This window comes from Shewanella sp. 38A_GOM-205m (genome assembly GCF_000518445.1).
Lineage (GTDB): Bacteria > Pseudomonadota > Gammaproteobacteria > Enterobacterales > Shewanellaceae > Shewanella > Shewanella algae.
In genome coordinates, this window is sequence record NZ_KI912439.1 from 30752 (window position 1) to 88422 (window position 57671).

44 protein-coding genes and 1 tRNA gene (1 of these 45 cut by a window edge) are annotated in these 57671 nt (G+C 54.6%); 22 read left to right on the plus strand and 23 right to left on the minus strand.

Translation table 11 applies throughout. The features are described from left to right. The first annotated feature begins 2 nt into the window (after positions 1 to 2). The 4 genes from N512_RS0120570 to N512_RS0120590 all read left to right on the plus strand — a co-directional run bounded on the left by N512_RS0120570 (position 3) and on the right by N512_RS0120590 (position 4032). Positions 3 to 79: transfer RNA gene (locus N512_RS0120570), tRNA-Arg, on the plus strand. Between the two features lie 717 nt (positions 80 to 796). Further along, the gene (locus N512_RS0120580) at positions 797 to 1063 is read left to right on the plus strand and encodes an OadG family transporter subunit (protein ID WP_028781524.1); all 267 of its coding nucleotides are present in this window, start codon (positions 797 to 799) and stop codon (positions 1061 to 1063) included. A 26-nt stretch (positions 1064 to 1089) separates the two neighbouring features. Further along, a complete protein-coding gene (gene oadA / locus N512_RS0120585; RefSeq protein ID WP_028781525.1) occupies positions 1090 to 2889 on the plus strand; it encodes a sodium-extruding oxaloacetate decarboxylase subunit alpha in 1800 nt (599 codons plus the stop codon). A gap of 9 nt (positions 2890 to 2898) precedes the next feature. Next, positions 2899 to 4032 (plus strand): sodium ion-translocating decarboxylase subunit beta, encoded by a 1134-nt coding sequence (locus N512_RS0120590; protein ID WP_028781526.1) that lies wholly within the window; start codon positions 2899 to 2901, stop codon positions 4030 to 4032. Positions 4033 to 4204: 172 nt separating this feature from the next. Here the strand turns inward: N512_RS0120590 and N512_RS24575 are convergent, their stop codons facing one another. Beyond that, positions 4205 to 4372 (minus strand): hypothetical protein, encoded by a 168-nt coding sequence (locus N512_RS24575; RefSeq protein WP_025010950.1) that lies wholly within the window; start codon positions 4370 to 4372, stop codon positions 4205 to 4207. Positions 4373 to 4421: 49 nt separating this feature from the next. Further along, on the minus strand, positions 4422 to 5387 hold the full coding sequence (locus N512_RS23520; RefSeq protein ID WP_181317265.1) for a PD-(D/E)XK nuclease superfamily protein: 966 nt from the start codon (positions 5385 to 5387) through the stop codon (positions 4422 to 4424). A 202-nt stretch (positions 5388 to 5589) separates the two neighbouring features. On the opposite strand from N512_RS23520, the gene N512_RS0120605 reads away from it, so the two are divergent. The 5 genes from N512_RS0120605 to N512_RS0120625 all read left to right on the plus strand — a co-directional run bounded on the left by N512_RS0120605 (position 5590) and on the right by N512_RS0120625 (position 11932). After that, complete coding sequence (locus N512_RS0120605; RefSeq protein WP_025010949.1) at positions 5590 to 6015, plus strand: YqaA family protein; 426 nt, start codon at positions 5590 to 5592, stop codon at positions 6013 to 6015. A gap of 38 nt (positions 6016 to 6053) precedes the next feature. Beyond that, a complete protein-coding gene (locus N512_RS0120610) occupies positions 6054 to 8909 on the plus strand; it encodes a M16 family metallopeptidase (RefSeq protein WP_028781527.1) in 2856 nt (951 codons plus the stop codon). Positions 8910 to 9208: 299 nt separating this feature from the next. After that, entirely contained in the window at positions 9209 to 10774 is a 1566-nt protein-coding gene (gene gshA / locus N512_RS0120615) for a glutamate--cysteine ligase (RefSeq protein WP_081737221.1), read from the plus strand. Next, complete coding sequence (locus tag N512_RS0120620; protein WP_028781529.1) at positions 10771 to 11196, plus strand: hypothetical protein; 426 nt, start codon at positions 10771 to 10773, stop codon at positions 11194 to 11196. Before gshA ends, N512_RS0120620 begins: the two co-directional genes overlap by 4 nt. Before the next feature lie 103 nt (positions 11197 to 11299). Further along, positions 11300 to 11932, plus strand: a complete 633-nt coding sequence (locus tag N512_RS0120625) for a transglycosylase SLT domain-containing protein (RefSeq protein ID WP_028781530.1) — start codon at positions 11300 to 11302, stop codon at positions 11930 to 11932. A gap of 86 nt (positions 11933 to 12018) precedes the next feature. Here N512_RS0120625 and N512_RS0120630 read toward each other — a convergent pair whose 3' ends face one another. The 8 genes from N512_RS0120630 to dauA all read right to left on the minus strand — a co-directional run bounded on the left by N512_RS0120630 (position 12019) and on the right by dauA (position 23275). After that, on the minus strand, positions 12019 to 14328 hold the full coding sequence (locus N512_RS0120630) for a toxin-antitoxin system YwqK family antitoxin (protein ID WP_028781531.1): 2310 nt from the start codon (positions 14326 to 14328) through the stop codon (positions 12019 to 12021). 53 nt (positions 14329 to 14381) lie between these two features. Next, positions 14382 to 15602 carry a sensor domain-containing diguanylate cyclase gene (locus tag N512_RS0120635; protein ID WP_028781532.1) on the minus strand — a complete coding sequence of 407 codons (1221 nt, stop codon included), beginning with the start codon at positions 15600 to 15602 and terminating at the stop codon, positions 14382 to 14384. 67 nt (positions 15603 to 15669) lie between these two features. Further along, positions 15670 to 16749: a 5-(carboxyamino)imidazole ribonucleotide synthase gene (purK, locus tag N512_RS0120640; protein WP_028781533.1), complete on the minus strand. Its 1080-nt coding sequence runs from the start codon at positions 16747 to 16749 to the stop codon at positions 15670 to 15672. Position 16750: 1 nt separating this feature from the next. Continuing rightward, complete coding sequence (purE, locus tag N512_RS0120645; RefSeq protein WP_028781534.1) at positions 16751 to 17242, minus strand: 5-(carboxyamino)imidazole ribonucleotide mutase; 492 nt, start codon at positions 17240 to 17242, stop codon at positions 16751 to 16753. A gap of 241 nt (positions 17243 to 17483) precedes the next feature. Next, a complete protein-coding gene (locus N512_RS0120650) occupies positions 17484 to 18650 on the minus strand; it encodes a PQQ-dependent sugar dehydrogenase (protein WP_081737222.1) in 1167 nt (388 codons plus the stop codon). A 98-nt stretch (positions 18651 to 18748) separates the two neighbouring features. Then, positions 18749 to 20140, minus strand: a complete 1392-nt coding sequence (locus N512_RS0120655) for an SPFH domain-containing protein (protein WP_028781536.1) — start codon at positions 20138 to 20140, stop codon at positions 18749 to 18751. 10 nt (positions 20141 to 20150) lie between these two features. Next, complete coding sequence (locus N512_RS0120660; protein WP_037475801.1) at positions 20151 to 21236, minus strand: alpha/beta hydrolase; 1086 nt, start codon at positions 21234 to 21236, stop codon at positions 20151 to 20153. Between the two features lie 242 nt (positions 21237 to 21478). Next, complete coding sequence (gene dauA / locus N512_RS0120665) at positions 21479 to 23275, minus strand: C4-dicarboxylic acid transporter DauA (RefSeq protein WP_028781538.1); 1797 nt, start codon at positions 23273 to 23275, stop codon at positions 21479 to 21481. 372 nt (positions 23276 to 23647) lie between these two features. Between dauA and N512_RS23525 the strand changes: the two genes are divergently transcribed. The 5 genes from N512_RS23525 (at position 23648) to N512_RS23530 (ending at position 28789) form a co-directional block, all read left to right on the plus strand. After that, a complete protein-coding gene (locus tag N512_RS23525; RefSeq protein WP_081737227.1) occupies positions 23648 to 25549 on the plus strand; it encodes a vWA domain-containing protein in 1902 nt (633 codons plus the stop codon). 167 nt (positions 25550 to 25716) lie between these two features. After that, the gene (locus N512_RS0120675; protein WP_051472901.1) at positions 25717 to 26268 is read left to right on the plus strand and encodes a sigma-70 family RNA polymerase sigma factor; all 552 of its coding nucleotides are present in this window, start codon (positions 25717 to 25719) and stop codon (positions 26266 to 26268) included. Continuing rightward, the gene (locus N512_RS0120680) at positions 26265 to 27110 is read left to right on the plus strand and encodes a hypothetical protein (RefSeq protein ID WP_028781540.1); all 846 of its coding nucleotides are present in this window, start codon (positions 26265 to 26267) and stop codon (positions 27108 to 27110) included. Before N512_RS0120675 ends, N512_RS0120680 begins: the two co-directional genes overlap by 4 nt. 104 nt (positions 27111 to 27214) lie before the next feature. Next, the gene (locus N512_RS0120685; protein ID WP_028781541.1) at positions 27215 to 27685 is read left to right on the plus strand and encodes a cupin domain-containing protein; all 471 of its coding nucleotides are present in this window, start codon (positions 27215 to 27217) and stop codon (positions 27683 to 27685) included. 270 nt (positions 27686 to 27955) lie between these two features. Further along, entirely contained in the window at positions 27956 to 28789 is an 834-nt protein-coding gene (locus tag N512_RS23530; RefSeq protein WP_025010936.1) for a substrate-binding periplasmic protein, read from the plus strand. On the opposite strand, the gene N512_RS23535 is transcribed toward N512_RS23530, so the two are convergent. Further along, positions 28728 to 29192: a ribosomal maturation YjgA family protein gene (locus tag N512_RS23535; RefSeq protein WP_081737225.1), complete on the minus strand. Its 465-nt coding sequence runs from the start codon at positions 29190 to 29192 to the stop codon at positions 28728 to 28730. The two genes, N512_RS23530 and N512_RS23535, sit on opposite strands and share 62 nt — an antisense overlap. After that, entirely contained in the window at positions 29189 to 29527 is a 339-nt protein-coding gene (locus N512_RS0120700; RefSeq protein WP_025010934.1) for a winged helix-turn-helix transcriptional regulator, read from the minus strand. Before N512_RS0120700 ends, N512_RS23535 begins: the two co-directional genes overlap by 4 nt. Before the next feature lie 206 nt (positions 29528 to 29733). On the opposite strand from N512_RS0120700, the gene N512_RS0120705 reads away from it, so the two are divergent. Both N512_RS0120705 and N512_RS0120710 read left to right on the plus strand, forming a co-directional pair. Beyond that, positions 29734 to 30048: a monooxygenase gene (locus N512_RS0120705; RefSeq protein ID WP_025010933.1), complete on the plus strand. Its 315-nt coding sequence runs from the start codon at positions 29734 to 29736 to the stop codon at positions 30046 to 30048. Between the two features lie 134 nt (positions 30049 to 30182). Then, positions 30183 to 33449: a S41 family peptidase gene (locus N512_RS0120710; RefSeq protein ID WP_028781543.1), complete on the plus strand. Its 3267-nt coding sequence runs from the start codon at positions 30183 to 30185 to the stop codon at positions 33447 to 33449. Positions 33450 to 33550: 101 nt separating this feature from the next. Here N512_RS0120710 and N512_RS0120715 read toward each other — a convergent pair whose 3' ends face one another. Further along, positions 33551 to 33994, minus strand: coding sequence for an OsmC family protein (locus N512_RS0120715; RefSeq protein WP_028781544.1), 444 nt, complete (start codon positions 33992 to 33994; stop codon positions 33551 to 33553). A 342-nt stretch (positions 33995 to 34336) separates the two neighbouring features. On the opposite strand from N512_RS0120715, the gene N512_RS0120720 reads away from it, so the two are divergent. Beyond that, positions 34337 to 35899 carry a S8 family serine peptidase gene (locus tag N512_RS0120720; RefSeq protein WP_028781545.1) on the plus strand — a complete coding sequence of 521 codons (1563 nt, stop codon included), beginning with the start codon at positions 34337 to 34339 and terminating at the stop codon, positions 35897 to 35899. Positions 35900 to 35981: 82 nt separating this feature from the next. Here the strand turns inward: N512_RS0120720 and N512_RS0120725 are convergent, their stop codons facing one another. From N512_RS0120725 to N512_RS0120735, 3 genes are read right to left on the minus strand one after another with little or no spacing between them, the layout of a single operon-like run. Next, a complete protein-coding gene (locus N512_RS0120725; RefSeq protein WP_028781546.1) occupies positions 35982 to 36305 on the minus strand; it encodes a DUF3325 domain-containing protein in 324 nt (107 codons plus the stop codon). Continuing rightward, the gene (locus N512_RS23540) at positions 36302 to 37909 is read right to left on the minus strand and encodes a PepSY-associated TM helix domain-containing protein (protein WP_051472902.1); all 1608 of its coding nucleotides are present in this window, start codon (positions 37907 to 37909) and stop codon (positions 36302 to 36304) included. Before N512_RS23540 ends, N512_RS0120725 begins: the two co-directional genes overlap by 4 nt. Before the next feature lies 1 nt (position 37910). Further along, positions 37911 to 38213: a DUF3649 domain-containing protein gene (locus N512_RS0120735; protein WP_028781547.1), complete on the minus strand. Its 303-nt coding sequence runs from the start codon at positions 38211 to 38213 to the stop codon at positions 37911 to 37913. A gap of 349 nt (positions 38214 to 38562) precedes the next feature. On the opposite strand from N512_RS0120735, the gene hpf reads away from it, so the two are divergent. Continuing rightward, a complete protein-coding gene (gene hpf / locus N512_RS0120740; protein ID WP_025010928.1) occupies positions 38563 to 38919 on the plus strand; it encodes a ribosome hibernation-promoting factor, HPF/YfiA family in 357 nt (118 codons plus the stop codon). Positions 38920 to 38993: 74 nt separating this feature from the next. Here hpf and N512_RS0120745 read toward each other — a convergent pair whose 3' ends face one another. Beyond that, a complete protein-coding gene (locus N512_RS0120745; RefSeq protein WP_028781548.1) occupies positions 38994 to 39716 on the minus strand; it encodes a YebC/PmpR family DNA-binding transcriptional regulator in 723 nt (240 codons plus the stop codon). 263 nt (positions 39717 to 39979) lie between these two features. Between N512_RS0120745 and N512_RS0120755 the strand changes: the two genes are divergently transcribed. After that, positions 39980 to 41554, plus strand: a complete 1575-nt coding sequence (locus N512_RS0120755; RefSeq protein ID WP_028781550.1) for a methyl-accepting chemotaxis protein — start codon at positions 39980 to 39982, stop codon at positions 41552 to 41554. A gap of 46 nt (positions 41555 to 41600) precedes the next feature. On the opposite strand, the gene N512_RS0120760 is transcribed toward N512_RS0120755, so the two are convergent. Then, complete coding sequence (locus tag N512_RS0120760) at positions 41601 to 42182, minus strand: TetR/AcrR family transcriptional regulator (RefSeq protein WP_028781551.1); 582 nt, start codon at positions 42180 to 42182, stop codon at positions 41601 to 41603. A gap of 183 nt (positions 42183 to 42365) precedes the next feature. On the opposite strand from N512_RS0120760, the gene N512_RS0120765 reads away from it, so the two are divergent. Next, positions 42366 to 43409 carry an alkene reductase gene (locus N512_RS0120765; RefSeq protein ID WP_028781552.1) on the plus strand — a complete coding sequence of 348 codons (1044 nt, stop codon included), beginning with the start codon at positions 42366 to 42368 and terminating at the stop codon, positions 43407 to 43409. Here N512_RS0120765 and N512_RS23545 read toward each other — a convergent pair. Next, complete coding sequence (locus N512_RS23545; RefSeq protein ID WP_051472903.1) at positions 43327 to 44265, minus strand: substrate-binding periplasmic protein; 939 nt, start codon at positions 44263 to 44265, stop codon at positions 43327 to 43329. The two genes, N512_RS0120765 and N512_RS23545, sit on opposite strands and share 83 nt — an antisense overlap. 189 nt (positions 44266 to 44454) lie before the next feature. Here N512_RS23545 and N512_RS0120775 point away from each other — a divergent pair, with 189 nt between their 5' ends. Next, the gene (locus tag N512_RS0120775) at positions 44455 to 49404 is read left to right on the plus strand and encodes a S8 family serine peptidase (RefSeq protein WP_028781553.1); all 4950 of its coding nucleotides are present in this window, start codon (positions 44455 to 44457) and stop codon (positions 49402 to 49404) included. A 302-nt stretch (positions 49405 to 49706) separates the two neighbouring features. Here N512_RS0120775 and N512_RS0120780 read toward each other — a convergent pair whose 3' ends face one another. The 3 genes from N512_RS0120780 to N512_RS0120790 form a co-directional block, all read right to left on the minus strand. Beyond that, on the minus strand, positions 49707 to 50900 hold the full coding sequence (locus N512_RS0120780) for a porin (RefSeq protein ID WP_037475809.1): 1194 nt from the start codon (positions 50898 to 50900) through the stop codon (positions 49707 to 49709). A 64-nt stretch (positions 50901 to 50964) separates the two neighbouring features. Beyond that, positions 50965 to 52833: a methyl-accepting chemotaxis protein gene (locus N512_RS0120785; RefSeq protein WP_028781555.1), complete on the minus strand. Its 1869-nt coding sequence runs from the start codon at positions 52831 to 52833 to the stop codon at positions 50965 to 50967. Positions 52834 to 53357: 524 nt separating this feature from the next. Then, the gene (locus N512_RS0120790) at positions 53358 to 55145 is read right to left on the minus strand and encodes a flavocytochrome c (protein ID WP_081737226.1); all 1788 of its coding nucleotides are present in this window, start codon (positions 55143 to 55145) and stop codon (positions 53358 to 53360) included. 117 nt (positions 55146 to 55262) lie between these two features. On the opposite strand from N512_RS0120790, the gene N512_RS0120795 reads away from it, so the two are divergent. Continuing rightward, complete coding sequence (locus tag N512_RS0120795) at positions 55263 to 56216, plus strand: LysR substrate-binding domain-containing protein (RefSeq protein ID WP_028781557.1); 954 nt, start codon at positions 55263 to 55265, stop codon at positions 56214 to 56216. A 43-nt stretch (positions 56217 to 56259) separates the two neighbouring features. Here the strand turns inward: N512_RS0120795 and N512_RS0120800 are convergent, their stop codons facing one another. Continuing rightward, positions 56260 to 57671, minus strand: partial view of a Lon protease family protein gene (locus N512_RS0120800; protein ID WP_028781558.1) — the 3' portion only. 967 nt of this gene lie beyond the right edge of the window; only the last 1412 of its 2379 coding nucleotides appear in the window; its start codon lies off the right edge, out of view; the stop codon is at positions 56260 to 56262.

The following is a 57671-nucleotide window of genomic DNA, read 5'->3' on the forward strand; positions in this document are numbered from 1 at the left end:
AAGCGCATGTAGCTCAGCTGGATAGAGTACCTGGCTACGAACCAGGCGGTCGGAGGTTCGACTCCTTCCATGCGCGCCAAATAGCAAAGAAGTAAGACGCCCCGCAATAGCGGGGCGTTTTGCTATCTGTTTCTTACTCGCCTGCAATTTCCTGGCTATCCACCGTGCCCCTTATCCGCAAGCTCGATATAAAGACACTGGCCCACAGAAAGTCCGGGATGTAACAAGTTCTGGATAGAGAACCTATCTTCATCATCAAGCACCATGCTTTGCTCTTCATACCGTCGAAATTCGTACCGCCATTGCTTAAATCGGGGCCGCTGAGTCGGTTGGTTTCTAGGCAAACTCATCACAGACAGTTTTATCGCTTATGGCGAACACATCCGGGAAAGGCTTTAAAACCATTTGTATTCACAAGTCCCCTATGTTGAAACTTGCCGCCCTTGCCGGCATTCGCGATATCAGCTTCCCTTTATTTTGGTTTGAGTTTTGGTTTTTCATCAAAAATCTTAAATGAATACTTATGAATCATCATTCCCTGTGAGGCTTTATTGATTTGTTTTGGTATGACCAATTTACATTGGGGAGGATTGTTTGTTATAGATTGGTTATCGCTTTTGACCTAAGTCACATGGTTAGGTGCAACTTGGCCTGTTAGGCTAAAACAAGCAGTGATTGAAAATCGCATTTTTTCGCATATTTACCATTGTTGTCCGGCTGGGGGCAATGTTCTGCCATCTCAGACCAGACTTAGACATGGAAAGGCCTGCCGCGCCATTAACAAAATGAGGAAGATATGATGTCGCTTTCTGAGCAACTCGTGGAAGCTGTGGGGATTATGCTGCTCGGTATGGGGCTGGTTTATCTGTTCTTGGGGCTGCTGATCTTGGGGATCCGGATATCGGCCCATTATCTGGCACCTAAACCCAGCTTGGAGGATAAGTACCAAACTCAGGAAAGGGCCAAGGCACAATCCGCAGTCGTCGCCCAGGCAGGCGCACCAACGCCGCAACAGCTGGCAGCTATTAGCTGTGCCATTCACCAATACCGCAAACAGGCTTAATTGCCGCAATCTGATGGATAAAAAAGATGAGTAAAGCTTTAGCATTAACCGATGTTGTCCTGCGGGATGCCCACCAGTCATTGTTGGCAACCAGAATGCGTATCGAAGATATGTTGCCGATTGCACCCAAGTTGGACAGTGTCGGCTTCTGGTCCCTGGAGTCTTGGGGCGGTGCCACCTTCGATGCCTGTATCCGTTATCTGGGGGAGGATCCCTGGGAGCGGATCCGGGCGCTGAAACAAGCCATGCCCAACACCCCGCAGCAGATGTTATTGAGAGGGCAAAATCTGCTGGGTTATCGCCATTACAGCGACGACCTGGTGACCCGGTTTGTAGAGCGCGCCCATGACAGCGGGGTCGATGTGTTCCGGGTGTTCGATGCCATGAATGATGTGCGCAACTTGCAAGCCGCGCTGAAAGCCGTTATTGATGTTGGCGCTCATGCCCAGGGCACAATTTCTTACACCACAAGCCCCGTACATACACTGCAGACCTGGCTGACCATGGCCAAGCAATTGGAAGATATGGGCTGCCATTCACTCTGTATCAAGGATATGGCAGGTTTGCTCAAGCCGATGGAGGCCTTCGAGCTGATAAGCCGTTTGAAGTCGGAAACCGATCTCTTGATCACCATGCAGTGCCATGCCACTACAGGGTTATCGACCGCAACCTATCAAAAGGCGATTGAGGCCGGCATTGATGTGCTGGATACGGCCATCTCTTCCATGAGTCAAACCTATGGTCACAGTGCCACCGAAACTCTGGTTGCCATGGTCGAAGACACCGATAGGGCGACAGGCTATGACTTGGCACTGCTGGAGGAGATTGCTGCCTATTTCCGCGAAGTCAGAAAAAAATATGCCCGTTTCGAAGGGGCACTAAAAGGCATAGATTCACGTATCCTGCGGGCTCAGGTGCCGGGTGGCATGCTGACCAATATGGAAAACCAGCTCAGAGAGCAGGGCGCCGAGGACAAGCTGGATCTGGTGCTCGAGGAGATCCCAAGGGTGCGGGAAGATCTGGGTTTTATTCCTCTGGTGACGCCCACCTCCCAGATTGTAGGTACCCAGGCGGTAATCAATGTGCTGATGAGTGAGCGCTATAAGTCGCTGACCAAGGAGACGGAAGGTGTACTCAAGGGCGAATATGGCGCGACCCCGGCCAAGGTGAACAGTGAATTGCAACAGCGGGTGTTGGAGGGGGCCGAGCCTGTGAGTTGCCGCCCGGCCGATCTGCTCGCGCCCGAGCTTGAACATCTGCGGGCCGAACTGGCCGAAAAAGCGTTGGCGCAAGGTCTGAGCCTCAGCGAAGAGCGCGACGATGATGTGCTGACTTATGCGCTGTTCCCGCAAATCGGCCTGCAGTTTATTAAGAACCGTGGCAATCCAGCGGCATTTGAACCTAAGCCAGAATTGGAAGCTCCTCTGTTACAAACAACTCAAACCAAGGCTGCCACCGGTGGGCGTCAGCCGGAGGTTTATACCGTGGACGTGCAGGGCCAGCGCTTTGTGGTGCAGGTCAGTGAGGGCGGTGATATCAGTCAGGTAGCGCCTTTGCCGGTGGCAGAGCCGCAGGCTGCTCCTGTGAAGGCTCCTGCTGTTGCCTCTGGCCCGGAACTGGAGATGAGCGCACCGCTTTCCGGCAATATCTTCAAGGTACAGGTGGCTGCCGGAGACAGCGTTCGCGCCGGTGATGTCGTTATCATCCTCGAGGCGATGAAGATGGAAACTGAGATCCGGGCTCAGGCCGATGGTGTAGTCAGCCGCATCCTGGTCAAGGAAGGCGATGCCGTCAGCGTCGGTACCAAGTTGCTGGCACTGGCCTAAGGAGCGATGATGGACGGTTTACTCGCTTTTTGGTCTGAGACGGGAATAGCGCACTTTACCTGGCCACAGGCCTTGATGATGTTGGTCGGTGCCTTGTTGTTGTATCTGGCAATAGTGCGCAAGTTTGAGCCTTTGCTGCTGCTTCCCATCGGCTTCGGCGCCATTCTGGCCAATATCCCCAATGCAGGTTTTACCGAGGAAAATGGGCTGCTCTACTATGTTTATCACGTGGGCATCGATACCGGGGTTTTTCCGCTGCTGATCTTTATGGGGGTCGGTGCCATGACAGACTTCGGCGCCCTGATAGCCAACCCCAAGACGCTATTGCTGGGCGCGGCTGCTCAGTTCGGGATCTTTGCCACCCTGATTGGTGCGATAGCCCTGAACCTGGTGCCCGGATTTGAGTTCAGTATGCAAGATGCCGGTGCCATCGCCATCATAGGCGGCGCCGATGGTCCTACGGCCATTTTCCTCGCCTCCAAACTGGCGCCTGATTTGCTGGGAGCCATTGCGGTGGCAGCATACTCCTACATGGCCTTGGTGCCGCTCATTCAGCCTCCTATCATGCGGGCCTTGACCACGGAAGCCGAGCGGCAGATCAAGATGGAACAGCTGCGGGAAGTCAGCAAGAAGGAGAAGATCATCTTCCCCCTTATGGTACTGGGAATGACCATATTGTTTTTGCCGACGGCGACCCCCCTGGTAGGCATGTTCTGTCTCGGAAATTTGATGCGTGAGTCCGGGGTGGTGGATAGACTTTCCAACACGGCGCAGAACGAACTTATCAATATCGTCACTATCTTCCTCGGATTGGCGGTTGGTTCCAAGCTCTCGGCCGAGCAGTTTCTTCGGGTCGAGACATTGGGGATTTTGCTGCTCGGGGCGGTGGCCTTCAGCATTGGCACCGCTGCCGGGGTCTTGATGGCCAAACTCATGTGTAAACTCAGTGGTGGCAAGGTCAACCCCTTGATTGGTGCCGCCGGGGTCTCGGCCGTTCCCATGGCCGCCAGGGTGGTGAATAAGGTTGGGCTAGAGGCCAATCAGCAAAACTTCCTGTTGATGCACGCCATGGGCCCCAATGTGGCCGGTGTGCTGGGCAGTGCGGTCGCTGCCGGTATTCTGCTGGCGGTATTGGGGAACTGAGCGCTTTGCGCGCTGAATAGCTGAGTGCCATGACGTTAAAAATAACCGGCGTAGCCAGTGTGCCGCGCCGGTTATCGGTTTTAAGGCTCGCTAGAGGGCAATCCGCAATGAGCGGGTTTTGGTACACTCTGAGTCGATTCAAGCATTCATTTCAAAGGCTCATATCAAAAGCTTAGGCCGTCAGCCAGATGGCCAGTGACAGCAGGGCAATCAAGGCACCACTGACGCCTATTATCCAAATAAAACCGCGTTTCCCCTGCGCCAAAGGGACATTGTTGAAGTGTAAAAACGCTATCCAGAACAGGGAAAGGATAATAGGTAGAAACAAAAGACGGGCCATGATTGCTCACTATTCAAAGAGATATGGCTTAATCATAGACCGGGGTTCTTCAAGAGTACCAGTCAGATGCTTGAATATTGCTCGCTGCAATTCCTTTATCCGCCAGCACCTGAATTAACATCTGTCTCAGTTTCTTGGCTTGGGCAATGGATTGTTGCACTTGCGGTTGGACATCTTCGAATTTGTCTTTAAAAGGGTCAATGGGCGGCGTAGGCAGTTCCATCACGACAGACTTGCCGGAGCGTTTGATCATGAGTCCTGTGCTTGCATATGCACCGAAGGCTCGTGTGAGCATATCAAGCTGCTCGGCTGCTCCCAGAAACATGATTTTGACCAGGCTTCCTGCCAATTGATGAACGATGCGGATTTGCTTATTGGGCAGTAGCGGGTAGAAATGCAGCCAGGAATGTCCGGCGGCGCGGTTTTTGGGTGTTTCCGGGTTCAACTCCGGATGATTTCTTTTCGCAAACTCAAGATAACACCTGGCAAACTCTGTGACTTCGGGGCTAATGCTGGGCAGGTATCCGCGTCTTTGCTTGCTGATGCTCTCGGCCATAATCCGTGCCCGGTACCATGACTCTTGGGCGACAAAGTACGCCATGAGTTCCTCATAGGCGATGGTTTTATCATAGGGCTCATTGTTGGATGCCAGGTATTTTTGCGGAGCCAACAGACAGGTGCGAAAATCGACCCAATAGCCCTGTTCTATCCCATGCTCGCCACGGTAGCGATACCTTAACCCTTGTTGCTGTTGTGGCGTTGCATCTATCTTGTTTTCGATAAGAATGGCTTGATGGGAGCCGTCATTGGCCTTGAAAATCACCACGAGATCCGACTCGCCGTATTGGTTGTGAATGACAGAATGCCAGGCGCCGACAAACTCTACGGCGTGGGGGAATTCATATACCCGGGAAACCAACCAATTGCAGAAGGCCATTGAAGTGTGGCACTCCTCCAGCAACATCAAATCAATATCCCGCTCCTGAACAGATTGAATAAAGTTCAGCTCCTGCATTTATGACTCCTTTCCTTGTCCATCTTAGGGCTGGTTTTAACCCCTGGTTTTGTGGCTTTCTATCGCGATTGTATGATTTAAACTCTTGAGACTTAGCTGGGCAATGACATTGTTTTCTTATATCTTTCAGCGCTAAAAACTATTTATCTTTGAACTTGCCTGGATGGACATTTTATTCAGGCAGTATGCAGGAAGGTATCTTATGTGGGAACTCTGGCTGATGTTCAGCGGCGCTTTTTTGGCGGCGACATTGCTGCCTGGAGGCTCGGAAGTCTTGTTGCTGGCTTTGCTGGACAAGCAGCCGGAGATGGCATTGTCACTGCTGCTTAGCGCCACTATAGGTAACACCTTGGGGGCCTTGAGCAGCTATCTACTTGGGCTTTTGGGGCGCAAGGCGGTCACGCCCGAGCAACTCGACAGTGGTCGCCACAAGCAGGCGCTGGCGCTGCTCAACCGCTACGGTTATTGGGCCTTGTTACTTTCCTGGGTGCCGCTGATCGGCGATATTCTGTGCCTTTTAGCAGGTTGGATGAAACTTCCTCTTACAAAATCCACTCTGATGATTTTGACAGGCAAGGGCCTGCGCTATTTGATTATTGTGTTGTTGGCTTTAGAGTGGCTGCAATGAGTTATTGGGTTTCAGTCTCTGGTTGAAGGAGTAACGTTTTGAAGAAATGGTTATTGGCGGCGGCAATTTCAGCCGCATTGGCGGGTTGCTCAGTGCAGACCGACACAGGATTGGCTGAGGTTTCCTCGGTACAACTGCCGGCAGGCGTGACTCTCATCGAGTCGGTCACCCCCAAGGCCGGTGAAGTCGGTATCCCTTACAGCAAGTATCGCTTGGCCAACGGCCTGACAGTGATACTGCATCAGGACAATTCTGATCCTCTGGTGCATGTGGATGTAACCTATCATGTGGGCTCGGCCAGAGAGCAGGCGGGGCGCAGTGGTTTTGCCCATCTGTTTGAACATATGATGTTCCAGGGCTCTGAAAATGTGGCCGATGAACAGCATTTCAAGATAGTCACCGAAGCAGGCGGCACCTTGAATGGCACCACCAACACTGACCGCACCAACTATTTCGAAACTGTTCCCAGTAATCAGTTGGAAAAAATGCTTTGGCTGGAGTCGGACCGCATGGGTTACTTGCTTCCGGCCCTGACCGACAAGAAATTTGAAGTGCAGCGGGAAACCGTGAAAAACGAACGGGCCCAGCGCATCGATAACCGTCCTTATGGGCGGATGAATGAACGCTTCAATCAGGCGTTTTATCCCGCCGGTCATCCTTATTCCTGGCCTGTTATAGGTTGGCCGGAGGATCTCGATCGCGCCACGTCTGATGATGTAAGACACTTCTTCCAACGCTGGTACGGCCCCAACAATGCCACCCTGACCATAGGCGGTGATATCGATACCGCGCAGACGCTGGCCTGGGTCAGCAAGTACTTCGGCGATATTCCCAAGGGGCCTGAGGTGGCGACCGATGCCAAACCTTTGGTAACGCTGGACAAGAGCCGCTATATCTCGATGGAAGACAATGTCCATCTGCCACTCATCCGTATTGCTTTCCCAACCGTTTATGCCCGTCACCAGGATGAGGCCGCGCTGGATCTGCTGGCCAATATTCTCGGCGGCGGCAAGACCTCGCTGGTTTACAAGAATCTGGTGAAAGATGGTTATGCGGTGCAGGCAGGGGTCAGTCATCCTTGCCAGGAGCTGGCCTGTCAAATGTCCATCTACGCCTTGGCCAATCCGGCCAAGGGCGGAGCTCTGGCGCCGATAGAGGCCAAGATCCGCGAATCGATTGCCGAATTTGAACAGCGGGGCGTCACAGATGAAGATCTGCAGAAGGTCAAGGTGCAGTTCCGCGCCGACAGCATCTTCTCGCTGCAGAGTGTGTCGGGCAAGGTGTCCAACCTGGCCTATAACCAGACATTCGCCGGTGATCCCAATCAGATAGCCAAAGATTTGGCCCGCTATGATGCTGTGACCAAAGAAGATGTGATGCGGGTATTCAAGCGCTACATCAAGGATAAGCCCAGCGTGGTGATGAGTGTGGTGCCCATGGGCGCCAAGGCGCTGGTGGCCAAGGACGATAACTTTACCCCGCCTGAACCAAGGGTTGCCGCCAACGCCGTTGCCGGGTTGCAGGAGGCCGTAAGTGCCAACAGCAGTTTCGATCGCAGTAAGATCCCCGCTGCCGGCAAGGCGCCCTCCATGCAGGTGCCCAAGCTTTGGTCTGCCCAGTTGAACAACGGTATCAGTGTCATGGGCACTGAAAGCCATGAAACGCCTACTACCGAGCTGGTCATCTATCTCAACGGTGGTCACAGACTGGTGCCGGTGGAAAAGGCCGGGCTCGCCGGTTTGACGGCGGCCATGCTCAATGAGTCCAGCGCCAAACGCAGCAGTGAAGAACTGGCTCAGGCGCTGGAGCTGCTGGGATCTTCCGTGGTGTTCGACAGCAGCGGCTATCAAAGCAGCATCCGGATCTCGGCCTTGACCGAAAACCTGGATAAGACCCTGGCAATAGTCGAAGAAAGGCTGTTTGAGCCAGGCTTCAAGGAAGCCGATTTCGAGCGGGTAAAACAGCAACAGTTGCAGAGCCTGCAACATCTGGCCTCGGATCCCAACTATCTGGCCGAAGAGGGTTTCAGCAAGTTGCTGTTTGGCAGCCAAACCAGTCTCGGTGTCAATGATAACGGTACGCTTGAGAGTGTCAGCCAGCTGACGCTCGATGATATCAAGGCTTTCTATAAGGAGCAGTATCGTGCCGGCAACGCCCAACTGGTGGCGGTAACCGATCTGCCTCGCGAGCAGCTGCTCGGCACGCTAAAAGGATTGGAGCCTTGGGGCGGCCAGGCCGTGTCTCTGCCGACCTTGGGTGAGTTGCCCGAGGGTAAACCCGGTGTGGTATTCCTTATCGATAAGCCGGGAGCGGCCCAGTCGGTTATCAGCATAGGCAAGCGCGCCCTGCCTTACGATGCCACGGGCGACTTCTTCAAGGCTTACCTGATGAACTATCCCTTGGGCGGCGCCTTCAACAGCCGCATCAACCTTAATCTCAGGGAAGACAAGGGCTACACCTATGGTGCTCGCAGCTTCTTCAGTGGTGGGATTGAGCAGGGCTACTTCAAAGCGGGCGCCAGCGTTCGCAGCGATGTCACCGACAAGGCGCTGGCCGAGTTTATCAAGGAGCTCAAGGCTTATCATGATAAGGGGATGACGACACAAGAGCTTAGCTTTATGCGGGCCTCAATTTCGCAGGGTAAAGCACTGGATTATGAAACGCCTTACCAAAAGGCCGGCTTTATCCGAATGATCCAGAAGTACGGTCTGAGCGATGATTTTACTGCCCGTCAGGATGAGATTATCAACCAAACCAGTCTTGATAAGCTCAATGAGCTGGCTAAAGAGTGGTTGGATCCTGCCAGCATGCAAATATTGGTGGTCGGGGATAAAAATCTTATCGAGCCAGGTATTGAGGCAATGGGTTATTCAGTGATCAATCTGCCCTTGTAAAACGGTCACTTTGACCTCATATTGATCTTGACCGCAGCGGGTTACGACTCGCTTGCCACTATGCAAGGCGGTGATGCTTCAAGGAGCATCACCGCCTGTCTCTTTTAAATTACACTTGCCTGAAAGGCCGCTTAGGCTTTATTTTGGGCAGCAGTCACACAGAGCAGTCCTGTGCCTTTTGGTGATGAATCACCAAGAGATGAAAGCGGAGCAGGTATGCCCGGGTCTATTGGCCAGATAAAGGCCTAGGCCGCCAAGCAGAGAAAAAGAATTTGAAGTCATTTACCGAATCTGTCGCAATGCTCAAAGGAGCCGAAGGACGCGCCGCACTCAAGGATATGCGCCGTGGGATTGAGCGAGAAGCCTTGAGAATTGATGCCAGCGGGCACCTGGCTATGGATGGTCATCCCAAAACCTTGGGCTCGGCCCTGACCCACTCGAGGATCACTACCGATTACAGTGAGGCGTTGCTCGAGTTCATAACGCCTGTTACCCACAGCATAGATGAGCTGCTTACCGGCCTCACCGAGACTCATGCCTTTACCCTCAATCAGCTTAAGGGACAAAAGCTTTGGCCCGTGAGCATGCCTTGTTATGTTGGCGACGAGAAGGATATTCCCATCGCCCAATACGGCAGCTCCAACTCAGGGCGGATGAAGACCCTCTATCGCAAGGGCCTGACGTACAGATACGGCGCTTTGATGCAGATCATCTCAGGAGTGCACTTTAACTTCTCGGTTTCTGACGAGCTTTGGGATCTGCTCTATGCCCAGAGCGACAAGTCGGTTTCCCGCTGTGACTTTATCTCCGAGCGCTACTTTGGCCTTATCCGCAACTACCGCCGCTTGGTGTGGGTGTTGCCTTATCTGTTTGGCGCTTCACCGGCGCTGTGCGGCTCTTTCATCAAAGAGCAGCAGACAGAACTGGATTTTGAAAAGATGGGCCGCGGCACCCTGTATCTGCCCTGGGCCACCTCACTGAGAATGAGTGACCTGGGTTACACCAACAAGGAGCAGGAGCGGCTCAGTATCAGCTATAACTCGCTGGCGGATTATCTCAAGGGGATCCGCGCCGCCATCAAGATGCCTTCGGACAACTTTGCCAACATAGGGGTGAAGGTTGATGGCGAATATCGCCAGCTCAACGCCAATGTGTTGCAGATAGAAAATGAGTTTTATGCCCCCATTCGCGCCAAGCGGGTGACCCGCAGCGGTGAAAAGCCTTCCGAGGCACTGACACGCGCCGGGGTGGAATATATCGAAGTGCGGGCGTTGGATGTAAACCCCTTCAGTGCCATAGGCATAGAGGCCTCTCAGGTGCGCTTCCTGGATCTGTTCCTGCTTCATTGCCTGTTGAGTCCATCGGCGACGACCGATAGCACCGGTGAGCAGGAGATAGCCGCCAACCTCAAGGCCGTGGTGTTGGAAGGACGTAAGCCCGGCTTAATGCTGAGCCAAAATGGCGAGCCTGTGGCGCGTGAGCAGTGGATGCTGGCACTGTTTGCCGAGCTGCAGCAGTTGGCCAAGCTGCTCGATGGAAAGGATGATGACCAATATCAGCTGGCACTGGCCAAGTGGCATCAAGCCGTTATCGACCCGAATGAGACGCTGTCTGGGCAGGTGATGAAGACCCTGGCAGACCAGGGCCTGGATCACGGCGCCTGGGTGATGGCATTGGCGAAAGAATATCAGCAGCAGCTGCTGAATTATCCGCTGAGTGCCGCGGCGCGGGCTTCCTTTGAAGCCGAAGCCCAGGCCTCAATCGAGAGTCAGTTGCAGATGGAAGCCGCTGATCGTTTGAATTTTGATGATTTTCTGGTTCAGTACTTTGCCGATGAACCAGTCAAGGAAGCAGTCAGTCAGTGAAGTCTTTGTTGTTAATCTCGGCCGCAGCGGTGTTGCTGACGGCCTGCGCCAGTGCTCCCGAGCCAGGGCGCGAATGTGGTACGGTTTCAGGTTATCTGGAGCCGGATCGGGAGCAGCAGTTTTATCGTCTGGTGGTCACCCATCTCGATGGCAAACCCGTGATTTCCAAACCCAACTATCAGTTGCCACCGGGTGAACACAGCTTTACCGTCTCTGAGCTGATAGATTCACCTGAGCTCAAAGTGCGGCTGTCGGCCCGCACGCCCAAGGAGCTGAAGTTGCTGGTGGAAGCCGGGCAACGTTATCACCTGGCGGCCAAGTTCAATACCGACAGGCGCTATACCGGCAAGGATACCGGTTACTGGGAACCTGTGGTCTGGCAGCAGGAAGTTCATGAATGCGAGCTGCCGGAGCCGCAATAAAGCTCACTTTTTCAGAGGCTCAGGTTGCATTTGATGTTTGACTCGGGCGACACTGAGCCCAAGTTCAACCAAAGGCCTGGCCTTTGAAAGCCGTGAGATTTTCGTGAAGCGACAGTTTCTATCCAAATTTGCCCCGGCGCTTGCTGTTTCCGCCTCCCTGTTTTTGGGCGGCTGCGCCACTTCACCTCCCAAAGAGCCCGACAATATCTGTTCCATCTTCAAAGAGCACAGATCTTGGTACAACGCTGCCAAGGATGCCCGTGAAAAGTGGGGCGTTCCCGTGCATGTGCCCTTGGCCATGATGTATCAGGAGAGCTCCTTCAAGCATAATGCGGCGCCACCTATGGAGTATTTCTTGTGGATCATTCCCATAGGACGCGCCAGTGATGCTTATGGTTATGCCCAGGCCAAGACCATGACCTGGGATGATTATGTGCGTGAGACCGGCAACAGCTGGGCCAGTCGCAGCGATTTTGATGATGCAATGGATTTTATGGGCTGGTTTATCTACAAGAGCCATAAGATCAATGGTGTGTCCAAGTGGGATGCCCGCAACCAGTATCTCAATTATCACGAAGGCTGGGGCGGCTACAAACGCGGCAGTTACCGCAGCAAGGCCTGGTTGGTAAGGGTGGCCGACAAGGTGGACAATCGCTCCCGCCGTTATGCGGCGCAATATAATCAGTGCAAGGAAGACCTGGACGCCTCTTGGCTCTGGCGTTTGTTCTTTGGCTAGGGAAGGGGAAACTAAGCTGTTCCTCGGTAAAAGCGCACCCTTAAGGTGCGCTTTTTGGGTTCTCTACAGATGAGCCAGCCGTTTTATCAGCCGTGGTGTTCTGTCTTTATCAGCTTGCCGAACTGGTCGTAGAAGTTCCAGTCGCCGGATTCACGATTGCTGATATAGCTGCCTTCGGTACGTTTCTCGCCATTGGTCCAGAAGGTCTGCCACAGCCCCTCTTTTCTGTCCCTGAGGAAGGTGCCTTTCTCGGCCAGCTTGCCGTTGTTGTGGAAGTAACTGGCTTCACCCTCTTTCTGGCCCTTGACCCACTGCTCATGGCTCTGTGGTTTGCCATTTTGGAAGTACTGGCTCAGTTTGCCATCGAGTTTTCCCTGCCAGTAGTTGGCCTGCTGTTTCAACTGGCCGTTACTGTAGTACTGCTCAGACTTGCCGTGCAGTACATCGTCCTTGAATTCCTGACTGGCGGCGAGCATGCCATCTTCAAACCAGCTTTGCCACTGGCCGGTTTTGGCCCCTTTTAACAACTCGCCTGCCAGTTTCTGCTGCCCATTGTCGACATAGTACTCGCTATAGCTGCCGGTCTTGTCGCCATTGTCATAGGTTTCCTTGCGATAAAGGATGCCCTTGAAGCTGTAATGCTCGCGTGCACCATGCAACTTACCCTGTTGCCACAGGCTCTTGATCCTGATATTGCCTTCTGGGATGGTGCCGAAGGTAGGATCGTCCTCTTCGTAGCGGTAGTCTATCCAGGTACCTGTCTTCTTGTTGTCCAGGTACTCCCCAGTAACCCGGCGGCGGCCATGGTAATACTCGGCATATTTGCCATTGAGTTTGCCTTTGACAAAGGTCTGCTCCCGGCTCTTGACCCCTTCGCGATACTGAATCCAGAGCCCGTCCTTGTCGCCGTTGAGATATGCGCCTTCCTCATTGGGGTCGCCGTTGGCGTACCAGCGCTTGAAGGCACCATCGAGCGGATAACGATAATCCTTGGCGGCCTTGTCTTTGGCATAGTGCGCCAACTCCCTGGGCTTGCCATTGTCGTAGAAGCTCTCATATTTACCGACCCACTTACCTTCAATGACATCGCCCTGCTCCTGCACTGTGCCATCTTCAAAGTAGCGGATGGATTTTCCGGTTTGCTTGTCGTGCTGGTATTGGTTCAGGCTGCGTTTTTTACCGTTCGGGAAGTAACGGATAAAGTCGCCGTGACGCTCCCCCTGTTGCCATTGGCTGGACTCTTGTAAAACACCGGCGCTGAAACGCTGATGCAAACCATCCAGCAGGCCCATGGCAAACTGGGACTTTTCCAGGGGCTTGCCGTCGATATCGAAACGCTCATACTTGCCATGGCGGGGATATTGACCGTTGTCGCTCAATTGGCTGTCGTGGAAGGTTTCCAGCTCAGCCAACTGGCCATTGGGGTGAAAACGCTTCTGTACACCGGTTTGCAGGCCGTTTTTGTAGTGCTGCTCTATGACCAGCTTGCCTTCATTGTTGAAGTACTCCTGGGTGCCATCTCTTTCGCCGTCACTGAAATGTTCATTGCCCAGCAGTATCCCTTTGTCGTCAAACGTCTGACATTGGCCCTGGCGCTTACCCGCGCGATAAGCACATTTGAGCGCCAGTTCGCCGCTTGGGTGATATTTCAGGCTTTCGCCGTCCCGCTCGCCGGCACTGAAGCTTATCTCACTCTCTTTGCTGCCATCATCAAAAAAGCTCTGCCAGACGCCCTGACGTTGGCCATTGGCATCGAATTTGCCCTTGACCTTGATTACCCCCTGGGCGTTTTGCTCCAGATAGTCGCCTGACAGTTGGTTGTTGGCGTATTGCTGGCTTTGGGCCAGGGTGCCGTTTTCATAGAAGCTCTGCCACTGACCATGGCGCAGGTTGTCGGTATAGGTTTCGCTGGCCTTGAGTTTACCACTGGCGTAGAAACGCTTGACCTGCTCTTTGCTACCGTCGCGGTAGAAGACGCTTTCACTGAGACGGCCTTTAGTGTCGAAGGTTTGCCATTCCCCTTCCGGCACGCCCTTGTTGAACACCTGCAATTCGGTCATCTGGCCGCTGATGTCATACATGCGCCAACTGCCATTTTGATAGCCCTGAAAATATTGGCCCTCAATCAATTTGGCATTGTTGGAGTGAAATACCTGCCAGCGCCCATTGGGCAAGCCCTGGGAGAACTCCGCCAGAGTATAGCCTTGATTGTCCCGGACGATGGATATTTCACCATTGAGGGGCATGCCACTGGCCAGATTGTAATAATGGGGGATACCATCCTGCTGGCGAACTTCCACCATTAAGGAAGAGAGGTTTTGTGCCGCCTGCGCCTGTTGCAGCACGGGTAGAGTGCTTGCGGCCAGCGCCGCCATAATTATGAGCTGTTTGTGCATCGGTTCTCCTTGTCACCTACTGCAGCAATCCCGTCATTGGGAGCCAGGTTTCTTTATTCGTGCCCACCCTTGCGGGCTCTTTTCTGCCGGTACATCTGGCTGTCTGCCAGTTTCAGGCTGTACTCCATATCGCCGTTGAAAGGCGCGATGCCGGCACTGAAATAAACGGCAACCTCATCGGCTGCAAGTCTGGCCTCGGCCTGCTGTAAACGTTCTCTGAGCCAGCTTTCACTGCCATAGCAGAGCAGCACAAATTCGTCGCCGCCAAATCGGCTCACCAGGGCCGGTGGCGGGCAACTGAGTTTCAACTCGGTTGCCAGACGCTTGAGGGCAAAGTCACCGGCACCGTGCCCCAGGTTGTCGTTGATCTTTTTCAGGTTATCCATATCCAGCAGCACCAGCATGCTTTCCAGCTTGGTCTTGGGCTGCCATTTTTGCGCCTGTTCTTCAAAATACTTGCGATTGGCCAGTCCGGTCAGGCAGTCAAAATTAGCCAACTGGTGGATCTGGCGGGACTTTTGATACAGGGCAATGGCATTGGCAGCTTCACGGGTCAAAATAGCCACCAGATCCCTGTCATAGGTGCTGAAACAGGCCAGCAGTGAGCTGTCTAGGTTGAGCATGGCATAGAGCTGACCATCGATATGGATTGGGCTGGACAGGGTGGCCCGAATGGGAATGCTCGCGGCACTCAGCAGCAGGGCCTGATCTTCGGCGCTCAGGCTACTCAGGGCGTTGATTTTGCGCATATCGTTGACCACGACTACCCGGTTGCAGCGGCCATCGGTCAATCTGTATTCGAAAGACTGCTCCAGGGTCATATTCAGCTGTTGCAGCTTGGCCAGATCCAGCCCGAGTGCAGATTCAAAATGCAGCTTATTGCTGCCGGGTTCCACCAGTATGATGGAGCCCATTTCGGCGCCATCAACCATGGCGACTGCCTTACCCAGCAGGGCGTTGAGAAAGGCGTGTTCGGTTTCGTATTGACTGGAAAGATGCACTAATTCGAAGGTGGCTTCGTTGATCCCCAGCACCTGCTCCAGGTGTTGCCACAGTCGGCCCAAGCGCCCTTGATGGACAAAATAACCCAGGCTGTAGGCCAGGAAATAGATGATAGAAACCCCGCCCCACTGCAGCCAGGGAAGCTCACCGGCCGGGCTGGTGACCCAGAACAGTAAGGCTATCAGCAGCAGAGGCAGTAACAGAAGCAGCAGATGATAGCGCAGATCCAATGTGTCTATCTTCTGCTTTCTGAGTCCGTTCTGATCCAACAAATCCTGAGAATCCTAAAGTTATACCTTGAATCAAAGTCAGAGGCGGGCGCGGGTGCCCGCCCGTTTGTCAACCAAACTCCGCCAGTATCCACATAAGTGGCGCCTGATATTGCGCCGGCATCCACTGCTGGAGCCTGGCAATGCTGTCGGCCAACGCGTTTTTATCCAGTACCGACAGGTTCAGGTGGCCTACCTTGCGGCCGGGGCGCACCTCTTTGTCGTACCAGAACAGCTCGGCATTGGCCAGGCTCAGCCAACGGTCGTCCTTATCTATGCCTATCAGGTTTACCATCACACATTGGAAGTTAACCTGAGGCGTCATCAGTGGCAATTCGCATAGGGCCCGCAGGTGCAACTGGAACTGATCCATATGAGTGCCTGCCTGAGTCCAGTGCCCTGAGTTGTGCACTCTGGGAGCCAGCTCATTGACCAGCAGGTGATCGCCCACCCGGAAACATTCCATCGCCATCACCCCCACATACTCCAGCTCATGCATTATGCTGCAGAGCATGGTTTCGGCCTCGGCCTGCAGCGGTTGCAGACGCGCCAGGGGGGCTATCGATGCCATCAGAATGCCATCCTGATGCAAATTGAGCGTCAGAGGATAAAAGAAGCACTCGCCGCTGCGGCTGCGAACCCCAACCAGAGACACCTCTTCATCGAAGGGGATCGCCTGTTCGGCAATCGCTTGATTGCGCCAATCGGCCGGGATGCTGGTCGACTCGGCTTGCTTCAGCCAGTGCTGACCCTTGCCATCATAGCCGCCGGTGCGGCGTTTCAGTAGAACTCTTTCACCATATTTGTGATAAAGATCATTGGCTTGGGTGTTATCGTCCAACAGTTCCCAAGGCGCAGTGGCCACTTTGAGCTGATCCAGCAGGGATTTTTGGGTGTATCTGTCGGCGAGGCGGCCAAATACCGGGCCATTGATGAAATGACAGTGCTGCGACAACTGCAGGCTCAGGGGCGATTCCGGCCACTGCTCACGCTCGGCGGTAATAATATCTGTGTCTGTCAGCGGCAACTTTTCATCGCTTGGCGCCATGATATCCACGGGGCGGACATCTATGGCCAGCGGTTGGCCGGCATGACGCAACATGGCACCCAGTTGGCCATCGCCCAGTACCCAAACTCTCTTGTCAGCCATCTCAGTCTTCCCTCGGATCCGGATTATCGAGTACCGCGCGGGTCTGAGCTTCGCGGAAGGCTTCAAGGCGCTCGGCCAGTTGAGAGTCCTGAGTTGCCAGCATCTGACAGGCCAGCAGCCCGGCGTTGAATGCCCCGGCTGTACCTATGGCCAGCGTTCCCACGGCAATACCCTTGGGCATCTGCACTATCGACAACAGGCTGTCCATGCCGCTGAGAGCCTTGCTTTGTACCGGCACGCCCAGTACTGGCAAGCGGGTCTTGGAAGCTATCATACCTGGCAGGTGAGCGGCGCCGCCGGCACCGCCTATGATGACCTTGTATCCTTTGTCTGCTGCTGATGCGGCAAATTCCATCAATTTGTCTGGGGTTCTATGGGCCGAAACCACTTCGACATGGTAGGGCACCTTGAGATAATCCATGATCTCTGCGGCCGCTTCCATGGTGGGCCAATCACTCTTGGAACCCATTACAACAGCAACGAGGGCTTGCATGATAACTCCTTAACTACTGATTTTATTTATAATATTTTGCCTGTTTCCAGGTCGGGTACAGTAACGGAAGGTGCAAACCAGTCCCATGCGTGCTCTGCGTGGGCTTACAGGACAGGATGCAAGGCGTGGTTCGCAGCTTCCTTAACCCGGCGTTGTTCCCAAGGCCGGGCGATAATGGCTGCAGATAATATCATGACAGGACGGCGCGCGCTGCCCTTGAACACTGTGTTTCGGACAAAAATCAGCCCGAGTAAAAGATGCGATAGAGGCGGCCTTGGGCATCATCGGCTATCAGCAAGGAACCATCCGGTAACTGCAGCACATCGGCGGGGCGTCCGGATACGGTTTCGCCCTTGAGCCAGCCTTCGGCAAACACCTGAGGTTCACCGGCCTTGCCCTGTTTTATCGGTACGAAACGCACTCGATATCCTACTTTACTGGACCGGTTCCAGGAGCCGTGCTCGGCAATAAAAATGCCGCCGTGATAGGCCTTGGGGAAACTGTCGCCGCGATAGAAGGTCATCCCCAGCGCCGCTACATGGGCGCCCAGCTTGACTTCAGGAGGGCTGAAATCGGCAGGCTGCTTACCTTTGCCGAATTCAGGATCCAGGGTATCTCCTTGATGAACGTAGGGATAACCAAAATGTTGGCCGCGCTGACTCAAATGATTGAGCTCATCGGCTGGCATATCGTCTCCCATCATGTCGCGGCCATTATCGGTAAACCACAGCTGGTCACTGATAGGGTCGAAGTCGAAACCGACACTGTTGCGCACACCGGCGGCTTCGAGCCTTGGTTGTTTGCTTCGGAGGTCCAGGCTGATTATTTTGCTGTAGTCGCTGCCGGCATCACAGATATTGCAAGGCGCGCCTATGGGAATATACAGGCGGCCGTCGGCGGCAAACTTGAGGTATTTCCAGCCGTGATGCTTATCTGTGGGTAAGTCATCATAAAAGATTCGATAGCTCGGGGAATCACTCTGACTCAGCTGCTGCTCGATATTGTCAAAGGTGAGAATTTGGCTCACGGCGGCCACGTAGAGAGTCTGGTCCCGAAAGGCTAGCCCGGAAGGCATATTGAGCCCGGAGGCGATCACTTTGACCTTGTCATGGCGGCCATCGGCATCTGTATCTATTGCCGCATAGACTTTACCTTCGCCGCGACTGCCGATAAAGAGTGTGCCCTGGCTGCCAAGCGCCATCTGGCGGGCATTGGCGACATTATCCAGATAGACTTCTATCTCAAAGCCCTGGGGCAGGCGGATATCCTTCAGTACCGATGGCGCTGAATTTTCAGCCAGTGCAGAGCCACTCACAGTAGCTGTCAGCAAAGCCGCCGTAGAGAGAGCCGCTGCAAGCGAAATAGCGCAGTGCAGCGGGCGTAGTGAAACGGATGAATGCTTAGACATAAGGCCTCCTTGCAGTTGGGCATATCAGTATGACCTGAAATGAAGGCGAATAAAAAGGGAGGCCAAGCCTCCCTTCAATTTACTTTCTAGCCAGCCCGTTATTTGGCGGATGCTTTGCTGCCAAGGGCGGTGCTTTTTTCCATCAGCCCCAACGCCGACAAGCCGGTGATCACGTCCAAATTGGAGGTCATGCCGTTGCCGCCACTGCCGTTGATATAGTTCTTCGGCATATCCACCTTGAAGTTGGGCAGGTTCTGATACAGGGAGTTGGCCACATCCCGGTTCAGCTCGGCCAGATACACCTTCTCATGGGCACCCAGGGCCTTGTATTTCGCCGCCAGTACATCGGCTTCGGCTATCCCTTTTTCACGGATCGCCTTTGCCTCAAACATGGCCGAGGCCGAGTTGGCTTTCTGGATCTCCAGGTTGGCCTGGGCGATTTCCAGCTCCTTGGCCTTGCTCAGGGTGGCGATATCTTTCTTCTTGCGTTCCTCCACCAGTTCACGCTCGGCGATTTGCCGCGCCACTTCAACCTCTTTTTGCTGGGCAATAACCGCCAGCTCCTTGGCACGCTGGGCATCCTGTACTTCGCGGGTACGCTGGATCTCTTTGCGCAGCTGCTCTGTCTTGGCCTGAGCCTTGGAGGTTTCCTGCTCCTGAATGGTACGGATCCGCTCGGCAACCAGTTTTTTCTTGTCGGTCAATAGCTTGTCCAGCTGATCTTCCGGCTTGGGATCGCCAATGGTGACCTGGGTGACCGTGATGCCATAATGTTTGAGCGGGTTGTCCTGACGTACCGGATTACCGCTCTTGTCGGTAATAGGTACTGTCTTCCACACCAATTGTTTGGTGGCTTGCAGCTTGTTGGAATCTTCCTGATCGAAGCCAACCGGCACCAGATCCACCTGCTCGACTTCAACCTGGCGCCGCTCAGTGGTATAGATACCGTTGCTGAGCTGATCTGACAATTGTGCCTTGAACTGATTGAGGCCGCCCTGGAAAAACTCTTCGCCGGTATATTGGGTCGAGGTGATCACAGTGACGTTGCGGGCGTTCTTGATCAACATGGTGTCAATCAGGTTGTCGTTGGAGCGAAACTCCCGATGCATCGTCTTGAGCTGCTCGGGATCATAAGACAGCTTGAAGCGGAAAGTGGCCGGTACCTGGCCTGTGTAGGTATCGGCAAAACGTACCTGCAGCGCCGGCAGACGTTGGTAGAATACCTCGCCCTGGTTGTTGCCAAAGGAGACGGTAACGACCTGATCATAGCGGGTTATTTTCGACAGAAACGGCATGCGAAAGTGGATGCCGGGCTCGGTGAACACATCCAAAGAGCCGGTAACATTGTTTTGATGCACATAGGTGTAACCGGCATCTGTCATCAATACTGAGCTTTGGGCAATACCCAGGACCGCCAAAACGCCCACTCCAATCAGAATGCGCTTGGGGGTAAAATAGGATTTAAAACCTGAGGCACTTTTCAGTTCCATCTAATCTTCCTTAATTGAGTTCCAATACGAAATTGACATAATCCGGGTATTTCTGCTGCCAGGCATCATCAAAGAAATGCCCGCCCTGATGCGGTTTGACCTGCAGTTGATTACCCGGGCTAAAAAATTGTTCCAGCTGTTTATCCAGCGCCAGATTACTGCTGTGCTCCTGTTCGCCGTATGAGATAACCAGTCGCTTACCGGCGGGCGCCGAAGCCTTGATTTCGGTTTGCATACCGCCTGCAGACAGCAGCAGGACGCCGACATAATCATTCGGGTGTTTGGCCAGCAGGTGAGCGCTGTGAAGGGCGCCCTGGGAAAAGCCCATCAGTGCCACTTTCTGCTTGTTGACAGGGCTGTTCTTTGCCGCCTTGGCCAAAGCCTGCTGCACTGCCTGATGACTGGACTCGGTTTCGGTTCTGGCCCAGCGGAAGCTGTGCTCATTGAGCTTTTCCGTGCCGTTGATCCCGATAAATATTGCCCGTTCACTTGTCAGCAGTTTGGCCATATGGGCGCTGTCACTGCCTTCTGTGCCATAGCCGGATAACCAGACCAGCACAGGCCAGCCACCTTCAGGGGCAGCCCCCTGAGGGCGGTAGATATAAGCTGTACCGGCATCTTTTGCATGCTGAGGATAACGGCGTTTAACCTTATCCAACACGGCGCGGTATTCATCCGAGTCCTTGATGCCGGCAAGTTCGTCGTCTTCCTCAAGCATTATCTGTTGCCACAGGCCGCGGCTGTCGGCCAACTGCAGCATTTCGATTGCCTGGTCTTTAAGTTCCAGCATTGCCAGAGTACCGGCGGCTTGATAGGGCGCCCAGATATTGCTGCTATCGCGCTCTGTGGCCATCAGGTAATAGGCGAGGGCACCGGCGTAGTTGTCGTAGCGGTTTTTTTCTTCATCCCCCTTGGCGATAAAGTCTTCCGCATTGGCGTGACTCAGATACAGGTTGGCTATCGGGCTCAACGCCTGCCAGCGGATCTCCGCTTCCGTTTTACCCTCATCTGCCTGCGCCAATTGGCTCATACAGAGCAGTCCCAGCCCGGCACCCAGCTTCAACAGGTTACAGAGCTTTGTTTGTTTGGCTTGCATCCCCAGTCCTTTGCAATGTATGGCGGCAATTCAATATTGCGCCTTTTTTATCCTGTGCTTTTTAATCAGCGCCCTTTCCATCAGCGCGCATACTAGCAGATTAACTTTAGTGGGGGGATAGCCAATTTCTTACAGTTGTGTCAGTCAGTTGTGATTGAAACTGCCATGTCTGTTGCCGGCGGGATAAACAAGCGCCCGGATAACTCCGGGCGCAGGCAGAAAAAGAGCTCGGCGTTGCCAAATTATTGGGCGGGTTTCTCCTTGGCGGTAGCGCTTGAGTCCGGTGCCGTGGAATCGACGTTTATCTGCGGTACCTGCTCTTCAATCAGCTCTCTCAAGGTGGGATAGAACTTGAGCACACCTTCGATAGGCTGAACCTTGGCCTTGGCCAGTGTTCTAATGGGCTGGAACTGCAGATCGGCAACCAGCAGACGGGTATTGTTGCTCTGGCATTTGCGTATCAATTTGTTCAACGCAGCCATACCACCGGCATCGAGAATGGACACCCCATCCATATAGAGCACTATGACTTGCTTATCCTGGGTCATCTGCGCGATTTCGGCGAAAATGCGCTCAGCGGCGGCAAAAAACAGTGGCCCGTTGATCTTCAGTACTACCCAGTCGTCCGGTAGTGGGCGGTCGATGTAGCGCTTATTGTTGCTGATATCGTAGAGACGGGTCATCTCGGCGATCTCTTTCATAAACAGCAGGGCCGCCAGCATGATCCCGAAGGAGATGGCGATCACCATGTCGAACACCACAGTCAGGAAAAAACAGCTTAAGAATACCCAGATATCGCTGCGCGGCGCGGTTTTTAGCAGTTGCCAGGCCTTGGGGGCTTCGCTCATGTTCCAGGCTACAACCAGCAGCAAGGCCGCCATGGCAGCCATCGGCAAGAAGGACAGTAAGCCGGCCAGTGCCACCAGCCCCAGGAGTACCACCAAGGAGTGGATAATCGCCGATACCGGGCTAAAGGCTCCGGCCTTGACGTTGGCCGCGCTGCGGGCAATGGCAGCTGTAGCCGTGATACCGCCAAAGAATGGGGCCACTATATTACCTATCCCCTGGCCAAGCAGTTCGCTGTTGGCGCTGTGACGCTTGCCTGTCATGCCATCGAGTACTACGGCGCAAAGCAGGGATTCGATGGCGCCCAACATGGCGATGGCAAAGGCAGCCGGAGCCAGCGCTTTTACCATCTGCCAGGAAAGCCCCAGAGGTTCGCCATCCGGCCCAGGCTGCAACCAAGGCCACTCAAAGCTCGGCAGGAAGGGTGGAATACCATGGCCTTGGCTGCCATCGGGCAACAGATAATGGAAGCGGCTGCCTATGGTTTCTACTTCAAGCCCCAAACTGCCGAGCAGCAAAGCCAGTAGACTGCCGACAATGATGGCCGGCAGATGCGCCGGCACCGGCAATTTCAGTTTTGGCCATAACAACATTACAGCCAGAGTGACCAATGCCACCACTAAGCTGGGAAAATCGGTTTGTGGCAGCGCCAGTGCCAGCACCTGCAGTTTTTCACCGAACTGCTCCGGCATGCTGTCTATGGGCAGGCCGAAGAAGTCTTTCAGCTGCAAAACTGCGATGACCACACCTATCCCGGCGGTAAAGCCCAGCGTCACTGACTGGGGAATATATTGGATCAGGCGACCAAGGCGCAGCAGCGCCATGGCTATCAGGATAACGCCTGACATCATCCCCGCCATCAACAGGCCGGCGAGGCCAAACTCCTGGGCTATGGGATAGAGCAGCACCACAAAGGCGGCGGTCGGGCCAGAGATTGAGTAGCGTGAGCCGCCGGTGATGGCGATGATAAAGCCGGCTATGATAGCGGTGTAGAGACCATATTGAGGGGCTACGCCACTGGCGATAGCCAATGCCATGGCCAACGGAATGGCGATAATCCCCACAGTGACCCCGGCCATCAGATCCTGGCCAAAGTGCTTTCCACTATAGCCTTCCTTGGCGATGACTTCACGCAGGGCATGGCCCAGGCGCAAAGAAAAGAGTTGGGTTCTGAAATTGCTTATGTGAGGCACGTCGACAGGGCTCCAGAAAATCGAACCGGCTTGTGACCGGGAAAAAAGAGCCGCTATTTTAGGCTTCTGCAAAGGCATCTTGTGTGATGTGTAACTCAAAAGCTAAATTTTAAGCTTTTTTTTGAGCTAAAAGTGTGTTTGGTCGAAGGGGTTGTGCTTCTCACGTTTCCCCATCTCTTTTTCTCTGCCTTGGTCGCTTGGTGTTTCTCCGCCATCATCCAACAGCGCTTTGGCTTATTGGCAAGATTTATTGGGGGCTCAATAACCCTTTTGCTTCTACTGCCCGTTTGCAATAACAACAGCCGAATAAGGAGAAATGTTATGAAGGCGATAATGTTGCCTGGCAAGTGCAAGGTAAATCAGAAAGGGAAGATGAGGATAAATCAAAGCGCCGCCATTGCCGGGCGCCGGTATCATCTTAGCCTGTTGGCCATCTTAGTTGGCAGTTTGGGGTTGGCCGCTTGCCAGCCACAGCAGTCCCATGAGCCACCCAAGGTCGCCAATCAAGCGAGCGAGGCTCAATTCCCTGAGGTTGAAACAGAGGTACTGCCAAGCAAAGACCCCGGGCAGGATATGGCGAACGCTGTCACCCATGCGCAAGCCCAGAAGTTAGCCGTCAGCGCCGCTGCATCGCCGTGGGCCTTGTACAAGCCGAGTGTCCAGCCAAGAAGCTTGAGCGTGCCCTCTGAATTGACTCTGGCGGATGTGAATTATCCCAGCGCCACAGTGCTTGCCAATGGCTCGGAGGTGTATATCGCCAACGGCATCATGGTGGCGGGCGAAACGCCGTTATCGACCTTTTCCGTCGACGTGGACAGCGGCAGTTACAGCCTGATGCGGCGCAGTATCAACCTGGGAACATTGCCCCCCAAAGGCACGGTGAGAGTCGAGGAATTGATTAACTATTTCGACTACAACTACCCACAGCCGGACAAAGGCGAGCCTTTCTCCATCAGTACTGAGCTGGCACCGTCGCCTTACAATGAAGACAAGATGCTGCTGCGTATCGGGCTTAAGGGCTATGAAGTGCCGGCCAGTCAGATAGGCGCCGCCAACCTGGTGTTCTTGCTGGATGTTTCCGGCTCCATGTCATCGCAGGACAAGTTGCCGCTGCTGAAATCGGCCATCAAAATGCTCAGCGACACGCTCACCTCACAGGACAAGGTGTCGATAGTCGTCTACGCCGGTGAGGCCGGCGTAGTACTGGACGGTATCAATGGCGCCGATAGCGAGAGCTTAGACGCCGCTTTGGCTGAGCTTAAGGCCGCCGGTGGCACCAACGGCGGCGAAGGTATCCAAACAGCTTACCGTTTGGCCCGCAAGCACTTTATCAGTGGCGGGGTAAATCGGGTTCTGCTGGCCACCGACGGCGACTTCAATGTGGGCCTGACCAGCAGGAAGGAGCTGCTGGCGCTGGTTGAACAACAAAAGCAGCAGGGGATAGGCCTGACGACTCTGGGGTTTGGCCTAGGCAACTACCGCGACAGCATGTTGGAGCAGTTGGCGGATAAGGGTAATGGCCAATACGCTTATATCGATACCCTCAATGAGGCCCGCAAAATCCTGGTGGAGCAGCGTAGCGGCACCCTGCTGACCATAGCGTCGGATGTCAAAGTGCAGCTTGAGTTCAACCCGGCGCTGGTGGCCGAGTATCGCCTCATCGGCTATGAAAACCGCGCCCTCAAGCGGGAGGATTTCAACAACGATAAGGTCGACGCCGCCGAAATGGGCGCAGGGCATGTGGTGACGGCCCTGTATGAGCTCAGCCTTACGGATTCACATAATCTGGCCAACGATGCATTGCGCTATGGTCGCGACCCTGTCAGCGGCAAGGAAAAATATAGCCGTGAAGAGCTTGGCTATCTGAAACTGCGAGCTAAACCACCCTTGAGTGACAGCAGCAAAGACAGCAAGAGTCAGCTTTATACTCATGCCATTCGCCTGGACTCGGCCCAAAAGTCGCTTGCGCTCGCCAGTGATGATCTGCGCTTTGCCGCGGCGGTAGCCGGGCTTGGGCAACTGCTTAACGGCTCAGTGTATCTGCATGACTTTGACTGGCGTCAGGTCGCCGAGCTTGCCGATTCGGCCAAGGGCGAGGACCCATACGGTTATCGACATGAGTTTGTCAGCCTGGCTCGCAGCGCCGCACTCTTGGCCGAGCAAGGCGCGCTTAAACCCGGACGCAAAACCGTGGCAGATAAACTCAGCGCCGAACCTATGTCCGAACCCATGCTTGAACTTATGCCAGCCGCCGGATTTAAGCCGCTGGAATAGGGGCATAGGCAAAACTGAGACCCAGAGTCACGCCATTGGGGTTTACAGTCCAATGGCGTGGGGGCAAACTCTCATCCCAATAGCCAATATATAGGCCCGGCCAGGGGAGAGAGAATTTGGAACAGCAAAGGCAAACGGGATTGCCAAGTGGAGAGGATGAGACCTGGATGCTGGCTTATGCCGCCGGAGATGCCCAGGCCTTTGAGCGCCTCTATCTTAAACACAAGGGCGGACTCTACCGGTATTTTGTCCGCCAGTTAAGCGATATGACCTTGGCTGAAGACTTGTATCAGGAAACCTGGAGCCGGGTGATTAAGGCGGCGCAGAGTTATCAACCCAGTGCCAAGTTTACCACCTGGTTGTACCGGATAGCCCACAACCTGCTGATTGACCATGTGCGGGCGGTTAAACCGGTCGACAGTCTCAGCATAGATGAGGATGAGCCCGATGCGCAGGCCAATCTGCTGGGCCCACAAACCGCCGAGCCGGATAGCGAGCTGCTGCGAAATCGTCAGGTCGCCTGGCTCAAGGAGTGCATCGGCCTCTTGCCCCAAGTGCAGAAGGAAGCCTTCTTGCTGAATCAGGAGTCCGGGCTGACGGCGCAACTGATCAGCGAAGTGGCCGGGGTGACGCTGGAGGCCACCAAGAGCCGGATACGTTATGCCTATCAGAGCCTGCGTGACTGTTTGGGGCGCAAGACCCAGGAGAGCATTGAATGACAGAGAACAAACGCGATGATGCTGCCACGTCAGAGTCGCAGATAGATGCGCTCTATCGTGAAGGTGCTGTCGAGCAGCCGCCCCAGGCCTTGGATCAGCAAATTCTGCAGCAGGCGAGGGACAACTGCCGCCAAGCACCAGAGGTGATCCGTCCGGCGCCCGGTTTCTGGCAAAAGCACAGATATGGCCTATCCGCCGCGGCTTCTGTGATGCTGGTGGCAGGGCTGTTTATTCTGAATCCCGAACTGCGAAACTCATCGGCGCCGCAGCTTAGTGCTCCGGCCAGTCTGGAAATCAGCCCGCAGGCAGATAGCTCTGAAGATGCGGCGCAGCCCGCCAGGCTGCAACCTATGGCGGCGCCGCAGCCCATGACCGCCAAGCGAGCGGCACCTCAGGAACAAGCTGTTCAGCAACAGGATATGCCTCCTCAAGAACGTGCCGCAAAGAATCGCGCCGTGGCAGAGGACACTGTGCAGCAAAGAGCGAGAATGGCCCCCAGGCAGCAACAAGCTCTGGCTGCGTTGCCAAGGGATATCGACGGCCGTTTGGATCTGCTGACAAGTGCCATCGAAGTCGGTGAACTTGAGCAGGCGGCAGTGCTGGTACGAGGCATAGCCGCAGATTATCAACTGACGCTGCCGGATGCTTTAGCCAAGGCCTTGAGCGCAAATGAGGCGGCCCAGATGGAAGAAGCGGCACAGCGGCAACTGAAGCAGCAGTCCTTTATCCATCAGGATACGGCGCCCGAGAGTGCGCAAGCGCTTAATAAGGAGCAGAGCGAGCGCTGGCAAGCCTTGCTTGAGCGTCTCGAGCAGAGTCTCGAAGCCAAAGAGAATCACTGAGGCTAAAGACTGAGCTTAACTTAAAAAGAGTTATCGGGAAGCCAGTCAGTTTCAATCCATCACGGGGCAGGGAGCCTGCCCTCATTTTAATAACAGGAGTTTTTATGTTGACCGCCGATGATGTTATCCAGGCACTCGAGCTTGAGCCCCATGTTGAGGGCGGGTATTTCGGTCGTTCATTCGTCTCGGACAGCCGGTTTGATGACAGCCGTAACCTGTGGACCAGCATCTACTTTATGCTCAAGACGGGTGAAGTGTCCCACCTGCATCAACTGACGGCCGATGAGATGTGGTATTTCCACAGCGGTGAGTCGCTGACCATCTATATGCTCTCCGAGCAGGGTGAACTGACCGAGGCGCAACTCGGGATGGACTTGGCCAAAGGTGAGCGGCCACAGGTCTTGGTGCCCAAAGGCACTATTTTTGGTTCGGCAATGAATAATCCGGGCTATTCGCTGGTAGGTTGTATGGTGGCACCTGGCTTTACCTTCGATGACTTCAAGCTGTTCGGCCGTGATGAACTGCTTGAGCGTTTCCCTGAGCATCAGGCGTTGATAAACCGCCTGACCCGCTAGCGGGCGTTACAAGGTTAAGCTTATTTGAGCCGTCACTTTTAAACCGCTATTTTTGAACCGTCAAATCCCCTGGGGCAGGTGCCAACCTGCTCCCTGTCATCTTGCGCCTATACTTGAAACATGAGTTGCAGCATAAGTGCTACATGCCCATTGCATAGGTGCTGACTCAAACCTATGTATCTATGGTCATCACTTGTATCTACGGTCGTCACTGTTCGGCTCAAAGGCTTGGACCGACTCAAGTGCTTGGATTGTCCGAAGGGGGTCTGCGTGCGCTGTCTGTGTTGTCTGCTGTTGTTGCTGTTTGCCCTCCCGACATGGGCTAAAGAGTGCCAGCAAGGCCTGACACTGGCCTACAATGATTGGCCTCCTTACGCCTGGACAGACGCTTTTGGCCAGCCGCAGGGACTGGACATTGAGGCCAGCCGTTTGATCAGCGGCAAGGTGGGGTGTCCGCTGAGTATAGAGGCGATACCGGCCAAGCGGGCACATCAGATGTTGAAATCCGGCCGTATTGATCTGCTTGCCGGGGCCACCAAATTGCCACAGCGGCAGCTTTATGCTCACTTCAGCCTGGCTTATCGCAGTGAAGAGGTGCGTATCTTCGTCAAACAGGGGCACCAAGCCGTCACCCAGGTGCGGCAATGGCAGGACGTATTCTCACAAAGGCTCAGGCTTATTCTGCCCGGTAACGGCTGGTATGGCGCCGACTATCAGGCATCCAAGCAACGTTTGAGTCAGGCTTCGCTGTTAATCATCAGCCCCAACGCTTCCCAGGCGGTACAGATGTTGGCCTACGACAGGGGCGATGCAGTAGTGGGTGACTCCCTCTCAGTGCCTTTTATTGCCGGTGAGCAGGAAAAACTGCGGTTGGAGGCGCTGCAACCTGTGTTGGCGCAGGACGGGATCCATCTGATGTTGAGCAAGGTCTCGGTTGATGAAACCTTGCTCGAGCGTTTCAATCTGGCCATTGAGGCACTGGAGGCCGACGGCTCTCTGCCGGCGCTGCGGCGTAAGTGGCAGCAGATCTCCTACGCCAGACTCACTTTGACGCCGAGCGTCGAGAGCGATCTTCATTTTGGGGATTATCCCCGGGCCCCTTGATCTTGGCTCTTCTCGGAAAAGACAGCGCAATGGAACCCGGGAGTAACAGCAAACAACCCAAGCTGTATGCCAGCAGATCCAGCCAGTCGAAGTGGCTGCCGATAACGATTCGTGCCAGGCGAATATGGCCCAGTCCCAGCTTATCCACCAAGCCAAAGGCCTGGCCAAACTCTATGGCGAAGGCAAATGCCAGTACCAAGGGAAGCAGCAGCCGACTTGCCCAGGGGCTCACGGCTTTAAGGGCGCAAAACATCAATATCACTACCAGCAGATCGCCGATAAACCCGCGGATGACGCCGGGCGGGGCGTAGCGGGCTATCAATACTTCAATACCGAACAATAAAACCGTGGCCAAGGCAAAATGCCAGCGCTTCAAGCCATCGAACCAGGGCACAGGTTTCATTGGGTCTCTCCCGTCAGCAAGTCGGCGTTTTGCTCGGCAAAAAGGTGCATCTGCTCCAGCAGCGGCAACAGTGCCATTCCAAGCGCGCTGAGACGATAGTCGACCCTGGGTGGCACTTCAGGGTAGAGAGTACGGGTAAGTACGCCGTCTTGCTCCAGCTCCTTTAGCTGAGCGGTCAGCACTTTTTGACTGACACCGGGTAGATGCCGTTTTAGGTAGCTGAAGCGCTGTGGCTGCTGTTGCAGCAAGAACAGGATGGCGGGCTTCCATTTGCCGCAGATCAGCCGCAGAACCTGATAGGCCGGGCAGAGAGGGGCTTGCTGATTGAGTGTCATAAGGCTGGGCGCAAGTTACTTTGGGGTAACTATGCCACCAATTTGTGCCTCCTTGTAGCGAACGCGCAGCAGTTTTATGATTTTATCAGGAAGGTCCTCACGGCGCTCTCTTGAAAGAGAGCGGCTAAAACAGTGACAGGCATTCAAGGCCTATGACTTGTTTGCATCTTCCCTGACATTAATCCGCAAACCAAGGGGAGGGTTGAATGACCACTCTATTGCAAATCGATTTTGAATTTCCCGCCGAAATGATGGGCGATGCCCTGACTGAGCAGGCCAAACCTCTGGCCGAGTCCATTACCCGGGAGCCGGGTTTCATTGCCAAAATCTGGACCGAAAACCCACGCAGCGGCGAGGCCGGTGGCATTTATCTGTTTGAAGATGAAGCCAGCGCCGAAGCTTACGCCTGCATGCACTCACAACGAGTGGCGGCCATGGGCGCCCACAACATACGCATCAGGCTGTTCGATGTGAATGAATCCTTGAGCAAAATTACCCACGGCTGGCCGCTATCAGTTTGATTTTTCAGTATGCCTGCCGACACATTTGCTAAAACTTCTGTCGTCGGCAACAGCTGAATCCCGCCGCTTTCTCTGCTAACTTGTTGGACTCGCAAAACCGCGCTAACAGACTAATAACAGAGATAGAGGCATTCATGAAACTTCGTCACTCCGTGGCCTGCTGTATGCTGGCATTGGGAACTTTGGGCAGTGCAGCCGCCTACGCCGCAGAAGCGGGCCAAGGCTATTACCGTTCGCCAGCGATTCATGACAACACCCTGGTGTTTACTGCCGAAGGGGATATCTGGACTCAGAAGCTCGGGCAGGACAAGGCCGCCCGTTTGACCAGCCTGCCTGCCGAAGAGTTGAATGCCAAGATCTCTGCCGATGGAAAATCGCTGGCGTTTACCGCCAACTATGACGGTGCCCAGGAAGTCTATGTGATCCCCATGAGTGGCGGGATAGCCAAGCGCGTCAGCTTCGAAAACAGCCAGGTACGGCTACAGGGCTGGACCGCAAATGGCGAAATTCTCTATGCCACAGACAATGCCCAAGGGCCGGCGAATTACTGGGTGCTGCGTTCGGTAAACCCGGATACCCTGACAACCCGTGATCTGCCGCTGGCCGATGCCATAGAAGGCGTGGTTGACCCACAAGGCGAGTATGTCTACTTCACCCGCTTTGGGCTGCAAACCACAGGGGATAATGCCAAGGTGTACCGCGGCGGCGCCATGGGCGAACTGTGGCGTTATCAACTGGGGCAGGACAAAGAGGCCGTGCGGCTGGGCAAAGAGCATCAGGGCTCGCTGCGTCATCCCATGCTGTGGCAGGGGCGGGTCTATTTTGTCTCGGATGCCGATGGCAACGCCAACATCTGGTCTATGGCCAGCGATGGCTCAGATCTTAAACAGTTGACTCAATATCGTGATTTCGAAGTGCGCAGCCCCTATCTGGACGGCGGGCGCATAGTGTTCCAGCTGGGCGCCGATATTCACATGTGGGACCTGGCTTCCGGGCAGGAGCAGAAGCTGGATCTGCGTCTGGCCTCCGACTTTCCCGAGCGGCGTGAACATTGGGTTAAAGATCCGCTCGATTTTGCCACCAGTGCCAGGTTGGCCCCGGCAGGAGACAAGGTGGTCATCACTGCCCGCAGCCATGTGGCGCTGGCGACTACAGATGGTTCCCGCCTGGTAGAGCTGGACTCGGACGGCAAGCATAGAATGCGCAACGCACTGATGAGTCATGACGGCCGTTGGGTCTATGCCATCTCGGATGCTTCCGGTGAGCAGGAGATCTGGCGTTATCCCGCCGATGGCAGCGCTGGCGCCAAGCAGCTGACCCAAGATGGCAACACACTGAGAATGAGCCTTGAGCTGTCGCCCAATGGGCGTTATTTGGCACATGATGATTATGCCGGTAATTTATGGCTGCTGGATCTCAAAGACGGCAGTAACAAGAAGATAGTGACCAACAACGAAGGTCTTGGCCCCTATGCCGATATCCGTTGGTCGCCGGATAGCCGCTTCCTGGCTTTGACTCGATCGGAAGTCGGTGCCCAACGAAGCCAAGTGATGCTTTACTCACTGGAATCCGCCAAGGGCGAGATGCTGACCAGCGACAAGTACGAGTCTTTCTCGCCCAGCTTCAGCCCGGATGGTCAGTGGCTCTATTTCCTGTCAAACCGTGAGTTCCAGGCCACCCCTTCTTCGCCTTGGGGCGATCGCAACATGGGCCCCGTATTTGACAAGCGTAGCCAAATATTTGCCCTGGCATTGAGTCAGGATGCCCGTTTCCCATTTCAACGTCCCAACGAGCTGCAAGGCGCTGCTGCCGGTGATGAAAAGGCCGCTGACGATAAGCTGAAAGTGGATTGGAAAGGCCTGAAGTCGCGGCTGTGGCAAGTCCCCATCGAGGCGGGCAACTACCAGAAACTGCAGGTGTTGGGCCCGGGTCTCTATCTGCTCGATAGGGATATCACAGGCAAACAGTCGGCGCTCAAGCTGGTGAAGTTTGACCCTTTGAGCCCCAAGTTGGAAACCTTCGCTGATGATGTGCGCGATTATCAACTCTCGGCCGATCAGAGCAAGGTATTGCTGCGTAAGCAGAGCAATCCCAAAGAGATGGTGATAGTGCCAGTGGGTGACAAACTGCCGGGCGATCTCAGCAATGCCGTGGTGCAAACATCCCAGTGGCAACTCGCCATTCAACCGCGTCAGGAGTGGCAGCAGATCTTTGAAGATGCCTGGCTGATGCACAGAGACTCCTTCTTCGACAAGAAGATGCGCGGTGTCGATTGGCAAGCCGCCAAGGCCAAATATCAGCCATTGCTGGACCGGCTCACCGACAGACATGAGCTGAATGACATCTTCACTCAGATGATGGGTGAGCTCGATGCGCTGCACTCTCAAGTGCGCGGCGGTGACTTTGCCAAGGATCCCGACATGCCCAAGGCCGCCGAGCTGGGTGCACGTCTGAGTCAGGTGAAAGATGGTGTCAAGGTAAGCCATATCTATCGCACCGACCCTGAATTGCCGATGCAGGCCTCACCGCTGGCGCGCCCCGGGGTCGATGTCCGTGATGGCGACATCATCACCCATATCAATGGCCGTAAGTTGGCTACCCTGGCGCAGCTCACCTCCATGCTGCGTAATCAGGCCGACAAACAGGTGCTTTTGGGACTCAAGCGCGGCAGCAAGCAGCACAAGGTAATAGTGCAGGCCATCAGCAACCGTGACAATGCCAAACTCAGGTATCTCGATTGGGTCAATGCCAATGCCGATAAGGTGGCCAAGGCCAGCGACGGCAAGATAGGTTATCTGCATCTGTATGCCATGGGCAGTGGTGATATTGAGAGCTTTGCCCGCGAGTTTTACGCCAACTACGACAAGGATGGTCTGGTTATCGATGTGCGCCGCAATCGTGGTGGTAATATCGACAGCTGGATCATTGAAAAGCTGCTGCGTAAGGCATGGGCCTTCTGGCAACCTACAACAGGCGCGCCTTATGTCAACATGCAACAGACGTTCCGCGGCCACCTGGTGGTACTGACGGATCAGTTGACCTATTCCGATGGTGAAACCTTCTCCGCCGGCATAAAGGCGCTGGGACTGGCGCCCTTGGTGGGTAAACAGACGGCGGGCGCCGGGGTTTGGCTCTCGGGGCGCAACAGCCTCACCGACTGGGGCATGGCTCGGGTTGCCGAGTACCCTCAGTATGCCATCGATGGTCGCTGGGTGCTTGAAGGCCGAGGTGTCAGCCCGGATATCGAGGTAGACAACCTGCCGCTGGCAACCTTCAAAGGCAAAGACGCCCAGCTCGAGCGGGCTATCAGTTATCTCAAGGATGAACTGGTACGCGAACCCATACCGGCATTGAATGCTCGCCCCATGCCTCCCAAGGGTGAAGCGGACGATATTAAGTAAGCAGTGATAAAAAACAGGGGATGCATTTTGCATCCCCTGTGCAGGTGTTAGGGTGTTATCGGCCAAGTGGTTCCCAGGCCGGTAGCACCCGTTTTTATTGCTCAGAAATTAATTTCCACTTCGGTATCGGCCGCCAGTGAGTTGGCGATAAAGCAGTTGGCATGTGCCTTTTCGTGGATCTTTTCCAGTGTTTCCCTATCTATCTCAGTGCCTTCGGCAAAAGTGACTTCAGGATTGAGGCTCATGCGGGTCACGGCAATTTTGCCAGACTCCTTCTTGCCGATTTCTGCGGTGGCGTTATCCCGGTAGCTCTCTACCGGTAAGCGCTTCAAGTGAGCTATGGTCAGGAAGGTCAGCATATGGCAGGACGATAATGCCGCCAGCAGACTCTCTTCCGGATTGACCTTGGCTTCATTGCCTTTGTATTCGGGGGCTGCTGATGCCAGCAGTTGTTGGCCTGTACCAAAGTCTATTTGATGATCGCGATTGAACTCTCCCTCGGGCGCCGGGCTGGTTTGCCAGGATACGGTCAGATGAAAACTCAATTGGATGCTCCTTGAGACGGTTTGCAAAGTAGCGGCCACTATAGCCTATTTGCCAAACCCTTGTCTGCCACAGGTCATCACGATTCCACCCGGCTCGATTTTTCTCATTACACCCAAGAGTCATTTCTTATTAACTAATTGTTTTAAATTGAATATTTGTGTTTTTTAACTTTAATGCTTTGGTCTTATCTCTTTGGTCATTCCACCTACTTTAGTCTTGCATCTGTCGTCTGGCGGCGCTATAACAACATTGTGTGTAAACACAATGTTTCAAATGTTAATAAAAATGATATTTCGAGATGGATCGAAATACTGATCAAAGACAAATTGCAGGAGAACATTATGCAGGCATTTTACAAGCCCCTCGCGGCAGCGGTTACCCTGGCGCTGTGCGTTGGTGCACAGGCTGCAGATAACGAACGTTACATCGTTAAGTTCAAGGAGGGGAAAGGCCCCGGCACTATGGCGCAGATGAAGGCCATGGGCGCCAAAATGGAACTGGATCTGTCGGCCCACAACGCCGCAGCCTTTTCCATCCCGGCTCAGGCTCTCAAGGGCCTGGCCAACAATCCCAACGTGGAATATGTCGAAGCGGATGTGAAACGTTTCCCGCTTTCACAGGTAGTGCCTTACGGTATTCCCATGGTACAGGCCGACCAACTCAGCGATGCCCAGACCGGTAATATGAAGGTCTGTATCATAGACTCAGGTTACCAGTTGGCCCATGAAGATCTGTCGGGCAACAATGTCGATGGTACCAATGACCCCGGTACCGGTAACTGGTACACAGATGAAAACCATCATGGTACCCATGTGGCCGGGACGATTGCCGCACTCAACAATGGGGTTGGTGTGGTTGGCGTAAACCCCAACGGCAATCTTAACTTGCACATTATCAAGGTGTTTAATGCCGATGGCTGGGGCTACTCATCCAGCCTGGTTGCCGCGCTGGACAAGTGTGAGCAGGCAGGCGCCAAGGTCATCAACATGAGCCTGGGTGGCAGCTTGAAGAGCCGCACCGAGGACAACGCCTTTGCTGCCGCCGACAGCCGCGGCATTCTGAGTATTGCCGCCGCCGGTAACGACGGTAATACCCGTCACTCTTATCCGGCATCTTATAATTCTGTGGTGTCGGTTGCCGCAGTGGATGCCAACAAGCAGCATGCGGATTTCTCACAACGTACCAGTCAGGTTGAACTCTCCGGCCCGGGTGTCGGTGTGCTTTCCTCCGTGCCTATGGGCACTGCGCTGGTGGCTGCGGCCACAGTGGCCGGCAATGGTTACGAAGCCATAGGTATGGAAGGCTCACCTACAGGTAGCGCCGCCGGTACTCTGGCGGACTGCGGCACAGGTGAGAGCCAGTGTGATGCCGCCGGTAAGGTGTGTTTAATTCAACGCGGTAATATCGCCTTCTCCGACAAGGTGCTCGCCTGCGAAAATGGCGGTGGTGTTGCGGCCATTATCTACAACAATGAGCCAGGGGCCTTAAACGGGACTCTGGGTGAGGTGGTTACCGCCATTCCGTCTGTGGGTGTGAGTGATACTGATGGTGCGGCCATGTTGGCGGCAGTTGGCAGCAATGCCAGCGTTGATATCGGCGCGGGTAACTATGCTTACTTCGACGGTACTTCGATGGCGACACCTCATGTGGCAGGGGTTGCTGCCTTGGTGTGGAGTCATTTCCCTCAGTGCAGCAACAGTGACATTCGTGCGGCATTGCGTGCCACCGCCGAAGATCTCGGCGCTGCCGGCCGTGATGATGAGACGGGTTACGGTCTGGTGCAGGCCAAGGATGCAGTGGATTACCTGACCGCCAACGGTTGCTCGGGCGGTGGTACCGGCGGTGGCGGTGACACAGGTGGTTGTAAGGGCAAAGGCTGTAAGAGCCCTAAAAATCCTCGCTGATTGCTGGATCTATTTTGAGATACGCACTAAAAAGCGCTGCTGTTGCAGCGCTTTTTCATGGCAGAGTTTGAGCCAAAATTGGTTAGATAAACCAACCCACAACAAAAACAACCGGCGCCAACATAAGCGCTTTAGGCAGACTGCGACCGAGATAGCTGAGCTGCAAAACCACAGGTAGGGCAGCCAGCGTCATCAGGCCGAAAAACAGTATGCTGCCATAACCCCAGCCATACCCCATGCCACAAAGCACAAAGCTTGCCAGCAGGGCCAACCAACCGCCCGCATACAGCAGGCGGCTTTCCAGAGTTTTGGGAGCGCGCCCCATGGTTTCACGGAAATGACCGAACATGGACATGGCCAGCAGGCCAAAGGCGAGATAAGTCAACGCAATAAGTGCAATCATCATCCGCGCACCGCCTGAAGTTTTTGGGCCTTGGCCGTTTGTTTCATTGGCTGCCTCCCCAAACGCTTGAAGGCAAATAAGCCAAGGGCAGCGAAGGCCAGCGCCAGCAGATCAAATCCCGCCAATTGCCACTGACCGGCCGCGAGGTTGCTCAGCAGGTTGGCTGGCGAGGTCAGGGCGTTCAGCAGCGGCAAGAACGCCAGTGCAGCTGTCAGCGCCGCCAGTTGAGCGCGCCACATGGCTCTGTCTCTGCGCCAGATAGCCAGCAAGCCACTGATCACCAGCAGAATAAAGAAGCTGTGAACCTCCCATTGACTGCGGCCAGGCAAAGAGGCCGGCAGCAGGCGATTGGCATAGAAAAAGGCCACTGTACCCAGGGGCAGACCGAGGATAAACATCAGGTTCAGCGTTTCCACCAGGCGCAGACCCAGGCTGGGCTTGGCGCCCTGACTGATGGCTTTTTGTTGTTTCTGGCGAATCTTTACCGCCCACATCAAGGTGCCGCTGGCTATCATCACGCAGCCGCTCAGCCCCAGAAGGAAGAAGAGCCCCCGCAGTGCGGGGCCGGAGAAACGGGCTGTGTGCAAGGACATCATGGCGTCGTGAGTCGCCTTGGCGGCGCTGATGTCATTGTCTGTGCTGTAGAGAAGCTCGCCATCAGTACCGCTGAACACCATAAACAGCTCCCGTTCTGTGACCTGCTCGCCTGTGTTGAAAGTGACCATGACCCGGCTGTTGGCATCATCCGGGTTGATCACTGACACCGACTTGAGCGGCAGTTCGGCAAAGGTTTGCTGCACCTTGGGCAGGAAGTTTGCCAGTGGCAATTGAGGCGCGGCTTCATTGGCGGTAGCTATGCGGGTAAAGCTGCTGCCGGGACGGGCTTCATTGATAAATTCCCGGCGGTCACTGTCATAGTTGACCAATATGCCCCAGGGCATATAGATGAGCATCAGGGTGATAAGCCCGGTATAAGTGATCATCAGATGAAACGGCAGCGCCAGTACCGAACTGACATTATGGGCATCGAGCCAGGAACGGCTACCCTTGCCGGGACGGAAGCTGAAGAAGTCCTTGAAGATGCGCTTATGGATCACTATTCCTGAGATGATCGCCAGCAACATAAACATGGTGCAGAAACCGACAATCCAGCGTGCCGTGATGGCAGAGATATAGTGCAGATCGAAATGCAGGCGGTAAAAGAAGTTACCGCCGCGGCTCTCCCGCACTTCAGTCACATAGCCGCTGTTATCGGCCTTGACTAGATGTTCACTGAAGGCGCCGCGGCGCTGCCCCGGCTCCGGCGGCTGTTGCCAGCCATAACTCAACATGGGGTGGCGCTCTGTGGGGAATTCAATCAGCCAGCGCTGGGCGTTGACCGCATTCTGCCTGAGATAATCCTCGCCCTGACTCAATTGCTCAGCAAGGCGGGTGTTATCGTAGGATTGGAACACCTCCTTGTGTAGCTCGGGCTGATTCCACAGGCTGATTTCATGGCGATAGTAGCTCAGGGTTCCGGCAAAAAACACCAATAGCAGCACCCAACATACCAGCAGGCCCACCCAGGTGTGGAGCCAGGTCATGGTTCGGAAAAAACTGTCTTTCATCTCAAACCCCCAGCAGTTTCAGCATGCCAAACAAGGCGGCTGCCAGCAGCAGGAGTTCTTGCCAGGCCCGCAAACTGCGTTTGACGCAAAATACCCTGATAACCACCAGGGCGTAGATCAGAAAAGACAGCATCATGGCACTTACTGTACTGTCGATACGGCTCATAGGCAGGCTCACAGCCAACAGGGCACAGGCCAAAGACGCGATAAGATAACCGCCAACAATAGATGCCAGCGCCCGGCTGATAATGGTCAGGGCTTGGGGATAGCGCCTGGGAAACTGTAACAGAGATAGAGATTTCATGATTGCTGCGGATAGTCATTGACCCCCAAGGGAAACAGATGCGCTGATTCTAGCTTAATAATAATTAATGATAAACATTACCATTCGTGTTTTACCTGTAAATAACGCCTGTATCGAACCGGCAGTTGGCTTGATACTGAAGGGGCTGGAAATACTGAATGAATTAAAACAGGCCAAAGACCGGCGATAAAAACAGCACTAAACAGGGAACAAGATGAACTCTGGATTAATTTTGACCATACAAGAGCAGAATGAGGCACTGATCGAGCTTTATTTGAACATTGGCCCTTGTGTTTTACGCTGAAAGCCCCAAGCTCTATAAGTGAATCAGCAGAAAAAAGGAAAACCTATGAAAATTCAGCTTTCAGGTCATCATGTTGAAGTCACAGCAGCAGTACGTAGCCATATCGAAGAGAAGTTTTCCAAAATCGCCAAGCATTTCCCCAGCCTGTTAGGCTTGGACATCATCATTGCCAAAGAGCATGGCGTACATCAGGTTGATATTCGAACCAATTACGAAGGGGTGGCAGTCGCGGCCTCCGGCAAGAACGAAGTCATGTATCCGGCCATCGCCGAAGCAGGCAAAAAATTGGAAGCGGCGCTCAAGCACAGAAAGGGGCAACTCAAGGCCGATCTTCATGAAAAACCCGAGGTGACCACCCCGGAAATTGCCCACGAGATCATCCAGGAAATGGAACTGCGTTAATTCAAGTGCATTAACTTTGACGCAGAAATAAAAAGGGACCAGATGGTCCCTTTTTATGTTTCAAAGCCTTGGTCTTATTCAATGATCTCGGCGTTGTGATAGACATTTTGCACGTCATCACAGTCTTCCAGTGCGGCAATAAACTTGTCGAACTGGGCGACATCTTCACCGGACACTTCCACCATGGTTTGTGGTACGAAAGTGATCTCTTCCATCTCAAAGTTGACCTCGGGGAAGGCTTCCAGCAATGCCGTCTTGGCCTTGTAGAATTCGGTGTTGGGGGCGTAGACACTGATCATGCCGTCTTCCAACTCGACATCGGCAACATCGACATCGGCCATCATCAGAGCCTCGAGCACCACTTCATCATCTTCACCGGGGAAGACAAATACCGCTTGGTGATCGAACATGTGGGCCACAGTGCCTGGGCCACCCAGCTTGGCATCATTCTTCACAAAGGCCTGACGAACCTCGGTGAAGGTGCGCTTGCCGTTGTCGGTCAGACAGTCGACAATCACCATGCAGTTACCCGGGCCGAAACCTTCATAGCGGGCAGTATCATAGTCTTCACCGCCACCACCTTTGGCCTTGTCGATAGCCCGGTCAATAACGTGTGCCGGTACCTGATCTTTCTTGGCGCGTTCAATCAGGCGCCGCAGTGCCAGGTTACCGTCGGGATCGACACCGCCACCCTTGGCACACACGTAGATCTCTTTACCGTAACGGGAGTAGACCTTGGTCTTCTGTGCGGCCGTCTTGGCCATGGATTCCTTGCGGTTTTGATATGCTCTGCCCATCTTTGCAATGTCTCATCAATGCGTTGAAAAAGAGTGGCAGATTCTAGCAGCTTTCCCCCACTAAATGCACCTGTCCGCCCGCTGGGCTGCCGGCAGTGTGAAGCCAAGCCTGATCATGCTTACCGTCTCCGGCCGCAGAAGCTCATTGCCTCACTATAGACTTATGTCCAATTCGGCAGAGCGTCGTGCTTTGGGTTATGCTGAAAACCTCAAGGATCCCTTGTTTGGCACAAACCAACAATAAGGATAGGAAGGGAGGCTGCATGTCTGAGGAAAACCGTATTTTGCCTATGCTGGCAGGGTTGCTGCTCGGCGCTCTGGCGCTGGGTTGTGCTCAGTTGGCTTTAAGTGCCGACAATCTATTGCTTTCACTGCTTGGATGGAGTCTTGCGCTTATTGGCCCTGTATTGGCGCTGCGCTGGGCTTCCCGTCCTGTGGCCCAAGGCGCCAAGCAGGCATCCGGTGAGGGCGCAGGTGATGAAAAGGCGGCGCAGCAACTGGGCCGGGATGCCAGTCGTATCGCTATCGGCGCTGCCGAAGTGTCCCACTTTGTTGACCAACTCAAGTTCACGCTGGACTCCAGCGGTCAGCAAGCCGGGCAAATTGCCGTGGCGGCCAGTCAGCTGAGCCATACTACCGTGGCTTTGAGCGAACATGCCGAAGTGGTGCTCAATCAGGCACAGGCATCCCGCAGTGTCAGCATGGAAGGGCGCCAGTATGCCGCCAGTGGTTTTCGTGCGGTTGAAGCCTTGAGTCAGGATGTCGACAAGGCCGCCTCCGGCGTGGGGCAACTCAAGGCGCAGGCCGATGCCATAGGCAAAATCACCGAAGTGATTGACAGTGTTGCCGCCCAGACCAATCTGTTGGCGCTCAATGCCGCCATTGAAGCCGCCAGGGCCGGAGAGGCGGGTAGAGGCTTTGCCGTGGTGGCCGATGAGGTGCGCAGTTTGGCGGCCAAGACCGCAGAGGCTACCCAGAACATTGCCGCCATGTTGACTCAAATTAGAGAGCTGACCGATGGCACCTCACAGCTAATGAATCAGGTGGTTAGCCAAACGGCCGGCGCCGTGGATGCCATGAATTCATTGGAGCAGAGGTTTGACAGTATCGCTTCGGGTGTCGAGGACTCGGCGCAGGCGTTGGAGCAGATTGAGGCGGCTTTACGTGAATATCGCGGCACTACGGCGGATATTTCCAATGCCATTACCCATATCAGCGAGTCGCTGACAGATACAGGTCGTCGCAGTGAGCAGATCTCCCGTCAGGCCTTTGGGCTGTCGCAGACCACAGAGGGAATGTTCCGGGCGCTTTCGCATTGGGATACCGGCAGTTTCGATCAGCTTATTCTCAAAGAAGCGCAGCAGGCCGCCAAGGCTTGCGGCCAAGCGTTGGAGCAAGGGTTGGCGGAAGGCAAGTTTACTGAGCAGCAGTTGTTTTCGCCGCAATATCGGCCGATAGCGGCGACAGAGCCACCCAAATACAACACCGCCTTTGACGGTTTTACCGACAAGCACTTTCCGGCCTTGCAGGAGCCAATACTGGAGCGTCACCGGGAGGTGATTTACGGCGGTGCGGTCGATAAGAAGGGCTACTTTCCGACTCACAATCAGCGTTTTTGCCAGCCGCTGACCGGTGATAGGGAGCGGGATATGCTGCAAAACCGCACCAAGAGATTGTTCAACGACCCAACTGGGATCCGCTGTGGCCAGCACACAGAGCCGGTGCTGCTGCAGACCTATAAGCGTGACACGGGTGAGGTGATGCACGATCTCTCTGTGCCCATCTATGTTAAGGGCAAACACTGGGGTGGCTTTCGGATAGGCTTCAAGGCCCAGTGATGCTGCGGTGCGACTGCGTCTTGGGCTCTCAAGGCTCGCGGCCGGCTCAGAGACTCAGATGCTCAAACAGCTCTGTGGCCAGGGCACTGAGTTCATCGGCGCTCGGATGAGTATGGGCATAAGTGCGCAGGCCATAAATACCCATCATCAGAAACCGGGTCAGCTGCGCCGGATCTTTATCGGCGGCCAGTTCACCTTGCACCTGGGCCTGCTGCAGTATCTGCTGCAACGCCGTTTGCCATTGCTGTAGATGTTGGCTCACTCTCTGTTGTACAGCCAGATCTTGCTCACCTACTTCGCTCAAAGCCTTGACCAAAAGGCAGGCCTGGCTGGCATCACAGCTGAGGCACTCGCTGACTATGTTGTCCAGATAACGCCGCAGGCACTCGAGTCGTGAACCCTCGGCCGGGAAAAAGCCCTGCAGCTGCTGCTCGCGATCGGCATGGTACTGATCAATCGCCGCCAGAAACAGCCCGTGCTTATTGTCGAAGGCACAATAGATAGACCCCGGATGCAAGCCGGTTGCCCGGGTCAGATCCTGCATACTCGTCTTGCTGTAACCCTTGGCCATAAAGGCATTCATGGCACTGCGCAGCACTTTCTCGCGATCGAATTCGGCGTTTCTCATAAGATGATTTCCCACTGTGATGCGCCGAGTTTACTGCAATTTGAATATTTGTTCAAAAAAGTCTTGAATGATCATTCAACAATCTTTATCTTGAACGAACATTCAAATAGGGGCTCAGCTCCTCAGGCTCTGAATAAGGCGAATGCCAGTGACTGAGCCGTTAACTCGCCAAGGGCAGGAACCATGTACCAGAACTTGTTTGAACAGTATCGTCTCAATGACAGCATCACACTTAATAACCGCTTTATGATGGCGCCGCTCACCCGTTGTATGGCCGATGCCGATTTGGTGCCGACCGATGCCATGTTGGCTTACTACGCCCGCCGCGCCGAGGCTGGGCTGATCATCAGTGAAGCCACCATCATTCGCCCGGATGGGCAGGGCTATCCCAACACTCCTGGGCTCTTTACCCAGGCTCAGATTGCCGGTTGGCGCCGGGTGACAGATGCCGTGCATGAAAAGGGCGGTAAGATTTTTGCCCAGCTGTGGCACACAGGCAGGGTCGCGCATCCGCACTTCTTTAATGGTGAGCATGTGTTGGCACCATCAGCTGTGGGCGTTGAAGGTACAGTGCCGAGAATGCGCGAGCTGAGTTACCAAACCCCAAAGGCGGCCAGCAAGGCCGAGATTGCCGAACTGGTGCGTGATTACGCCAAGGCGGCAGAAAACGCCATTGAGGCCGGTTTCGATGGCGTTGAGATCCACGGTGCCAACGGTTATCTCATCGATCAGTTCCTGCATTACGACAGCAACCGACGTGAAGATGAGTACGGTCAAACGCCTGAAAACATGAGCCGCTTTGCCCTGGAAGTAGTGGATGCCACCATAGCCGCCATAGGTGCAGATCGCACGGCGCTGCGTTTGTCACCCGGGGCATACTTTAATATGAGTGCCGATCCCCGTGACCGCCAGGTATTCGATTATCTGCTCGCCGAGCTTGGCTCCCGCCGATTGGCCTATCTGCATGAGGGCATGTTTGACGACAACATGCGCTTCGACTTCCTCGATGGCCGGGTATCGGACTACATGCGCCGCCACTACCAGGGAAATCTGGTGGGTGTGGGTGGTTACAGCCCGGAAACGGCTGCCGAGGCGATTGCTGCCGGGCGTTTTGACCTAGTCGCTATAGGCCGCCCCTTTATTGCTAACCCTGACTATATCGCCAAGGTTCGCAGCGGCGAGAGCCTGCAGGATTACTCGGATGAGATGCTGGCCACTCTCGACTGAAACAGGGCATTCCGGCCAGAATCCCCTTAACCCGCTTAGCCATGGCGCCATCGAGATGCAGTATTGGCGGCGCCTGGCGTCCTTGTAGAATTGCCCCATATTTGGCGAGTATTTTGGCATACTCGCCGTTTTTTTTGATTGTCTCCAGCCCTTGATTGAACTCGGCAATCAACTCTGCACCATGGGGATGAAGGCGACTGGTGCTCAGGTGCAGGTTGCGGATATCCAGTGGCGGACCGGTAAAGTCGAAGCTATCTTCCTGTTGCAGACGCCAGAATGTATCTGTGGCGACAATCTCATCCTCCAGAGTCAAATCCAGACGACCCACTGCCAACATCTTCAGATTGGACTCCAGACTGTTGTTGGGCACGCGAATAAAATCGCTCGCGGCGCGAAAACCGGTTTGATAGCTGTATCCGCGTACCACGCCGATTCTTTTCCCCTTGAGGCTGTCGAGATCTGTGTATTCAAAGGGATCGCCACGGCGCTTGATGAAACGCTGGCGATTTTGCAGATAGGGCTCGGAAAACAGCAGCACTTGCTCTCGTTCCGGCGTATGCCAGGTGGCCAGCAGCAGATCGGTTTTGGCCTCTTTAACCGACCTCAGTGCCCTGGCCCAGGGCTTTAACTCCACCTGCAAGCGATAACAGTGAACCGCCAGGGCGCTCTGAACTATTTCCAGTGCCAAACCAGCTTTGCCATCGGCCTCAATAAAAGGGGGCCAGGGATCATTGGTCAGTGTCAGATGTAGCGGTACCGCCGGTTCAGAAGTCGAAGGGGATGCTGGATTACAGTTGGCGCAAGCCAGCCATGGCTGTAGCAGAAACAGCAGAGCAAATACCCAAGTCAGTTTCATATTTGACCCTTCATATCAGAGGCTTGGAACCCAAAAATGCTGAAAGAAAGCTGCAGGTGTCGTCAGCATCCCATAAATCCCTATGTAATTGCAACGTTACCAAATGCTACGAAATTGTTTGTTTTTGTTTGTTATATCTGGAGGGCAGATTTTCTGCGTAACTGAAAGCAAGAGTCTTAAAGAGGACCTATGACTATAACAAATAATCAGCTTGGAACGCGGTTCCGGCAGACGGCGTTGGCCAGTCTGACCGCGCTCTATTTCGGGGGCATGATGAGCGCCACCGCCCAGGTTCAGATGCAACCCGTGGGCAAAGGCAATTTCTATCAGCCGAGTTTTACCAAAGAACAGGTGTTGGCGGCAGACAAGGCTCGTAAGGCGAGCCTTGAAGGCGACATCTATGCCGGTCAGCCGGGTGTGCTCAACCAAGTATTGCGCCAGCGGACGCCGGAACAGATATTTCAGCCGGATCCATCTGTCAGCGGCGTTCAGAGCTATATAGTGCAGCTTAACGAAGAACCTCTGGCAACCTACGACGGCAGTATTTCCGGGCTGGCGGCCACCAAGGCACCGAAAAATCGCTCGCTGATCGCCAAAGGTCGGGTCAGTGTCAATACGACTGATGCCAGGGCTTACAGCCGTTTCCTGGAAAAGCGTCAGGACAGTTTCGTAAATCGCGCCCGTCAGGCCGGTGCCAATCTGCAGTTGAAACAGCGCTTCACCATTGCCAGCAATGCCATGGTGGTGGAGATGACTCAGGAAGATGCCAAAATTCTTGCCCGCCAGAGCGGCGTCAAGCGGATAACCCCCAACCGCATTTTCCAACTGCGTACCGACAGAGGGCCTGAGTTTATCGGCGCCGATCGGATCTGGCTCGGCCAGGACCCGAGTACAGGCCTGGCCGCCAAGGGTGAAGGTATGCTGGTCGGGATCATAGATACCGGGGTTAACACAGATCACCCGGCCTTTGCCGAGGATCAAGACTATGTGCGTTTGAACCCGCTCGGCAGCAACAAGTTTACCGGTGATTGTATCGACAGCCCTGAATTGTGTAACAACAAACTGGTGGGGGTACATTCTTACCCCGAGATCACAGATGTTTACGGGGCGCCGGAATTTCAGGCTAACCCCTGGGGCACACCTGTCATGTTGCGCCCGGCCAATGGTGAGGACTATAACGGCCATGGCTCCCACACTGCCAGCACAGTAGCAGGTAACCATCTGGTCAATACGCCTTTGCAGGCTGCAACCGGTGATGCCACCAGTGATGGGGTCAATGTGCCCTTTAACTTCCCGGCTACCAGCGGTGTAGCGCCGCGGGCGCATATCATCTCTTACCAGGTGTGCTGGCCCGGCAACGGTGGTGATCCCTATGCCGGTTGTCCCGAGTCGGCGATTCTGGCGGCCTTTGAAGATGCCATTGCCGACGGGGTCGATGCGATAAACTTCTCCATCGGTGGCGCCGAATCTTTGCCCTGGGCCGACCCTATGGAACTGGCGTTTCTGGCCGCCCGTGAGGCGGGAATTTCTGTGGCTGTCGCCGCCGGTAATGCCGGTGCTTATTGGAGTGCGGATCACAGCTCTCCCTGGGTGACGACAGTTGGCGCCACCACCCACGACAGGGTGCTGGAAGCCGGTAACAAGCATATCGACAATTTCGGCGGTAACGAACGCTATCGCCCGTCCGAGCCTATTGTGGGCAAGAGCTTCTCCGGCGGCATTACCGGTGAGGTGGTGCTGGCTGAAAACTATGCCGACCCTGACCCCAGCGATGATTTCAACGCCGCTTCCTGTAACGCACCTTTCCCCGCCGGAACTTTCCGCGATGACCAGATAGTCATCTGTGAGCGCGGTGATATTCCCAGAGTGGACAAGGCCAAGAATGTGGCGGCCGGCGGCGCCGGTGGTTTTATTCTGCAAAACGTGGACTATCAGGTCGACAATCTGGTGGCCGACAGCTTTGTGATCCCTGGGATTCAGGTCAAGCAGAGCGACAGATACAAGCTGAAAAACTGGGTCAGATACAGTGATCCCGGCACGGCCATAGCGACTATCTCGGACTTCAGCAACGAGTATCTGTTTGATGATGCCCTGGCCAATAATCTGGCGCCTTTCAGCTCAATGGGCCCGAGCCGTACCAACAACACCTTGGTGCCGGATCTCAGCGCTCCCGGGGTACAGATTTACGCTGCCAACGCCGATGATCAACCCTTTACCGGCGCGCCGGATGCCTCCGACTGGACCTTTATGAGCGGCACCTCAATGGCGGCGCCTCATGTGACAGGTGCCATGACACTGCTGATGCAGCTGCATCCCGAGTGGACCCCTGCCGAAGTGCAGTCGGCGCTGATGATGACTGCCGGGCCTGTGTATCTCAACACAGGTTATGAGTTGCTGGAGCCTTTCTATCACTTTATGGCCGGCGCCGGTGCCATTAATGTTGCCCGTGCGGCTGATACCGGCCTGGTGATGGATGAGACCATAGAAAACTACCGCAATGCCAATCCGGAGAACGGCGGGATAGTCAATTGGCTCAACCTGCCTTCCATGGTGGAGATGGCCTGTGAGCAAAGTTGCAGCTGGATGCGCACAGTTACTGCCACCCGTGACGGCAGTTGGAGTGCCGAGGCTTTGGGTAAGGAGCAGGGCTTTGAGCTCAGTGTTTCTCCCGAGAACTTTACCCTGGCCAAGGGGGAGAGTCAGACCCTGGTGATCAAGGCCAAAGTGCCGCCGCTGATTGAGTCCAACGTCAATCCGGGTGAGCCGGGAGCGCCTTGGCAGCAGGTACAAAACAAGGACGCCTTCTTCAACGGTGAGCTCAGACTCACTGAAGCGTCAAGCACTTCCCCTGAGTTGCATATGCCGGTAGTCGTGGCCAGTAAGGCTGATCAGATGCCGGTATCCATGGACCTGGAGATCAGCCGGGCTCAGGGCAGTGAAACCCTGAAGATGAATACCTCGGCCTATGCTCAACTGACGCCTCGTTTCTACGGCCCGGTGCAGCCTGAGCTAAAAACTGCCACTCTGGAAGCCGTGGCGCCATTCCTTGATCTGGAATACATAGAGAAGGGCTGGGATATTCAAACCGTCACGGTTCCCGAAGGCGCCAAGCGTTTGGTGGTGGAAGTGCAGAGCGCCAAGCGCACCAGCACGCTTGAGGAGATGAACCCCCGTTATTCAGGGGTGTTCCCCTTTGTGATCCTGGGGCGGGATGCCAACGGCAATAACGGCTTTATCCCTTCGCAAGAGGAGATGGAGCAGGATGACAGGGCGCTCAAGGCAGAATACGATGCCGAGCTGGTGTGTTTCTCTTCCAGCCAAGCCGAGCACAACCTCTGTAGTCTGGAAAACCCGGCCCCCGGTACCTATTGGTTTGCCACTGCCATGGCCTATGGCAAGGGGGAAGTGGAAGCTGTGACCGGCCATGCGGTGATCATGGCCGATGACGATTTCGGTATGTTGAGCCTGGATGGTCCGGCGTCGCATGATGGCAATGGTGACTATCAGTTGACCCTCAACTGGAATATTCCCGATGCCAAGCAAGGGGATGTCTTCTATGGCGGTATGGATCTCGGTACCGGCCCCGGCGCTGAAGGTTCTTTCGGTTTCAGTGCCCTCAATATCCGCCGCGGCGAGGATGCCGTCAGCTGGTCAGTCAGTCAGGACAAGGCGCTGAGCGAAGATGTGGTGGATGTTACCGTTAAACTGGCGGCCAACCTGGAATCCGGCGATCGTAACTATGAGTTGCAGCTCAAGTTACCCGAAGGCATGCGTTTGGCACCGGCGACCATCAAGAGCAATAATCCTGCGGTTGCCGAAGCGATTGTTGCCGATGAAAGCGGCCTGACGCTGACAGGCTTGCAGCCCAGCACCCGCCTGGTGGAGCGGCAATATAAGGTCAGTACCAACCTCAACGATGCCATGTGTCGCACGCCTATGATTGATGAGTATTCCACAGGTGGCTACATAGATCTCTTCGGCGAGTTTGGTATGCAGCCCAACGCCGACTGGTTGGCCGGCGACTCTCAAGCCAGTGTCGATGTGCCTATCGATTGGCTGTTCTATAAAGAGGGCGCCGAGTTCAAGGTGTACAACCAGGCCAATGCCGGTTATATGCGGATGCATACTGTGGGCGCACTGCAGTTTAACACTGCCTACTGGTATATGGGCGCGCACCGCGGCCCTGGTTTCCTCTACGAGGCGCTGGCCCCCTTCTGGCGTGGCAGTTTTGAGATGAAGTACCGCCGCCACTGGGAAGAGCCTTGGGGCTTGACCATAGCCACTCAGTATAAGGAAGAGCGTCCGGATCTGGGGGACTTGTTGTTCCTCGAGTTTGATAATGTTACCGACCGCCAGACAGGCCAGGAGTTTGACTTCCAGACCATACTGCGCAGCGGTATCGACGATCATCCCGGCATGTACGAGATCATCTATGCCTACCAGAACCTGGGGGCCGATGTGACCGACGGGGCTGTGTTTGTCGAAGGCTTTGACAGTACCTGGTCCAGCGGCGCGGGACCGAAGAATGGCTATCTTTATGAGATGCTGGGCTTCGATAACCTGGATACCTTGCTTAAGGATGATCTGGTGATCTGCTTTGATTACACCGGGCCTGAGCAGAGCCGGGTCGAGCTGAGCTTCAAGGCGGCGATTCAACCCGGGGCTACCGGGAAGGCGCTTGCCATGACGCTGGATTACGATCTCGAAGGCGGCGAGCCGGGCACTTTGAGCCATCAGATTGCGGTTAAAGGCAATATCCAGCTGGCGCCACTCAGTGACATGAGTGTTGCCGAAAATGGCCGTATAGACGGTATTGCCGTGACCTATGTCGATGCCGATAAGGTGCCGAATCTGTTGGAGATCAGTGGTGAACACATCAGCGCCGAGATTGATGGTGACAGCTTCAACTTGATCCCCGAGGCAGATTTTCACGGTGAAACTCTGGTCACGGTAACTGTGCGTGATAGCCTCAACAGTGGCGATGCCGCCAGCACCAGCTTTATGCTGAAGGTGGAGTCCGACGGGGTTGACCCTGTGAGCCCTCCAGAGCCGCCGCTGGAGGAGTCAGACTCGGGTGGTTCGCTCGGCTGGAGTCTGCTGGCGCTCTTGTCTCTTGGCTTGTTACGGCGCAAGCGCTGAGGCTGAGCTAAACAAAAGCCAAAGCTAGATCCAAAGCCAAACCTGAGTCCGGGTTCTCACTTGGGCCAGGTGCCAAAAACTGCTGACAAGGCAGATAAAAAAATCCCCGCAGGTTGCATCAGCGGGGATTTTTATTGCCAGGGCTCATTCAAAGCGGTTACTTACAGGGCTAATCATCACGATTGATACAGATTGACTTCGACAGGCCCCGGAATGCCTTCAGTCAGAAGCCTTGAACACCAATTGTTGTGCAAGCCACTCTCTACAAAAGAGAAGGCCACGAGGACTTATTGGCACTTTCCCTAAGGAAGACGCCAATTGAGATCGAAGTCGTAGCGGATACCGGCAGCCACTATCGACTCATCCTCTCGGTTGTCATAGTTTTGCGCCAGATATTCAAGGTGCAAACGTACATTATTCAGCGGCTGCCATTCCAGTGTCAGGTTGTAACCGTCATAGTCCAGGCTGCTGAAATCTTCTATGCCATCTTTGAACCAGAAGTAACCCAGCTTGAGTTTGTAGTCCTTGCCAAGCGGCAGTGCCAGCGCGCCATCAAAGGTATCGCCATCTCGATTGTTAGCACTGACAAAGTCATACTCCTTGCGTTGGTAACTGGCGGCGGCATAGATGCCGTTGTGCCAGGTATAGGCTGCTACCGCGCCCCACACCTGCTCGTCACCCTGCTTGATATCGCCGGCATATTTATCCTGGGCCAGCCAGGTCAGCCCCAGATGCAACTGCTGCCAATCGAATCCCGCCCCCAGGTTGATGATATCGGCGCCGCTATTGTATTCACTGTCATCAAATACTGCCGAAGCCATCAGGGTGAAAAGCTCAATGTTAACTTGATAAATTAAAGCGTTGTCGACAAAGAAGGGGCTTTCCTGATTGTAGCCAAAGGGGCTGTTGGCATTGTTGAAAATGTCAGTGTATTCCGCCACCAGGGTATATTGCACCGGGCGTTGCCGCCCCAGAGTCAGCTTGCCGTATGGCGAGTCGACTCCGGCAAACGCCAGTCGCGCCTCACCGAAGCGGCCATTATCATCGATACGGATTTTCCATTCCCCTTGCGCCAGAGCGCGCCAGCCGGGAAGAAACTCGGTTTCTGCCTTGACTCCAATTCGCGACAGTGCATCGCCTATGTCCCACTGATCTTTGCCGCGATCCCTGTATTCCAGTGTTGGGCGCAGCGAGCCGTACAGAGTGAATTGGCTGGCGCCAAGGGAGGAGGTCATAGAAGGAGGCTTATCCTGCATCGTTTGACTGGCGGCAGGCTCAGGCTTGCTGGCTTGTTGCGACGATGCTGAGGTTTGGCTTGTGTCATGGGCCATCATTGGCGAGTGAGTGCCGGATTGTTGCAGCTGGGCTTGCAGTAGCTGCTCCAGTTCCATGACTCTTTGTTCCAATGCCTTGATGCGTTGCTCTTGGCTGCTGTCTTCGGCATTCGCCAGCAGCGGCAGCAGACAGGCGCTCAATATCAGGAGTTTGCCTTTCATATCGACTCTCCGGTAGCTGTGGATACGGTGCGCCTGGGCTTGGTACCTGGGCGCACTGGCGGTTTCAGACAATAAACTTGTTGAGTATGGCGTCCTGCTGCCGTACCTGTTCGGTTTGGGTATGCATGGCTGAGTTGGCCTGTGTCGCCGAATCCGATACCTGCACCGACAGATCCTTGATCCTGACCGTGTTGTTATTGATCTCTTCGGCCACCAGGCTCTGCTCTTCGGCGGCTGAGGCGATTTGCAGATTCATATCGGTGATCTGCTGAATGGCATCGCGGATACGGTTCAGCGCCTCATTGGCACCTTCTGCCTTGGTAACGGCTTCCTGGGTGGTGTCCTTACTCTGATTCATCACGTCGGCCACGGCGCGGGATCCGGCCTGCAACTGTTCTATCATGGCGCGAATTTCTGTGGTGGATTCCTGGGTGCGCTGTGCCAGAGTGCGCACTTCATCAGCCACCACGGCAAAACCTCGGCCTGAATCACCGGCTCTGGCGGCCTCAATGGCGGCGTTGAGCGCAAGCAGATTGGTTTGATCGGCAATATCATTGATAACACTCAGAATCGTTGCGATATTGCTGGTGGCGGTTTCCAGCTCTTTCACCTCTTGCACTGCCATATCAATCCGCTCTGACAGGGCATTGATTGCATCTGTGGTGGCGCTGACCACCTGAGTGCCGACACTGGTGGCGCTATCGGCGTCTTTGGCTGCGGTGGCGGCGCCCTGAGCATTACGGGCAACATCCGACGAGGTGGTGGCCATTTCGTGCATGGCGGTGGCCAACTGTTCCAGCTCATGCAACTGGGATTTCATGGCGTCTGTGGATTGCTGCAGCTCGGCCGAGGTCATTTCAGAACTCTGCAATATCTGCTGCCCTATGGCCTTTGACTGGGTGATGAGCTGTTGCAGACTGGCGGTAAAGCTGTTGAAGCCTGATGCCAGAGCCGAGAATTCGGCGTCAGTGTCCGTATCCAGTCTCTGGGTCAGATCCCCTTCGCCCGAAGCGACATCTTGAATCGCCTTGTTAAGGGTTTCCAGAGGCCGCATCAGTGTTTTGATCAGCATCAGCAGCAGTGTGATGCTGAATATGACGGCGATAATGGCGTACAGGACGGAGCTGTTGCGCAGTTCGCTGACGGCGGCATAGGCGATATCTTCATCCAGCAGGGCACCGACGTACCAGTTCTCACCACTGACCTTGGCAAAATCCAGGGTATAAGGTTTACCGTCCAGTATTACCTGCTGCGGATCTTCACTTAACGACACCTTGGGCAGGAAGTTGCTCATGGGTTTGCCGTTCAGCTCTGACTTGGGGTGGGCTATGGTGGTGCCATCGCCCGAGACGATAAACACATAGCCGGCATTGAAGAGTTTGACTTGATTGACCAACTCGGCCAAGCCGACCAGGCTGACATCATAAAAAATGGCGCCGATAAAACGGCCGCTGTCTTTGACCGGAGTGGCGATGGAAACCAGAATTTCCCCTGACGCCGAGTCGGCATAGGGCGCTGTGATAATCAAAGCGTCGGCTTGTTTGGCGTCCTTGTACCAGGGGCGCACCCTGGGGTCCCAACCGGCTCCGGGATCCCAGGCGGGATTGTTGTTGATATTCGAGCCATCGCTTTCATAACCGAAGCCGACCAGAAGGAAGCTGTTTTTTATTACTGGACGGGTGATCACATCGCGGATGTGTGCGGGCGAAAGATCGGTTTCCAACATACTGGTTGAATAAGCGGCCAGTTTCTTGCGCGAGTCCAGCTCAGAAGAAACCGTGTTTTTGAGTCCATCCATGATTTCGGTCACGCTGGCTCCTACCTGAGCCTGCATCTGTTCCTGTACCGCAAAGTATTGCTTGGTGGAAAGCAGTGCAACTGTTACCAAAAGCAATGCAGAGGAGGCGGCGACAATCTTATGGCTGAACTTCATTGTTTATCCTCTGATAATGTTGACGTATCCCATAAATATATAGACATAAATCTACCCAGCGGCCATTGCGACCGGGACAATCTAGTACATTTGTTTAACAAGAATAGTGCAAGCCGAGGAGTTTTAACTGAGGATGTTTAATAAATGTGAACCAATAAGGCTTTCCTACGCCATATTCTAACTGGGGATGCTGGAAATATGGCTTAAACAACGCCCCTTGCGCATATAAGGGAAGGTGAGAACAAGTCCCATGTGTGCTCTGCGTCGACTTACAGGCCTGGATGCAAGGCGTGGTTCGCAGCAAATGGCCTTAGTCCTTTGCAAGAAGCACAACACAGCAGACGGGTCTGTAAGCCACGCCCTTCGGGGCTTTAACAGCAACAGGCTCTCTGCGTTATCCGACTTCGACAGGCCCCGGCATGTCTTCAGTCAGATGCCTTGAACGCCAACTGCTGTGCAAGCCACTCTCTACAAAAGAGAAGGCCACGAGGACTTATTCCCATCTTCCCAAGGGGCGATACAGATTACTGGTTATCGGTTGCTGTTTGTTTGATAAATTCGGCGACATTTTCACCGGCTATGCGACCAAATACTATGGTATCGGCTATCGCATTACCTGCCAGCCGATTGGCACCGTGGACGCCACCTGTTACTTCACCGGCGGCATAAAGGCCGGCAATAGGCTTGCCGTCTTTATTCAATGCCCGGGTGTCAGTGGCGATTTTAAGGCCACCCATAGTGTGGTGAACCGCAGGCTTAACCTGCACTGCATAGAGCGGGAAATGCAGATCGTCGGCCATATTCTTGCGGCCAAAATCGCTGTCCTTGCCACTGGCCTGAAAACCGTTATAGCGTTTGACGGCGGCTGCCGCCGTTTCGGCATTCATTTGGGTTTTGGCTGCCAGCTCTTTGGCGTCGGCGGCTTTGTAGATGATACCCAGCTCCAGCATGCCCCGCAGTTGCCCCAGACGTTCAAACACGGTTTCATCAAATACCAGCCAGGCGTCTTTTCCGGGTTGAGCCCAGATGCACTCGGAGACTTTGTCCCTGGGGCCCATCTCGTCACAGAATCTGGCACCATCGCGGTTCAGCAATATGGCACCGGCGCCGCGTGCTGTGCCTGAAATAACCATTTTACCGGCCGCTGCTGTGGGGAAGGCCTGGATTTGGTCGACATCCACAGTATCCACGCCAATGGCGGTGGCAAAGGTGAGTGCATCGCCGACATTGCCCGGGTTATTGGTAGAGTCTACGCCCTTGAGATCCGGTCTGTATTTGGCGACCAAGGCATTGTTGCGGGCAAAGCCGCCGGAGGCAATCACCACGGCCTTGGCCGCCAATAGATGCACTCCAGTGTGCTTGCCTTGCACCAATACTCCGGTGACTCTGCCTTGCTTGTCTTCAACCAAGCGTATCACCTTGCTGTTGGTGCGGGTTTCAACCTCGAGTTTTTCGGCCGCCCTTTTCAGGGTATTGATGATTTCCGGGCCGGACTTGGCACCGCCGCTGGGCCGATGCAGACGTTCGGCACTGTGGCCACCGGCACTGGCCGCGGAAGTCATATCTGCGCCCAAGGCCATCAACCAGTCGATACCGGCACTGCCGTTGTTGACCAGGGTATGTACCAGATCCGGATTATTGAGCTGGTGGCCACCCTTCATTGTGTCCTGATACCAGAGCGCCTTGCTGTCCTGATAACCACGAAACGCCTGGGTCAGAGTCTCTGCCGAAGCCATGCCACCGGCGGCCAGCATGCCATTGCCACCTATGTAAGGTTGTTTCTCAAGTAATACCACATCCTTGATACCGTGCTGGCGGGCTGATACGGCGGCGGCGTGTCCGGCGGCGCCGGCGCCAATGACCAGAAGCTCATGCCGTTCCACCGGACCTGCGGCCAGCGCCTTGTCTATGGCTTGCTGAGATACTTCGGGGAAGACATAGGTATCCGCTACCTTATCGCTCGCGGAGAAGGGGATATGAAAACTGCTCTTGAAACTGTCATGGCAGGTCTGACACACCATCACAGGCTCCTTGTGGCCCGAGTGGCAACTGGTGCAGGACAGGTCAATAAGATGACTGTGGTGGGGCGAAAGCGGTTGCTTTGCCTGCTGAGCCAACTCCTGCAGCGAGCCGTGGCAACTGATACAAGCCTGGTTTTCCCGAGCCTCGTTGTCTTTTACCTCTATGGGCCGACTATGGCAGGACTGACAATCGGCGCCTGCCTGTTTGATATGGTGCTCGGCCAGACCCGCAGCAGATACCATGCCGGTATACAGAAATGCAGTACCGGCCAATAACATTATTCTTTTCATGAATATCCTCACACATGGTTTTGTTATGCCTTGATAATATTGTTAATGCATGGGTGAGTTATCAAACCAATCGTTTTCGTCTGTGACGTTAAAAAAACTAAAGTGTTAAGAGAAAATATGAGAATAATTCCACCAATGAAGGCGGTGATTTGTTTTGAAGCGGCCGCAAGACTCAAGAGTTTTAAATTGGCAGCGGTTGAACTGAATGTGACGCCGGGCGCAATCAGTCACCAAATCGCCGCATTGGAAAACTTTGTCGGTAAAGAATTGTTTGACCGTAGTCACAGGCAATTGGAGCTCACTCACAGCGGCCGAAAATATTTCGCCAGAGTCGCGATTATTCTACAAAATATGGAAGAAGCCACCATAGACCTTGGGGTGCAGGGACATAGCCCCTCATTGAAAGTGGCTGTGCCGCCGTCACTGCTGAAAAACTGGCTATTGCCAAGAATGAGCCAGAGTCATATTTATCATAAGGGGATCAGTATCGAGTTTATCGATACCCTGGAATATCTTGATTTTGGAGGTACTGGTCTGGATCTGGCTATTAGATACGGTTATGACTCCTGGGATAATTATTATTCCGTTCATCTCTTTGATGAGGAAATGGTGGCCGTTTGTCACCCTGAATACTGTGCGGTTAATTATGATTCTTTAACACAAAATGCCGTCGATAATATGACCTTGATATATACCAATAATAGATTGGTACAGTGGGATATAGTATTACAGTACTTTGGCATTGAACGGCGAGCACAACAGTCGAGGCTGGTATTTCAAAATTCAGTTCAGGCCATAGAAGCCGCGGTCTTGGGCGCGGGAATTGCCTATGTCAACCGCTTGCTGGTGGAAAAGGAGCTGGAGAAACAGCGTTTGGTGATCCCGTTTGAGATCCGCATGCCTGAGCACAAATCGCCTTCATATCATCTGGTCAGCACCTTCGAGCGGATGCAACATGAATCTACTGCGCTGATCTATCAGTCTATTCTGGAAGAGGTGAAACGTATCCCGGAGCGTTCTTCTGTCAGCACAGGTCGGCAGCGGTTGGGGTGTTCAACCCCTTTGGGATAATCAAACGCCGCCCTTGAGCGGCGCTGCTTACTTTAGCGTTGGATTACGCTTTATCTTTGGCTTTTAAAGCTGACAGCCTGGCCGAGGCCAGTCCCAGTAAACTGCCATTCGGGTAATGACCGCGCTTGTCGGCCTTGCCGGTTTCCATATCGCACAGCAATGCCATCGCCTCGGTCACATGCTCGACCGTCCAGATATGGAACTTGCCCTTGCTGATGGCGTCCACCACAGGCTTTTTCAGCATCAGGTTGTGGGCGTTGCCCGCGGGAATGATCACCCCTTGGGTATGTCTGCGCCCCTTGATGGCACAGACATCGAAAAAGCCTTCAATCTTTTCATTGACCCCGCCTATGGGCTGGGCTTCACCGAACTGGTTCATTGAGCCTGTGATGGCGACATCCTGGCGCAGGGGAACCTGGGCGATTGCAGAGATAATGGCGCAGCATTCGGCCATGGAGGCACTGTCGCCATCGACCCCGGAATAAGATTGCTCGAAGGTCAGGGAGGTGGTTAGCGGAATATCGGCCTCGCGTCCCAACAGGGTTTTGATATAGGCCGAGAGGATCCATACCCCCTTGGAGTGAATACGGCCGCCGAGGCGCACCTTGTGTTCAATGTCCAACACTTCGCCCTTGCCAAAGGCTGTGGTCGCGCTGATACGGTTGGGCAGGCCAAACTGATGATCTGTGGTGGCGATAACCGACAGTGCGTTGACCTGGCCGCAGGCTTTGCCGTGCACATCAATCAGGGTGGTGCCCTTGTGAAAGCTCTGCATCAGTTGGTCCCTGAGACGCGATACCCTTTGCTCCTGCTGCGCCAGTGCCTGCTCCACATGGGTGAGGCGAATACTGCGGGCGTTGGCCGCCTTGGCGCAGTAGTGGGTCTCCCGCAGCAGATTGGCGATATTGGCCGAGTGCAGTGACAGCTGGGTTTGGTCATCGGCCTGGCGCGAGCTGAATTCGATTATCCGCGCAATGGCGCTGCGATCGCAGTGCAACATCTGGTTGTCGTGCACTATCGAGGAGATAAATCTGGCATAGAAACATTCGGCCTTCGGACTTCTTGGCATCACATCTTCAAAGTCGGCGGTTACCCGAAACAGCTCGCTGAAGTCGGGATCATAATGCTGCAGTAACTGGTAGGTCTGGTTGTCACCGAAGAGCACAATTTTGACATCCAGAGGGATAGGCTCCGGCGCCAGTGAAACTGTGCCGGACAGGGAGACTTCACGCTCCAGCGAGCTGAGATCCAGACTGCGGGAACGCAGTGCCCGTTTGAGCCCGTCCCAAACGTAGGGCCGCTCCAGCACCTTGACCGCATCCATCAGCAGCACCCCGCCATTGGCCTTGTGCAGGCTGCCGGGGCGGATCAGCGAAAAGTCAGTAAAGACGGTGCCGCGGTAAGTGGCGTTTTCCACATAACCGAATAGGCCGTGATAGGTGGGGTTTTCCTCTA

Bases quoted from the DNA above. Each gene is read 5' to 3' on its own strand.
- N512_RS0120580 (WP_028781524.1), top strand. From the start codon at position 797: ATGATGTCGCTTTCTGAGCAACTCGTGGAAGCTGTGGGGATTATGCTG.
- oadA (WP_028781525.1), top strand. From the start codon at position 1,090: ATGAGTAAAGCTTTAGCATTAACCGATGTTGTCCTGCGGGATGCCCAC.
- N512_RS0120590 (WP_028781526.1), top strand. From the start codon at position 2,899: ATGGACGGTTTACTCGCTTTTTGGTCTGAGACGGGAATAGCGCACTTT.
- N512_RS24575 (WP_025010950.1), bottom strand. From the start codon at position 4,372: ATGGCCCGTCTTTTGTTTCTACCTATTATCCTTTCCCTGTTCTGGATA.
- N512_RS23520 (WP_181317265.1), bottom strand. From the start codon at position 5,387: ATGCAGGAGCTGAACTTTATTCAATCTGTTCAGGAGCGGGATATTGAT.
- N512_RS0120605 (WP_025010949.1), top strand. From the start codon at position 5,590: ATGTGGGAACTCTGGCTGATGTTCAGCGGCGCTTTTTTGGCGGCGACA.
- gshA (WP_081737221.1), top strand. From the start codon at position 9,209: ATGCTCAAAGGAGCCGAAGGACGCGCCGCACTCAAGGATATGCGCCGT.
- N512_RS0120630 (WP_028781531.1), bottom strand. From the start codon at position 14,328: ATGCACAAACAGCTCATAATTATGGCGGCGCTGGCCGCAAGCACTCTA.
- purK (WP_028781533.1), bottom strand. From the start codon at position 16,749: ATGGCTGACAAGAGAGTTTGGGTACTGGGCGATGGCCAACTGGGTGCC.
- purE (WP_028781534.1), bottom strand. From the start codon at position 17,242: ATGCAAGCCCTCGTTGCTGTTGTAATGGGTTCCAAGAGTGATTGGCCC.
- N512_RS0120650 (WP_081737222.1), bottom strand. From the start codon at position 18,650: ATGTCTAAGCATTCATCCGTTTCACTACGCCCGCTGCACTGCGCTATT.
- N512_RS0120655 (WP_028781536.1), bottom strand. From the start codon at position 20,140: ATGGAACTGAAAAGTGCCTCAGGTTTTAAATCCTATTTTACCCCCAAG.
- N512_RS0120660 (WP_037475801.1), bottom strand. From the start codon at position 21,236: ATGCAAGCCAAACAAACAAAGCTCTGTAACCTGTTGAAGCTGGGTGCC.
- N512_RS23525 (WP_081737227.1), top strand. From the start codon at position 23,648: ATGAGGATAAATCAAAGCGCCGCCATTGCCGGGCGCCGGTATCATCTT.
- N512_RS0120675 (WP_051472901.1), top strand. From the start codon at position 25,717: ATGCTGGCTTATGCCGCCGGAGATGCCCAGGCCTTTGAGCGCCTCTAT.
- N512_RS0120680 (WP_028781540.1), top strand. From the start codon at position 26,265: ATGACAGAGAACAAACGCGATGATGCTGCCACGTCAGAGTCGCAGATA.
- N512_RS0120685 (WP_028781541.1), top strand. From the start codon at position 27,215: ATGTTGACCGCCGATGATGTTATCCAGGCACTCGAGCTTGAGCCCCAT.
- N512_RS23535 (WP_081737225.1), bottom strand. From the start codon at position 29,192: ATGAAACCTGTGCCCTGGTTCGATGGCTTGAAGCGCTGGCATTTTGCC.
- N512_RS0120700 (WP_025010934.1), bottom strand. From the start codon at position 29,527: ATGACACTCAATCAGCAAGCCCCTCTCTGCCCGGCCTATCAGGTTCTG.
- N512_RS0120705 (WP_025010933.1), top strand. From the start codon at position 29,734: ATGACCACTCTATTGCAAATCGATTTTGAATTTCCCGCCGAAATGATG.
- N512_RS0120710 (WP_028781543.1), top strand. From the start codon at position 30,183: ATGAAACTTCGTCACTCCGTGGCCTGCTGTATGCTGGCATTGGGAACT.
- N512_RS0120720 (WP_028781545.1), top strand. From the start codon at position 34,337: ATGCAGGCATTTTACAAGCCCCTCGCGGCAGCGGTTACCCTGGCGCTG.
- N512_RS0120725 (WP_028781546.1), bottom strand. From the start codon at position 36,305: ATGATGATTGCACTTATTGCGTTGACTTATCTCGCCTTTGGCCTGCTG.
- N512_RS23540 (WP_051472902.1), bottom strand. From the start codon at position 37,909: ATGAAAGACAGTTTTTTCCGAACCATGACCTGGCTCCACACCTGGGTG.
- N512_RS0120735 (WP_028781547.1), bottom strand. From the start codon at position 38,213: ATGAAATCTCTATCTCTGTTACAGTTTCCCAGGCGCTATCCCCAAGCC.
- hpf (WP_025010928.1), top strand. From the start codon at position 38,563: ATGAAAATTCAGCTTTCAGGTCATCATGTTGAAGTCACAGCAGCAGTA.
- N512_RS0120745 (WP_028781548.1), bottom strand. From the start codon at position 39,716: ATGGGCAGAGCATATCAAAACCGCAAGGAATCCATGGCCAAGACGGCC.
- N512_RS0120755 (WP_028781550.1), top strand. From the start codon at position 39,980: ATGTCTGAGGAAAACCGTATTTTGCCTATGCTGGCAGGGTTGCTGCTC.
- N512_RS0120760 (WP_028781551.1), bottom strand. From the start codon at position 42,182: ATGAGAAACGCCGAATTCGATCGCGAGAAAGTGCTGCGCAGTGCCATG.
- N512_RS0120765 (WP_028781552.1), top strand. From the start codon at position 42,366: ATGTACCAGAACTTGTTTGAACAGTATCGTCTCAATGACAGCATCACA.
- N512_RS23545 (WP_051472903.1), bottom strand. From the start codon at position 44,265: ATGAAACTGACTTGGGTATTTGCTCTGCTGTTTCTGCTACAGCCATGG.
- N512_RS0120775 (WP_028781553.1), top strand. From the start codon at position 44,455: ATGACTATAACAAATAATCAGCTTGGAACGCGGTTCCGGCAGACGGCG.
- N512_RS0120780 (WP_037475809.1), bottom strand. From the start codon at position 50,900: ATGAAAGGCAAACTCCTGATATTGAGCGCCTGTCTGCTGCCGCTGCTG.
- N512_RS0120785 (WP_028781555.1), bottom strand. From the start codon at position 52,833: ATGAAGTTCAGCCATAAGATTGTCGCCGCCTCCTCTGCATTGCTTTTG.
- N512_RS0120790 (WP_081737226.1), bottom strand. From the start codon at position 55,145: ATGAAAAGAATAATGTTATTGGCCGGTACTGCATTTCTGTATACCGGC.
- N512_RS0120795 (WP_028781557.1), top strand. From the start codon at position 55,263: ATGAGAATAATTCCACCAATGAAGGCGGTGATTTGTTTTGAAGCGGCC.